The sequence below is a fragment of the Cryobacterium sp. PH31-AA6 genome, assembly GCF_030063195.1.
GTDB lineage: Bacteria > Actinomycetota > Actinomycetes > Actinomycetales > Microbacteriaceae > Cryobacterium.
Genome location: NZ_JASISS010000016.1, coordinates 1 through 57671, shown reverse-complemented (window position 1 = coordinate 57671; position 57671 = coordinate 1). Strand labels below are relative to the sequence as shown.

The window sequence follows — 57671 nt, the reverse complement described above, 5'->3', positions numbered from 1 at the left end:
GGCGTCGACGACTTTCCGCGGCAGCTCGTGGACCTGATCGGTTTCTTCCACGGCGGTCTGGCCGAGGACAACCCGCTGCGCGGGATCACCGCCTACCCCGGCCTCGGCGACGCCCCCGAAATGTGGCTGCTCGGCTCCAGCGGGTTCAGCGCCCAGGTTGCCGGCGTGCTCGGGCTGCCGTTCACCTTCGCGCACCACTTCGCCGGCGACGGCACCGAGGCCGCGCTCGCCGTGTACCGGGACCGGTTCGAGCCGAGCGCTTTCCTGGCCGAGCCGCACGCCATGATCGCGGTCGGCGTGATCAGCGACGATGACGCGGAGGTCGTCCGCCGCGAATCGCTGGCCGGCCTGATCACCTTCATCCGGATGCGCCAGGGCAAGAAGCCTGCACCCGTGTCGATGGAGGAGGCGCTCGCCTACCGGTTCTCGCCCTACGAGCAGGAGCTCGTGCAGACCCGCAACCGGAGGCAGGCGGTCGGCACTCCCGACCAGGTCGAGGCCGCGCTGACGAGTCTGCTGGGATCAACGGGTGCCGACGAGCTGATGGTGAGCCCTCAGGCATCCAGCCTGGCCGGACGCATCCGCACCCTCGAGATCGTGGCCGCCCTCCGCGCGCCCCGCCGCTGAGTTTCGGACAATGCACCTCCACGGGGCGTGCGAACGTGCGTTGTCCGCGACTCAGCGGGGTCAGTAGCGGGCGTCGACCCGTTTGGGCAGCACGAAGACGAGCAGCAGTGCGAGCACGCTGAACGCGGCGCTCACGCCCATAGCGGCGGTCGCGCTGGTGGTGAACGCCTCCGCGAGGGCTGCCGGGCCGGGGCCGGAGACGACGAGGGTGCCGAACAGCACGCTGCCGATCACGGCGATGCCGATCGCGCTGCCGACCCGCTGCATCACGCCGACGACGCCGCTGGCCGCGCCGGCTTCGGTGCGGTCCACGGTCGCCACGATGAACTGGGCGTTCGGCGCGATGAAGAATCCGCTGCCCAGCCCCGCGATCGCCAGTGGCGGCAGCAGCTCCCAGTTCGTGATCTCCGGGCCGATCAGGAGCAGGGCGAGCCAGATCCAGACGAGCCCGATCGTGACCGCCGCGACGCCGATGATGAGCACCGTGCGGCCGAGGCGCTGCGCCAGGCGGTTGCTCTGCGAGGCGCCGAGGATCGTGCCGAATGCGAACGGGATCGACACCAGCCCCGACTCGAGCGCGGTGTGGCCGAGGCCGGCCTGCCAGAGAATCGAGATGGTGAAGAAGATGCTGGTGAATGCCGCGAAGTAGACGAGAGCGAGCACAATGCCGCCGGTGAACGCCGGATGCCGGAACAACCGCGGCGGAACGAGCGGGCTCCTGCCCCACCGGGTGAACATGACCTCCCAGACTCCGAACGCGACGACGAGCAGCGCGCCGGATGCCAGGGTGAGGTAGGTCCAGAGCGGCCAGCCCTGATCCTGACCCTCGATCAGCGGCACGAGAAGCGCGACCAGCCCGGCGGAGATGAGCACCAGGCCGACCCAGTCGATGCCGGACCTGGCCTCGCCCGCCGGTCGTTCGGAGCCCGACGGCAGCAGCAGAGCCGCGGCGATCAACGCGGCGACGCCGATCGGGAGGTTGACCCAGAAGACCAGGCGCCAACCGTTTTCGTTGCCGAAGGCCTCGATGATCAGCCCGCCGAGGATGGGCCCGAGCGCGGTGGAGACGCCGATGACCGAGCCCATGATCGCGAAGGCCTTCCCGCGCGCCATCGGCGGGAACAGGAGCTGGATCACGGCGGTGACGGCCGGCACGAACATGCCGCCGGCGAGCCCCTGGACGACGCGGGCGATGATCAACTGGAGATCGTTCTGGGCGAGGCCACAGGCGAGGCTCGCGAGGGTGAAGAGCAGCAGGCCGGTGAAGAAGACCCACTTGTGGCCGATCCGGTCACCGAGGCGCCCGGCAGGGATGAGCGCGAGACCGAAGGCGAGGGCGTAGCCGGAGATGATCCAGGAGAGCGTCGCCTCGGAGGCATCCAGGCTCGTGCGGATCGTGGGCAGCGCCACGTTGACGATGGTCGTGTCGAGCAGGGCCATGAACATGCCGGCCAGCAACACGATGAGGGCCTGCCACGCGTGGCGCGGGATGACCACGGCGGCCCGCGCCGCCTGGGTGCTGTCTGACATGGTCAGTGGTCCTTTCGGCTTGTGCGCCCGCACAGATCGCGGGACGGAGGAAGTGGAGCACACTGCATGTGAATGCACAAAACCCCCACTCCGTAGAGTGGGGGTTTCATGTATTTGTCGGGGTAACAGGATTTGAACCTGCGACCTCGTCGTCCCGAACGACGCGCGCTACCAAGCTGCGCCATACCCCGATGGCCCGTAAGCCTTGTCAAGTATAACCCCACTCGGGAGGTTGGTCTCGACAGGCCCGACCGCCGGGGGTGCGGGGGTCTCGACGGGCTCGACCACCGGGGTGCGGGGGTGCGGGGGTCTCGACGGGCTCGACCACCGGGTGCCGGGGCGGGGCCGAGCGCGGGGCGGTGGTCGAGCTCGTCGAGACCTAGGCGGACGTGAGCGTGAGCAGGGTCGCCTCGGGCGGGCAGGCGAACCGCACCGGGGCGTAGATCGACGTTCCCAGGCCCGCCGACACGTTGAGGTAGGCCGTGTGCAGGCCGGAATCCCACAGGCTGAGTCCCTTGACCTGCTTGCGCGGGATGTCGCAATTGGTGACCAGGGCGCCGAACCTGGGCACGCAGACCTGACCGCCGTGGGTGTGCCCGGCGAGGATCAGCTGCGCTCCGTGGTTCACGAAGGAGTTCAGCACGCGCTGGTACGGTGCGTGCACGACACCGATGGTAAGCGTCGGCCGGGGCGCGGCGGCTTCTTCCGGGTCGGGCCAGGACTCGTCGGCGAGAGGATCGTTCGCGCGCAGGTCGTCCACGGCCCGGGTGATCAGGTCCAGCCGGTCGCGCTTGATATGCGGGTCGTCCACGCCGAACAGCTCAAGGTGGGTGCCGTTGATGTCCAGCGCCTCGGCCGTGTTGTTCAGGTCGGTCCAGCCGAGGTTCGCGAAGACGCGGTGCAGGCTGTCCGTGTCGAGCTTCTGGTGCATCGCGCCCCGAAGCTTCGAGGGCGCGGAGAAATAGCGGAACGGGTTCTTGAAAATCGGGCCGAAGAAATCGTTCGAGCCGTTGACGAAGATGCCCGGGATGCCCGTGAACGGCTCGAGCGCATACTCGATTCCGGAGATCCCATCTTCGTGACCGAGGTTGTCGCCGGTGTTGACGACGAGGTCGGGCCGGAGATCGGCGAGGCCGCGCACCCAGTCCTGCTTGTCGCGCTGCCACGGCGCCATGTGCAGGTCGGACAGATGCAGCACCTTGATCGGGTCCGAACCGGGAGCGAGCACCGGAACGGTGACCTCACGCAGCGTGAACAGGCGGCGTTCGACGAGGGAACCCCAGGCGAACGCGGCGAGCCCCGCCGCGGCGGCGGCCCCGAGGCTCACCGCAACGGCCTGGCCGGGGGCGCGCGTCATCCCTTGTCCTTCGGTACGGCACCGAGCTTGCCGACGACGATCGTCACCTCGCCGCCGGGCGCGGAGCCCGACCCGGCCGCGGGGGTCATTGACAGCACCGTTCCGACCTGTTTGGGATCGGTGACGTCCTGGTCGGTCTTCTTCACGGCGAAGCCCTTCAGTGCGGCTCGCGCCTCAGCCTCGGTTTTGCCGACGACATCGGGCACGATGACCTGGGAGCCGTTGCTGGAGAACACCGTGACGGTCGAACCTCGACCGGCGGTGGTCCCGCCGGCGGGGTCGGTCCTGGCGACGGTCCCGGCGGGCATCTCGGAGTCGGTGACGCCGCCGTCGGCGAAGCTGAAGCCGGCGGACTCGAGGGTGGACCGGGCATCCGCCATGGACTTGCCGCGCAGATCAGGGATCGGGATCTGCACTGCCTGGAGCACCTTCGTCGGGGGCTCAGCGAACGCGTCGCCACCGTATCTGGCGTTCGCGACGCTCATCACGGCCGGCCACATCCGGTGACGGGCGGTAGCGGCCGTTCCAGTGGGGAAGTCCACCTGGCGTTGGTTGATGTCTCCGGTGACGCTGACGACACCGACGACGGTGGCGACCTTGCTGCTCGCCCCGCTCATCCAGGTGTCCTTGTTGCCGTCGGTCGTACCGGTCTTACCGATCATCGGGACGCGCGGCGAGGTGCCGGCATTGGACGCGGTGGCCGTGCCCTCTGTCATCACACGCTGCATGGCATACGTCATGCCGGCATCGACGGCGGGGTCCACGGATTGCTTGCAATCAGACTTCGGCGCGGCGAGCTCTTTGCCGTCCGGTCCGGTGATTCTGTCGATCGCAACCGGGCTGCAGGTGATGCCGTTGTTGGCGATCCCCGCGAAGGCGACGGCCATGCTCAGGGGCGCGATCTCGTTTGTGCCCAGCACCGCCGATGCCCCCTGCTCCAGTGGGTCGCCGTCGGCCCGGTGCACGCCAAAGTTTTCGGCCGTCTTACGGATGCCGCACAGGTCGAGTTTCTTGGCCATCCCGATGAAGCCGGTGTTGATGGAGCCGATCGTGGATTCCAGCGCGCTGTAGTTCGTGCCGCTCTCGTTGGCGTCGTTCTTGGGGTTGTAGCCCGGGAACGACTGGGGGCCGAGGCAGCTGTCCTTGAACGTGCCCCAGTCCGACTTGCGTCGGGAGTCGACGCGCTCGTTCAGGGAATGTCCCTCCGTGAGCCACTCGCCGAGGGTGAAGACCTTGTACGTCGATCCGGGCTGGAAGCCGCGCGATCCGCCCTGGTTGATGTCGGTGTTGTAGTTGACCGCGGTGGCGCTGGGGTCGGTCCCGTCAACCTGGGTGTAGTTCTTGTTCTGGGTCATCGCCAGAACTCGCCCGGTGCCCACCTGCACGCTGGTGATGACGCTTCCGACATCCCAGCCGTCGTAGGTCTTGGGCACGTTCTCGTTCATCGTGGCGACGGCCGCGTTCTGCAGGTCGAGGTCGATGGTCGTGTAGACGTTGTAGCCGCCGCGACGGAAGTTCGCGAGGCGAGTCTCCTCATCCGGACCGAAGGTCACATCGGTCTGGAGGATCTTGGTGACGTAGTCGCAGAAATACGCGCTCGTGCCGGCCGTCGTGCATCCGGTGCTCGGTTCGGTGATGACGGGTTCGATCGGCGCGGCGACCGCAGCATCGTGATCGGCCTGGGTGATCTTCTTGTACCTGAGCATCTCGCCGAGGATGTAGTCGCGACGCTGTTTGTTCGCCGCGTATCCATTGGCCGCACCGTTGGTCTCGCTGTCGGGATAGTCCAACTGGAACTTGACCGGGTTGTTGACGATCGCGACGAGGCTGGCGGCCTGCGGCAGGGTGAGCGCGGCGGCGGTGGTGTTGTAGTAGTAGTTCGCGGCGGCCTCGATGCCGTAGACCGTGCCGCCGAAACCGGTGATGTTCAGGTACTGGCGGAGGATGTCGTCCTTCGCGTACTTCTTCTCCACACCGATCGCGAACCGCATCTCCTTGAGCTTGCGATCGGGGCTCGTCTCGGTGGCGGCGTCGTAACAGACCGTGCGCTTCTTCTCGTCGGTGAGCGCCTCGCACTTCTGCACCAGCACGTTCTTCACGTACTGCTGGGTGATCGACGAGCCGCCTCGAGCCGACCCGCTGGCAATGGTGGTGACCAGGCCGGTCACCGTACCTTGCAGGTCCACGCCGCCGTGCTCGTAAAAGCGGGGGTCCTCGCCGGCGATCGCGGCATCCTTCACGAACGGGCTGATCGAGTCCCAGGCGACCTCGACGCGGTTCTGGTCGTAGAACGAGGCGAGGAGACCGGTCGAGCCGTCGTCGCGGGTGGCGTAGATGTTGCTCTTCTGCGCCAGCTGGTCGATCGCCAGGTAGTCGGGAAGGTTCTCGAAGACGTTGATCGTATTCGTCGCGGCCATGCCGGACAGGGCCAGAGCGGGGGTGACCGCGACGGTGACGAGGACGCCGGCGATGGCGCTCATCCCGACGAAACCGATGAGCCCTCCGAGCGCTCCGCTAACGGTACGATTTTTGGCAGACATACACTTGAGGTTACGGGACAAAACCTGAAAAACCGCCTGAATCGGAGCCATATGCCTGCCTGGGAGTACCTTACGACGCCGTTGATGATCCACAACACGGCCGCAATTCTTAATAACTGGGGCTCTGAGGGCTGGGAGCTGGTGCAGGTCGTCCCCGGGCCGGAGGGTGGGCTCGTCGCCTATCTCAAGCGTCCGGTTGCCGCAACGGAAGGCGCATAGACATGTCGCAGATTGAAGCGCGCCTCGCCGAACTGGGGATCGACCTGCCCAGCGTGGTGCCACCCGTCGCGTCCTACGTGCCGGCCGTCGCGAACGGGTCGCTGGTCTTCACCTCCGGTCAGCTGCCGATGGTGTCCGGTGCCCTCCCGGCTACGGGCAAGGTCGGGGACGGCCACGGCCTCGTGCCCGCCGCCGACGCCAAGGAGTACGCCCGGCAGTGCGCCCTCAACGCTCTCGCCGCCATCAAGGCCGTGATCGGTTCCCTGGACCGGATCACGCAGGTGGTCAAGGTCACCGGTTTTGTGGCATCCGACCCGTCGTTCACCGGCCAGCCCGGTGTCGTCAACGGCGCCTCGCAGGTGCTCGGCGAGATCTTCGGCGACATCGGCGTGCACGCCCGGTCGGCCGTCGGGGTCTCGGTCCTGCCGCTCGATTCGCCCGTGGAGGTTGAGTTGATCGTCTCGTTCGCTTAGCCGTTCGAGGAATCACGGAAGGGTCGCCGCGGTGCTCGGGGCGGCCCTTCCGCGCGGGAGGGGTCGGTGGCCGCGGTGCCCAGGTGGAACGGTTGCGCGAACGCCCGTCCCGCGGCGGCGGCGAGCCTCTGCGAGGGGTGCTCGACCCATCGGGTCATCAGTTGGGCCAGCACGAGGCTGAGCGGCACGGAGATCAGGGCGCCCAGCCACCAGAAATCCGGCCCGAAGAGGTTGCCGAACGTGACCACGATCGGGAAGTGCACCAGGTAGAGGCTGAAGCTCACCGTGCCCAGCCAGACCAGTGGGCGGGCGGTCAGCGGGCGTTGCAGCGGCGGCCAGAGCGCCACCGCGGCGACGATGAGCACGGCGCCCGGCACGCGCAGGGCCAGGGTCAGCTCGCCCCACGGCCCGGTCAGGAGCGGCCGCGCGAGCCAGTGCGCGATCAGGAGGAGCGGGCCGAGTGCGCTGAGGCCGATCCAGGCGGCCGTGCCCCAGCGGCGCGCGGCCAGGCGGGCGGCGCCCGCGCGCAACGACTCGTGGTTTGCCGCGAGGAGGGCGCCGAGCGCGAACGCCGGGAGGTACATCAACGGTTCGATTCCCGTGACGTAGCCGGAGGCCGAGACGGCCAGGAGCAGGGCGACCCACAGCGTGCTCCAGCGGCGGCTGGCCGCGGCGAGGATCACGCCGATCGGCAGTAGCAGCGAGAACCACATCTCCCAGGCGAGCGACCAGAGCGGCGGGTTGATGTCGGGCCGGCTGGTTTCGGTGATGATGCTCGCCTCGCGCAGCAGGTTGCCGAGCCCCAGGTTGGGGTTGTCCTGCCGGGCCAGCCAGGCGCCGCCGTCGCTGCCCCCGGTGCGGGGAAAGACGTAGATCCACGCCGCGGCCAGTCCCACGGAGATCACCACGGGAACCGCGAGACGGATGATCCTTCGCGGATAGTAGGCCAGCCAGTCGTAGCCGGGCGCGGCGAGCGGAGATCGCACGAGCACGAATCCGCTGAGCACGAAGAACACCAGCACGAACTCGGGCCCGGCGAAGAGCAGCTTCAGCGGCGACAGCGTCGTCCACCAGCCGATCGACAGGAAGTCGACGCCGGCGCTGGACTCGTAGGCGGCGGAGACGGCCGGAATGGTCATCGACACGTGGTGCACGAGCACGATCAGGGCGGCAACGCCGCGCAGGGCATCGAGGGCGACCAGTCGGCCGGGCGAGGGGGATCGCGACATTGACCCCACGCTAGGGGTGCCCCTTGTGAATTGAGTGAATCCCTCCCCGCGCCCCCGCGCGTCATCCCCGCCGCGGCGCGCCATCCATCGCCGAACTGTGAGCAAGGCCCGCCTCTGGCGGCTCCGGGCGTACTTTTCTCACAGTTCGGCGTGAAGGTTTGGCGGGTGGTGGGCGGCGCGGCTACTTCAGGGTAGACATGATCGCCGTCATCACCGAGGTGTCGGCGAGGGTGGTCGTGTCGCCGATCGCGCGGCCCTCGGCCACATCCTGCAGCAGACGCCGGATGATCTTGCCCGACCGGGTCTTCGGCAGCTCGCTGACGATGAAGATCTGCCGCGGCCGCGCGATCGCACCGATCTGCTGGGACACGTGCGCCCGCAGCACCGCGGTGAGGTCGGCGTGCGAGGACTCCTCCAGGTGGCTGTACTTGATGATCACGAACGCGACCACGGCCTGACCGGTCGTGTCGTCGTGCGCGCCGACCACGGCCGCCTCGGCGGTCATCGGATGCGCCACCAGCGACGACTCGATCTCGGCCGTCGACAGGCGGTGCCCGGACACGTTCATCACATCGTCGACGCGGCCGAGCAGCCAGATGTCGCCGTCCCGGTCGAGCCGGGCGCCATCGCCGGCGAAGTAGCGCGGGTTCTCCAACCCGAACTTCTCCCAGTAGGTTTCGACGAACCGCTCCGGGTCACCCCAGATCCCGCGCAGCATCGAGGGCCACGGCTCGGTCACGACGAGCAGCCCGCCATTGTTCCTGCCGACGTGATTGCCGTCGTCATCGAGCACGTCGATCACGACGCCGGGGATGGGCACCTGGGCCGACCCCGGTTTGGTCGTCGTGACGCCGGGCAGGGCGGAGATCATGATGGCACCGGTCTCGGTCTGCCACCAGGTGTCGACGATCGGGGCCACGTTGCCGCCGATGACCTCGCGGTACCACATCCACGCTTCCGGGTTGATCGGCTCGCCCACCGACCCGAGCAGGCGCAGGCTGGTCAGATCGAAACCCTTCGGGATCTGCCGGCCCAGCTTCATGAACGTACGGATGGCGGTGGGCGCCGTGTAGAGGATGCTCACCTTGTACTTCTCAATGATTTCCCACCACCGGCCGGGGTGCGGGGTGTCGGGAGTGCCCTCGTAGAGCACCTGGGTGGCACCGTTGGCGAGAGGACCGTAGACGACGTAGCTGTGGCCGGTGACCCAGCCGACGTCGGCGGTGCACCAGAATACATCCGACTCGGGGTGCAGGTCGAACACGTTCTTGTGGGTGAAGGCCACCTGGGTGAGGTAGCCGCCGCTCGTGTGCAGGATGCCCTTGGGTTTGCCGGTCGTACCGGAGGTGTACAGGATGAACAGCGGGTTCTCGGCCGGGAAGCCCTGGGCCTCATGCTCGGCGTCCGCGCCGGCGAGTTCCTCGTGCCACCACAGGTCCCGGTCGGTCCAGGTCACGTCGCCGCCGGTGCGCTTGACCACGAGAACGTTCCGCACCGTCGTGTCGTTGCCGGCGAGAGCCTCATCGACGGCCGGCTTGAGCGCGGAGGCCTTGCCCTTGCGGTAGCCGCCGTCGGCGGTGATCACGAGCACGGCATCCGCGTCGTCGATGCGGGAGCGGAGGCTCTCCGCGCTGAAGCCGCCGAAAATGACCGAGTGTACGGCGCCGATGCGGGCAACGGCCAGCATCGCGATGACGGCCTCGGGGATCATCGGCAGGTAGATCGCCACCCGATCCCCGGCGTGCACGCCGAGTTTCACGAGCACGTTCGCGGCGCGTTTCACCTCAGCGGTCAGTTCGGCGTAGGTGATGTCGCGGGCGTCGCCGGGTTCACCCTCGAAGTGCAGGGCGACCCGGTCGCCGTGTCCGGCCAGGACATGCCGGTCGAGGCAGTTCCAGGCGACGTTCAATTCGCCGTCTTCGAACCACTTCGCGAAAGGCGGGTTGGTCCAGTCCAGGGTCTTCGTGAACGGCTTGCTCCAGTCCAACAGGCCCCTGGCCTGATCGGCCCAGAACGCCAGTCGGTCCGCGGCGGCGTCTTCGTAGAGCTTCGGGGTCGCGATTGCCTGCGCGGCGAACTCGGGCGTGGGCGGGAACCTGCGTGATTCATGGAGAAGGTTGTCGATTTTGACGCTCATACGAATGTCGCTCCTTTGCGATGCGGGACTGGTGCAACCGGCGCTACGGGCGCCACGGGCGGGCCGGTCTGGATCGTGAGAACTGTTTCGCTGCTCGTCATTGACCCCCTCAGCGGTATCCCCCGGCTCCAACACCGGAGCCAATTTCACGCTACACCACCGGGCTGTCGCGGGGCCTAAGCGGCCTGGGCGCCGCAACGTTGCAGTAAATTGCGGCCGGCGCGCACCCCCCAGAAGGGGCCCGATTGGGCGGCGGTGAACCGTGTCCTCATTTATGGGGACAAAAAGGACTTGCACATCTTCGTTTTCCTTATACACTGGGAGACGTCCGAACGAAAGTTTTGACCTGCGGTGCGTTTGGTTCCCCCCAATCGACGCACTGCCGAGGCGGCACCTGTTCCCCCCAATAGGTGCCGCCCCCCTTTTTTAACGCTCTGTTTTGACGCACGCCCGTCCCTGACCGGCTGCCCTCCTCCACAGGTGCGGTGCTCTCCGGATGTCCCCGGACGGCGCCGAGACCCGCGCTCGTCCTGCGGGCCCGCCTAGGGTCGGGGCATGTTGGAGCCCTTCGTCGCCGTTCCGTCGTATGCCGCACCCGGCCGGGCGGATCACGTGACCGACCAGGCGAACGCCCCGACGACCCGGCCGGTGGAGCCGTCGGTGGAGCCGTCGGTGGCGCCGTCGGTGGCCCGGTCGGACGAGCGGCCTGCCGACCGGGCGCCGGCCAAGCACGCTGTGTCGGGACGGCCCGTTCTGCCCGTCATAACCTCGTTCCCGGCCCGGGAGGGGCTGTCCGGGCTCGGCCCGCTCGCCGGTTTCGCCGCCGGTGACCGCGTCACGGACCTGTTCGTCAATGGCGAGAGCGGGCTCTGGGTCGACGCCGGCGCCGGCGCGGTGCGGGAGCCGGGCTGGGTGTGCGGCGAGGCCGCCGTGCGCGAACTGGCCGTGCGCCTGATCGCCCTCGGTGGGCGGCACATCGACGAGGCCAGCCCGTGCGTGGACGTGCGGCTGGCGGACGGCATCCGCGTGCACGCCGTGCTGCCGCCGGCCTCGAGCACGGGCACGCTGCTGTCCATCCGGTTGCCGCGAGCCGATCGACCGACCCTGGCCGCCCTCGCCGCGGCCGGGTTGTTCGGCTCGGGGGAGCCGGCCCGGCTGCTCGTGGACCGGCTCCGCTCCGCAGTGCTCGACCGGGAGAACCTGCTCATCACGGGCGCCGCCGGCAGTGGCAAGACCACCCTGCTCGCCGCCCTGCTCGGCGAGGCTGCGGCGACCGAGCGAATCGTGGCGATCGAAGACGTCGCGGAACTCCGGGTCGACCACCCGCACTTCGTCGCCCTGGAGTCGCGGCAGCCCAACCTGGAGGGTGCCGGCCGGATCGGCCTGGACAGTCTGCTCCGCGAGGCGTTGCGGATGCGGCCCGACCGGCTCGTGCTCGGCGAATGCCGCGGGGCGGAGATCCGCGAGCTGCTTGCGGCCCTGAACACCGGTCACGACGGGGGAGCCGGCACCCTGCACGCGAATTCCCTCGAGGATGTGCCGACCCGCCTCGAGGCCCTCGGCGCCGTGGCCGGGATGACAGTGGAGGCCGTGGCCCGGCAGGCGGTCAGTGCGATCGGCCTCATCCTCCACCTCGAACGTCTGCACGGCCCGCGCCGACTGGCCCAGGTCGGCCGGTTCGCCCTCGACGCCGACGGGCGGCTCCGCACGGTTCCGGCGGGCGCACGCGCTACCGGGGACGACGTGGCCGGTGATCACGGCGGCCCGAGCCGGCCCGCGACGCTCGTGGGATGACGCGCCGAACGGGCGGGGCGTCTCCCGCCATCGACGAGGTCGCGCGGGTCACCCAGCGCCTCGCGGTGCTGCTCTCGGCGGGAGTCTCCCCGGCGTCCGCCTGGGAAAACCTGGTCGAGGTCGAGGTCGAGGTCGAACCGATCGGGTCGTTGCCGGAGGAATCGCCGACGGCCCGGATCGTGCGGGCGGCCGTGAACGCCGGAACGACGGGAGGGAACATCGCGGATGCGGTGGCCGCCGAGGCGGGCGCGGCGGGCGGTCAGGTCGGCGAGGCCTGGCTCGGCCTCGCCGCGGCGTGGCGGGTGGCCAGCCAGGCCGGGGCGCCCCTGGCGTCCTGTCTGAGAGAGTCGGCGGCGTCCTTGCGTGAACTGGGCCGTCTGCACGCCGACCTCGAGGTTGCGCTCGCCGGGCCGAAAGCGACCGCCCGCATGGTCATGTTCCTGCCCGTGATCGGTCTGCTCTTCGGCAGCCTGATGGGTTTCAACACCCTGCGGATGCTGTTCCTCACCCTTCCGGGCTGGATCTGCCTGGTCGCCGGGGCCGGGCTGATGCTCGTCGCCGAGTTCTGGAACCGACGCCTGGTTCGCGCGGCGAGGGCACGGGACCCGACCCCGGGCCTCGAGTTGGATCTCACGGCGATTGCGATGGCCGGTGGCTGCTCCATCGACCGAGCGCGGGCCCTGGTCGACGACACGGTCGAGAGGTTCGCCCTGCACCGCGCCGGATCGGCGGATGCCGTCGGCCGGGTGCTCGCGATGTCGGCGCGTGCGGGGGTGCCGGCCGCTGAGCTATTGCACGCCGAGGCGGAGCAGGTGCGGCGGGATGCCCGCGCGGAGGGTCAACGCCGAGCGGCCACGCTCGGGGTGACCCTGATGATCCCGCTCGGGGTCTGCGTGCTTCCGGCCTTCATGCTCGTCGGCGTCGTGCCCCTGCTGATGACGGTGCTGGCCTCGACCCTGCCGCAGTTCTAGGTGTACCCGGGGCAGCCAGAGACGGGGTGACGCTCGCCGGCTGACGAACGGGGTAACGCTCGCCGGTTAACGAAAAGAGCCGGGCCTGAGGCCCGGCTCCCGAAGTCACGATAACTTCCGTCCAACTGCTCTAGTCGTTCCGTGCCGTTCTCAAATTAAGGGCGGCGCGCTGTACCTTCAGAGACTCCGTTGCGACGGTCTTACCTGTGCTCTTCTTCGGTGATTGGTCTGCCATCAGCGCCCCGATTCTCCGAGCTCATTGGCTCCGGTGGACAAAGACTACGCCTCGTGGAGCCTCGGCGGTAGAGCTGTGCACAAATCATTCACCAAACCCGAAAAATGGCAAGACCCTTGACCATCCGGGGGCGATGCCGCCGCCTCGTGCTGTTCTCCACAGCACCGAACGGGCGGTTTTGCGTACCGGTCGAGTCCCGTGGCACACCGGGTTGCCGGGGCAGGCGAGTCTGGTGTCCTTCGTGAGGCCACAACCGCGTCGAAGGACGCGAGAGGAGACGACCAGATGTCCGGAATTGCCCAGCCTGCATCGACCAGGCACACCGAAAACGCCGACCTGCCCCGCCGCGGGGAGGGAAGGCTGCGTCGCCTGCGCAACGAGACGGGTGCGGCCACGGCGGAGTACGTGATCGCGACCATGGCGGCGGTCGGCTTCGCGGGCCTGCTCATCGTGATCCTGCGCGGGGACGAGGTGCGCGGCATCCTGACCGACCTGGTGCGCAATGCCCTCACCGTGGGGTGACCGGGGCAGCGTCACGGCCGAGTTCGCCACGGTGGTTCCCGCCGTGCTGCTGGTGCTGGCGCTGTGTTTGGGCGCGGTGCAGATCTCCGGCCAACAGGTGCGCCTGACGGGCGCCGCGGCCGCCGCCGCCCGGTCGCTGGCCCGAGGCGACGGCGAGGACAGGGTGGCCGGGCTCGTGGCAGGCCTGGTCGGCCCTGCCGCGATCAGCACCCAACGGCAGGGAGACTTCGTCTGCGTTCGCCTGAGCGCTCCGAGCGCATTCGGCGCGTTCGCCGCATTCGGTGTCACCGTCTCGGCCGGGTCGTGCGCCCTCGGCAGTGGCGGATGAGGCGGTGGCGGACGCGGCGGTGGCGGGTGAGGCGGTGCCGGGTGAGGCGGTGCCGGGTGAGGCGGTGCCGGGTGAGGCGGTGGCTGATGAGGGCTCCGGCGGGTTCGCCGCCTGACCGGCAGTGCCGGCCCGGTTCGGTGTCCGTCCGGGAGCGCGGGTCGGGTTCGGTGCTCGCGGTCGGGATCCTCGGTGCCGTGCTGGTCGCGACCGCCCTGGTGCTGCCGCTGATGGCCGTGCTGGCGGCCGGTCAGGCGGTGCGCGGGGCCGCCGATGCGGCCGCGCTCGCCGCGGCCGACACGGCGTCCGGTCTCGTGGCCGGGGTTCCGTGCGGGTCCGCGGCCACGGCGGCGACACTCAACGGGGCCGAGTTGACCGAGTGCACGGTGCACGGCCTGATCGCATCCGTGGCCGTCGCACGCACCGTGCTCGGCTTCGAGCTCGGCGCGCGGGCCACGGCCGGGCCGCCGCCCCCGTGATGCGCGGCGACGGGGCTTCAGGCGAAGACGGCCTCGAGGTAGCGGTAGTCCACGGCCGTCGGCCGGTCCGGGAACTCGGATGAGTCGAACTCCAGGCCGGTGCCGCGTGCATAGACGTACCGTTTGGCGCCCGCGTCCGCGGGGATCTCCAGCCGCGGCCGAGGGTCACCCGACTCCAGGAAATCCGTGGTGATGGTCTTGCCTTCGAGGGGGCCGTCCGTGAGCTTCGCGGTGTACGTGCCCGTTGTTGGTGTACCCATGTCTCCATTCTGCTCGCCTCCGCATAACTGGCAACCCCCAATGGCCGTCGCGGCACGGTCGATTAGGCAGGCACCCGATTGCTGTGTGTATGGTGTGCCTTGGCCTCTCATTGGGCCGTTACCTATAAAGAGGAGTCTGGTGCCAGGCACTAAGAAGCTGGTCATTGTCGAATCGCCGACCAAGATGAAGTCCATTGCGGCTTATCTGGGCGACGGCTACGAGGTGTTGTCCTCGGTCGGCCACATCCGCGACCTGATCGAGCCCAAAAACCTGCCGCCCGAGCTGAAAAAGGGTCCCCTGGGCAAGTTCTCCGTCGATGTCGACAACGGCTTCGAGCCGTACTACGTGGTCTCGGATGCCAAGAAGAAGACCGTCGCCGAGCTCAAACGGGCGATGAAGAACGCCGACGAACTCCTGCTCGCAACTGATGAGGACCGCGAAGGCGAGGCCATCGCCTGGCACCTCCTGCAGGTGCTGCAGCCGAAGGTTCCCGTGAAGCGGATGGTGTTCCACGAGATCACCAAGGAGGCCATCCTCCAGGCCAAGGACAACACCCGCGACCTCGACACCGCACTCGTCGACGCGCAGGAGACCCGGCGCATCCTCGACCGCATCTACGGTTACGAGATTTCCCCCGTGCTCTGGCGCAAGGTCGGTCCGGGCCTCTCGGCCGGCCGGGTCCAGTCCGCCGCGACCCGTCTCGTCGTCGAACGTGAACGCGAGCGCCTCGCGTTCGTTTCCGCCGGCTACTGGGACCTCATCGCCCAGTTGGCGCCCGGCGCCGAGGCGACGGATGCCGCCTTCCAGGCCAAGCTCGTGCGCCTCGGCGGTGAACGCATCGCGACCGGCGGTGACTTCGACGACCTGGGTCGTCTCAAGCCGAAGGTGGCGGCCGCGACCCTCGACGAGGCATCCGCCCTCGCCCTCGCCGAGGCGCTGAAGTCGCCCGACGTCCCCGTGACCGTGACGAAGGTGGCCTCCAAGCCCTACCGCCGCAGCCCGGCCGCGCCGTTCACCACCTCGACCCTGCAGCAGGAAGCGGCCCGCAAGCTCCGCTTCACGGCCAGGCAGACCATGAGCGTGGCCCAGTCGCTGTACGAAAACGGCTACATCACCTACATGCGTACCGACTCCCCGTCGCTGTCCCAGCAGGCGATCACGGCCGCGCGCACCCAGGCGTCCGCGCTCTACGGTCCCGAAACGGTGCCCGCCCAGCCTCGCCTGTACAAGGGCAAGAGCAAGAACGCGCAGGAGGCGCACGAGGCGATCCGCCCGTCGGGCGACACGTTCCGCACGCCGGCCTCGCTCTCGGGTTCGCTCCGCGGCAACGACTTCAAGCTCTACGACCTGATCTGGAAGCGCACCGTCGCGTCGCAGATGGCCGACGCCACCGGTTCGACCGCGTCGGTCACCATCTCGGCCGGCCCCACCGGCCCGGCCGAGCACCCCGCGGCATCCGGCGCGATCGCCGAATTCGCGGCCAGCGGCACCGTGATCACCTTCCGCGGCTTCATGCTCGCCTATGAGGAGTCCCGCGACGAGGAGCGCAACGCGCCGACCGATCCCACCGAGTCGAAGCTGCCGCCGCTCACCGAGGGCCAGGCGCTGACCCTGCTCGAGATGGAAGCCAAGGGCCACGAAACCACCCCGGCTGCTCGGTACACCGAGGCGAGCCTGGTCAAGAAGCTCGAAGAGCTCGGCATCGGCCGCCCGTCCACCTACGCGTCGATCATTTCCACGATCACCGAGCGCGGTTACGTCACGCCCCGCGGCCAGTCCCTCGTGCCCAACTGGATCGCGTTCTCCGTCGTGCGCCTGCTCGAGGAGTACTTCTCCGACCTGGTCGAATACGACTTCACCGCCGAGATGGAAGACGACCTGGACCGCATCGCCGACGGCAAGGCCGACCGGGTGGACTGGCTGACCAGCTTCTACTTCGGGTCGGACAAGCACCGCGGCCTGCGCCAGGTCATCGACAACCTCGGTGAAATCGACGCGCGATCGATCAACTCGATGCCGATCGACGACGAGATCACCCTGCGGATCGGCAAGTACGGGCCCTACCTCGAGGTCGCCGACCCCGACGCCGGCCCGGATGCCCCGCCGCGCCGGGTGAACATCCCGCCGAACCTCGCACCCGACGAGCTGACGCCCGCGAAGGCGCGCGAACTCATCGACGCCCCGGTCATCACCGACCGGGTGATCGGCCTCAACCCTGACAACGGCAAGTCCATCGTGGCCAAGGACGGCCGGTTCGGGCCGTACGTGACCGAGCTGGAGCCGGAACCCGAGACGATCGAGCCCGGCGAGACCGTCGACCCGGTCACCGGCGAGGTGACGTTGCTCGCCGACTCGGCCGCCCCGGCCGCGACGGCCGCCGCGACCAAGCCCAAGCGCAAGCCGGCGGCGAAGAAGGCCACCGCGATCAAGCCGCGCACGGCGTCGCTGTTCAAGTCGATGGACCTGGCCACGATCGACCTGGACACCGCCCTGCACCTGTTGGCGCTGCCGCGCGTCGTCGGCGCTGACCCGGAGACGGGCACCCCGATCACCGCCCAGAACGGAAAATTCGGCCCGTACCTCAAGAAGGGCGTCGACACCCGGTCGCTGACCACGGAGGACCAGATCTTCGAGATCGACCTCCCCGGCGCGGTCGAGCTCTACGCCCAGCCCAAATACGGTGCCAAGCGGGCCTCGAGCGCCCTCAAGGAATTCGAAACCCCTGACCCGGACAGCGGCAAGGCGATCAAGATCAAGGACGGCCGATTCGGCGCCTACGTCACCGACGGGGTCACCAACGCGACCATTCCGAAGGCCGAGAGCGTTGAGGAGGTCGACTTCGACCGCGCCGTCCAGCTGCTCGCCGACAAGCGCGCGAAGGGTCCGGTGGTGAAGAAGACCGCGGCCAAGAAGGCACCCGCCAAGAAGGCCGCGGCGAAGAAGGCACCCGCCAAGAAGGCCGCGGCGAAGAAGGCTCCCGCGAAGAAGGCTCCGGCGAAGAAGGCATCCGGGGCGACGGCGACCGTGCGCACCCCGGCGCAGAAGGCCGCCACCGCTGCGAAGGCCGCGGCCACCCGTGCGTCGAACGCGGCCGTCAAGGCCGCCGCGGCGAAGGCATCCGCGCAGTCGTGACCGGCCTCTTCATCACGCTGGAGGGCGGCGACGGCTCCGGCAAGTCCACTCAGTCCCGGCTGCTCTCCGACTGGCTTGCCGGCCAGGGGCGCACGGTGCTGGGCACCCGCGAGCCCGGCGGTACCCCGGTCGGTGTTCTCATTCGCGACATCGTGCTCCACCATCGCGGCGAGGTCGCACCCCGCGCCGAGGCGCTGCTCTATGCGGCCGACCGCGCGCAGCACATCAACACCACGGTGCGGCCGGCCCTGGCCCGCGGAGAGGTCGTGATCCAGGATCGCTACCTCGACTCGTCCGTCGCCTACCAGGGTGCCGGCCGGGTGCTCGGCGGCACGGAGATCCGTGACCTGTCCTTGTGGGCGGCAGAGGGTCTGCTGCCCGACCTGACGATCCTGCTCGACCTCGACGAGACCACCGCCCGGGGGCGCCTCGACGACGCCAACAAGCGGTTCGATCGTCTCGAGGCGGAGAAGGCGGACTTCCACCGTCGGGTGCGCGCCGCGTTCCTCGACCTCGCCGCCGCCGAACCCGACCGCTTCCTCGTCGTGGATGCCGCCGCACCGATCGACGTGATCGCCGCCGCCATCCAGGCCAGGGTCACCACCCTCCTCCGCTAGTCCCTGCCGAGTCGGCCCCATGCCGGGTTGACGCGGACCTCAGGAGAGTGTCACCGACGAAAGGTACGCTGGTCCGATGAACGTGTGGGATGACCTGACCGGTCAGGCAGACGCCATCGCCATCTTCCGTGCGGCGGCGGAACGACCGACCGTGAGCGCGGCCGGAACGGTGGGTTCCGGGACGGCACCGGGCGAGACCGCGGCATCCGCGCCCGGATCGTCGATGACCCACGCCTGGCTGATTACCGGGCCGCCCGGGTCCGGCCGGTCCAACCTCGCCTTCGCCTTCGCGACGGCGCTGCTCAGCCCCGGCACGCCGGAGGGTGACGAGAGCGCCAGGCGCCTCGTCGACGCGCGCACCCACCCGGACCTGATCGTGTTGTCGACCGAGGGCGTCATCATCAAGATGGATTCGGTCAAGGAAGCCGTCAAACGCTCCCAGTACTCGCCGTCGGTGGGTCGCTACCGGGTGATCGTCGTCGAAGACGCCGACCGGATGGTGGAGCGCACCTCGAACGTGCTGCTCAAGGCCCTCGAGGAGCCGCCGGAACGCACGGTGTGGATCCTCTGCGCGCCGAGCGAGGCCGACCTGCTGCCGACCATCCGTTCCCGGGTGCGCTCGGTTCGGCTCCGCGTGCCGAGCATCGACGACGTCGCCGCGCTGCTCGTCGCCCGTGACGGCGTCGACCTGGCCACCGCGGAACGGGCGGCCAGGGAGGCGCAGAGCCACATCGGGATGGCCCGCCGCCTTGCCACCAACCCTGAGGCACGCGCCAGACGCGAGGAGACCCTGCGGGCGGCTCTCGGCATTCGCGGGGTGTCCGCCGCCGTCAACGCCGCGGCGCGGCTGCTCGCCATCGCCGGCGACGACGCCAAGGCGATCACTCTGGAACGCGACGCCACCGAGCGCGAGGGCGTGCTGCGCTCCCTCGGCGTCGAGCCGGGCCAGTCCGTGCCGCCCGGGCTGCGGGGCCAGATCAAGGCCCTCGAAGACGACCAGAAACGACGCGCCACCCGCAGCCTCCGTGACGGCATCGACCGCATCCTGGTCGACCTCACCTCGCTCTACCGCGACGTCATCATGGTGCAACTGGGTCGGGAGCAGAGTGTGATCAACCGCGAACTCCTCAGCGAGGTGCGCGGCGCGGGCACCGTGTGCCAGCCGACGGCGACGCTCGCCACCCTCGACGCGATCGCCCTTGCCCGTCAGAGAATCGAATCGAACGTGGCGCCGGCCCTTGCCCTCGAGGCAATGCTGGTGTCGGCGATCCGCCGGTAGCCCGGTGCATCGGACTTCAAGGAAGAGGAACCCGTTGACCAGACGAAACCGCGCCCGCACCGTCACGGTTCTGGCGACCACGGCGGGCGCGCTCGCGCTCACCCTGGTGCTCAGCGCATGCGTGCCCTTGTTTCTCCCGAAGGAGGCACGATCGACGTCGTCACCGACCGACGAGAAGGTCAGCGCAGACCTCCAGCCCTTCTACGGCCAGGTGCTCAGCTGGAAAGACTGCGGCTCCGGCCTGCAGTGCACCACGGCATCCGCGCCACTGGACTGGACCGATCCCGCCCAGGACTCCATCGACCTGGCCCTGGTTCGACATCCCGCCTCCGGCAATCGGGTCGGGTCGTTGCTGGTCAACCCGGGTGGCCCCGGCGGGTCGGGCTATGACTTCGTGAAGAATTCCCTGGACTATGCCACCGATGCGAAGCTGCAGGCCGGCTTCGACATCGTCGGCTTCGACCCGCGCGGGGTGGGCCGGTCCTCCGCGGTGACGTGCTACCCGCCCGCTCAGATGGACGAATACCTCTACGGGCTCACCACGGCCGAGCGCGGAACGGATGCCTGGATCCAGGAACTCGAGACCGCATCCACCGACTTCGGCGCGGCCTGCGCCACGAACACGGGGGCGCTGCTCGGGCAGGTCGACTCCGAGAGTGCCGCCCGCGACCTGGATCTGCTGCGCGCCATCCTCGGCGACAAGAAACTCAACTACCTCGGCTATTCCTACGGCACCTTCCTCGGCGCCACCTACGCCGAGCTGTACCCCGGCAAGGTCGGCCGGCTCGCCCTCGATGGTGCGCTCGACCCGTCGACCAGCAACGCCGACGTGACCCGGGTGCAGGCCACGGGCTTCGAGAACGCGTTGCGCGCCTACCTGGCCGACTGCCTGACCGGCGAACAGTGCCCCTTCAACGGCACCGTCGACGAGGCCATGACCACGATCGGTGCTCTGCTCGCGTCGGTGGATGCGAGCCCGATCACCGCCACCGACGGTCGGAAACTCGGCGCCAACACGCTGCTCACCGCGATCATCTACCCGCTCTACCAGGCCACGGCCTGGCCCAACCTGAGCGAGATGTTCACCACCGTGCTGCGCGGCGACGCAGATGCGGCCTTCCAATTCGCGGACGGCTACAACGGCCGCAACAGCGACGGCAGCTACAGCGACAACTCGACCGAGGCGTTCATGGCGATCAACTGTGTCGACTACAGCTACAACGACGATCCGGCCGCGATGCGCGCCCAGGCGGCCACGCTCGAGGCGGCGGCGCCCGTCATCGGCAAGTACATGTCATACGGGGACATCGGCTGCGCCAACTGGCCGTACACCTTCACCGGTGAGCGCCGGCAGATCCAGGCCCAGGGCGCCGCGCCGATCCTCGTCATCGGCACCACGAACGACCCCGCCACCCCCTACGTCTGGGCGAAGAGCCTCGCCGACCAACTGGACAGCGGTCACCTCGTCACCTACTCGGGCGAGGGCCACACCGCGTACAACAAGTCCAATGCCTGCGTGAACAACGCGGTCGACGACTACCTCCTGAAGGGAACGGTGCCCGCGACCGACCCGAAGTGCTGACTCTCGTGAATTGACCCGCTGGCACGCTCGATCCCGGCTGCAGAATTGCGCACTGTGTAAGAATTGAAGGCATGTCGGCGGAACACGAAGAACCGGGCCTGCGCGAGCGAAAGCGACTGGCGACCAGGCGGGCCATCCAGCGAGCGGTACTCACCCTCTCCTGTGACCGCGGGATCGACAAGGTGACCGTAGAGGACATCAGCCGGGTCGCCGATGTGTCCCCGCGCACCTTCTTCAACTATTTCTCGTCCAAGGACGCGGCCATGGTCGGCGATGAATTCGACTTGGTCTCCGAGGAGGACATCGACGCGTTCGTGAACGGCGGGCCGTCGGGGGACATTCTCGCGCAGATCGCTCAGCTGTTGGCCGCCAGCCTGAAAAACACCGAGGGTGACCGGGAAATTCACCAGCTGCGTCGCGAGGTGATGAAGGAGAATCCCTACCTCTTCGGGCTGCGGATGGCGACCTTGCGAGACTTCGAGGGCCGGCTGCAGGAGATCATCAGCCAGCGTCTGGCTCTCGACAAGCCCGATCTCGTCGCCGACCCGGTGCGGCTGCACCAGCAGGCGCTCCTCCTCACCCTCGTTGCGGTCGCGGCCGTGCGCCACGCCTGGCGCTGCTGGGCCGAGGGCGACTCGACCCGGCCCCTCGCCGACCAGGTCTCGGAGTCATTCTCGGAACTGTACGAGATGACCCTCCGGACCAGCTAAGCTTTGTTGCTGTGTCACCGAGCCGTTCCGTAAGGAAGGAATCGCGCGTCACGCCGCCTTAGCTCAGTCGGTAGAGCGTCTCACTCGTAATGAGAAGGTCATCAGTTCGATTCTGATAGGCGGCTCCAGATAAATCCTCGGTCTGAGACCGTTTCGGAAATGGTGACGAGCCACCGGCGGAAACCTCGCCGTGGTTCGGGACCGTTGTGCAGACCAATGCGGTGAGGCAGACTCGTCTCGGGCAGGGGATACGATGACGACTAGTTCTGCGACACGGGCCACGTCCCGATTCACCACGCTCTGGGGCGGGGGGCTGGTCGCCGTGTCCGGACTGTTCCTGGTCCTGCTGGGATTCCTGTGGGGCCCATTCGACGCCGTGCTGGTCACCCTGCGTTCGTGGGTGACTGTCGTGGCGCCGATCCTTTTCGTCGGGTCCCTGCTGATACTCGCATTCGGGGTGCGCGGCGAAGCCGGCATCATGCGTCGCTCCCGTGCCGGGAGGGGCGCCGCCGTTGCATTCGCAACGGTGACGTTCGGCAGCTGGTTGTTCAGCCTGGTCGGCTCGAACAATCCCCCGGCCCTGCCCGGGCTGCCACAAGTAACGCTCCCGATCCTGACGAACCTCGTCTTGATGGTGATTTCCTTCGGGTCCCTGCTCATCATCGCGGTGGTGGTCGTCAGGGCCGGAGTCGTGCACCGCGTCACTGGTTGGGGTCTCCTGGTGGTGGTGGTGTTGACGGAGGGTCCCAGCCTGCTCGCTTTCCTGCCCTGGCCGGGCCTCGACCAGGCAGGACTGACCGTGGGGTTCGAGATCGCCAGGTGGATCTATCTCGCGGGCCTCCTGCTGCAGATCGTCGTCGGAATTGGCATTGCCGTGACGGGGCAAGCGACCAGGCTGCGTGACGCGGCCAAGGACTTCAACCACCGCTGGTGAACATCGGCTTCGGGTCCTGGCCGGTCCGGCAACGAGCGATCGGTTCGGTTCGCACTCGGTCGGTAGGCTGGAGCGCATGACCGACGCAATTCGCTGGGGAATCCTGGCCACGGGTGGCATCGCCCACGCATTCACGAACGACCTCGTTCTCGGCGGATTCCAGGTGCAGGCGGTGGCATCCCGCAGGCAGGCCTCCGCCGAGGCCTTCGCGGCCGAGTTCGGCATCCCCACCGCCCACGGAAGTTACGAGGCCCTGGCCGCGGATCCCGAGGTCGATATCGTCTACATCTCGACGCCGCATCCGTTCCACGCCGAAAACGCCCGACTCATGCTGAACGCGGGCAAGCACGTGCTGATCGAGAAGCCGGTCACCTTGAACGGCCGTGAGGCGCGCGAGATCGTCGACCTGGCAGCGGGAAAGGGGCTGCTGGTGCTCGAGGCCATGTGGACCAGGTTCCTGCCGCACATGGTGCGGATCCGGGAGATCCTGGCCGCGGGCACGATCGGGGACGTGCACACGCTCATCGCCGACCACACCCAGCTGCTGCCCGATGACCCGGAGCACCGCCTCAATTCGATGGCGCTCGGCGGCGGCGCACTGCTCGACCTCGGCATCTACCCGCTGACCTTCGCCTCGGAGCTGTTCGGGCGTCCGGAGACCATCCTGGCGGCCGCGACGTTCAAGTCGACCGGCGCCGACGCCCAGATCGCGACGACATTCCGCTACGCGGGGGGCCAGATCGCACAGACCCTGTCCGCGAGCGACACGGCCGGCCGGAACGAGGCGACCATCCTCGGCACCATTGGTCGGATCGAGATCGACCGGACCTGGTACGCGCCGACGACCATCCGGGTGCTGAACAGCGCGCACGAGGTCACCGAGACCTTCAGCGCCCCCGTCACCGGCCGAGGGATGCACTTCCAGGCCATCGAGGCCGAGAAGCTCATCCGGGCGGGCAAGATTTCGAGCGACATCCTTCCCGTCGAAGAGATGGTCGCGATCATGGAGACCCTCGACGCCGTGCGCGAGCAGATCGGCTTGCGCTACCCAGGCGAGTAAGCCGCTCTGCCGCCGGGACTGGCGGTTGTTCGACCCATTCTGGGGGTGCGCCGAGATGGAGCAAACCTGCTGACCTCGTGGGCATCGCCGATATCCTAAACCCAGAGCACAAGGACGGACGGCGGGTGGAAGGGCCTGGCGGCCCACCCTCCCGCTCCGGCTGCGAAGTCGCCAACCCGATTCGGCGACAGGGAAAGAACGAATGGGGGACGGATGCCTGACCAGCGCACGGGCCGGCGGATGGAGCCCACGGGCACGGCCAGGCGTGGCGACTGGCTGATCTGGACGATGGCGTTGCTGCTCGTCGTCTACCTCGCCGGACTGGTGCTTCCCGCGGCCGGTCTGCGCTCCCTGGTTGACGGCTGGCTGGGCCCGGCCACTCAGTGGATACCGGCAGTGCTGTGCTGGCGGGCCGTCTATCGCACCAGGTTCCGTCGGATGCTGGTGCTCCTGGCCGCCGGAGCGGTCACCGTGTTCGCGTCCGCCAACACCTACTACATTCTGCAGGTCGGCGACGGGACGGCCCTGAGCTTCCCCTCGCCGGCCGAATTCGGCTACCTGACGTTCTACCCGCTCATGCTGGGATCGCTCGCCATCCTGGTCTATCGCCAGCTCCGGGCCCTGCCCCCGGCGGTGTCGCTGGACAGCGCGGTCGGTGCGCTCGGGACAGGGGCGCTGCTCGCCGCGGTGCTCAGCCCGCTCCTGCTCACCGCCCAGGCCGGCGAGCCCACCCTCGCCAGCGTCGTCGCGACCGCGTTCCCCCTCTTCGACCTCGTGCTCGTCGCCGCCGTTGTGGGGGTGGCCTCGGCTCGCGGACTGGACGTCGGCGCACGCTGGGGCTTCCTCGTCGGCGGCCTGCTGGTCTTCGCCGCCACCGACCTCGTCTACGCGGAGCAGGTCGCCGTTGACAGCTATGCGGTCGGCACGGTGCTGGACGGCGGCTGGGCCGTCGGGCTCGCCCTCGTGGCTGTCTGGGTTGACGGCCTCACCCGGCCGCTTCATGCGGGCGGGCGCCGACGGACCGGCGCCTGGACCCTGATCGTTCCGATGGTGTCCACGGCGTCCGGGGTGCTCGTGCTCGTGCTCGGCACCCAGGTCAAACTCTCCGCCCTCGCCGTCGGGCTGGCGACCCTCACCCTCGCCGGGGCGAGCCTGCGCACGGCCGTCGCCTTCCGCGACCTCGGCCGGATGGCCGACCTCCGCCGGCAGACGCGCACCGACGACCTCACCGGGCTGCCCAACCGGCGCGCGCTGTACCTCGACGTGCCACTCCGGCTCAGCGCCGCCGGGGGTCCGAGGAGCGCATTGATGCTGTTGGACCTGGACCGGTTCAAAGAGGTCAACGACAGCCTCGGTCACGATGTCGGCGACGAGTTGCTCGTGCAGGTCGGACGACGCCTGGCCGCCCAGCTCCGCCCGAGGGATCTGCTGGCGCGCCTCGGCGGAGACGAGTTCGCGATCCTTCTCGATGGGGCAGGTCCGGTTGAGGCGGAGGCCGTCGCGGCGACGGTGCAGACTGCCATCGCCGAACCCTTCACACTCGCCGGGATCTCGCTGCAGACGAGCGTTTCGGTGGGGATCGCGCTGTATCCCGAACAGAGCGACAACCTGACCGGACTGCTGCGAAAAGCAGACATGGCCATGTACAAAGCGAAGTCCGGAGGCACCGGCCACCACGTCTACCGCAGCACCGACGACAGCCACGGCGACTCCAGGCTGCGCACGGTGCAGGAACTTCGATCGGCATTGCGCGAGGATCAGCTGGTGCTGCACTACCAGCCCAAGATCGACCTGGCCACCGGGGAGGCGAACTGCGTGGAGGCGCTCGTACGCTGGCAGCACCCCGCCCGCGGACTGCTGCAGCCCGGGCAGTTCCTCGACCTGGTGGAGGAATCCGGGTTGATGCACGCCATGACCCATGCGGTGCTCAACAAGGCCCTGGACCAGGCAATGCGCTGGCAGAGCCAGGGACAGCCGCTCGCGGTCGCCGTGAACCTCTCGGCTCGCTCGCTGCTCGACACCGAGCTGCCCGGCCGGGTCCGGGCCATGCTCTCGTCACGGGCTCTGCCCGCCTCCTCGCTGACCCTGGAGATCACCGAGGAATTCCTGATGAGCGATCGGGAGCGCGCGCGGGACATTCTCACCCAGCTGAGGGACACGGGAATCCGAATCGCCGTTGACGACTTCGGAACCGGCTACAGCTCACTGGCCTACCTGCGCGACCTGCCCATCGATGAACTCAAACTCGACCGTTCCTTCATCTTCCCGATGGCCGACGACGCGCGGGCGGCGGCGCTCGTCTCCTCCATCGTCGACCTCGCCCACAGCCTGGGCATGACCGCCGTCGCCGAAGGGGTGGAGGATTCCATCGCCTACGACGAGCTCGTCCGGTACGGTTGCGACCAGGCGCAGGGATACCACATGTCCCGCCCCCTTCCCGTTGCCGAACTCGACGCCTGGCTCGTCCGACGTCGCGCCGCGGTGCCCACGGCGTAGCCGGGGCCGGATTCCCCGCTCGGGCCGGTCAGTGTCCCCAGTTCTGGGTGGGACGTTCACCCGTTCGGCCACGGAAACGTTGCTGCGCGCCGATAGCGTGGACAGGTAAGGGAGTCTGATGAGGCGATTCGAACGTGCGAACGGCCACGCGGGGTTGCCGCCTGCGTCGACGCGCGCCGACGGCTGGCTCATCGCCGCGATACTCCTCGTCCTTGCGGTCTACATCGCGATTCTCGCGTCGCACGGAGCCGAGGGCGTTGACGCCCTGACCGACGAGGGGATCGGGCTCCTCGCTAACACGATTCCGGTTGTGGTCTGCTGGATCGCCACCGTCAAGGCTCGGCGGATGCGTGGGCAGCTCATCCTGACCGCCCTGGCCGTCACCTCCTCCGCTGTCGGCGGGATCAGCTACGTCATCGGCGATTTTGCCGAGGCAGGCTCTGCCTTCGTCTGGCTCGCCGGCGCCTCTCAACTGTTGTTCTACCCGCTGATCCTGGCCGCGCTCGCTCTGCTCATCTACCGGCAGCTGAGGGGGCTGTCGCTGGCGGTCGCGCTTGACGGCGTCGTCGGAGGTCTCGGCGCGGCATCGATGCTGGCGGTGGTGATGGCCCCGGCACTGGACGCCGCAGCGACCGGCCCGCTGACGCTGTCGTCCCTGACCATGGTGGCAATGCCCTGGCTTGACCTGCTGGTGGTCGCCGTCGTCGGAGGAATCGCGGCCTCACGAACCCTCACCGCCGGCCGGTATTGGGCGGTGCTGGTCTCGGGGCTCCTCCTGTTCGCCGCCGCCGACGTGGCCTTCGCGGGGCAGATTCTCGACGGGGGTTATCGGGTCGGGACCCTGCTGGACGCCGGCTGGGCCGTCGGGCTCAGCCTGGTCGCAATCTGGGCGCTCACGTCGCGCTGGCCTGCGGCACGCGCCCGAGCGACCGGGCTGTGGCCGCTTGCGCTTCCCGCGCTCTCCTCCGCGGCCGGGCTGGGTGTGCTCGTGCTGGCCAGCCAGGTCGCCGTATCCGACCTGGCCATCAACCTGGCCACCAGCACGATGTTGCTGGCCTCGCTGCGTACCGTGCTCGCATTCCGCGATGTCGGGCGGATGGCCGACCTGCGCCGGCTGGCGCGCACCGACGACCTGACCGGCCTCCCCAACCGCCGAGCCCTGTACACGGATGTCCGGCTGAGCCTCGCGCTCGGAGCCGACGGGCGACGCGCGCTGCTGCTGCTCGACCTCGACCGGTTCAAGGAGGTCAACGACAGCCTCGGCCACGACGTCGGCGACGAATTGCTGGTGCTGATCGGACACCGCCTGTCGGGGCGGCTCGGGTCGAAGGACCTCCTGGCCAGGCTGGGCGGCGACGAGTTCGCCATCCTGCTCGACAATGCCGGCCGCCAGGAGGCGGAGGTGATGGCGGGGGCAATCCGGGACGCACTGGCCGTGCCGTTCACCCTGGCGGGCATCGCCCTGCAGACCAGCGTGAGCATCGGGATCGCCCTCTTTCCGGAGCAGGGCGCCGACCTGACCAGCCTGCTGCGTAAGGCAGACATGGCCATGTATAAGGCCAAGGCCACGCGAACCGGGCACCGGGTGTATCGCAGCGCAGACGACAGTCATGGTGAGGCCCGACTCCGCACCCTGCAGGAACTGCGCGTGGCGTTGCACGAGGACCAGCTCGTGGTGCACTACCAGCCCAAGGTGCAGCTGACGACGGGCGAGGTGCACGGCGTGGAGGCACTGGTGCGGTGGGAACACCCGAGCCGCGGCACGCTGGCACCGGCCCAGTTCCTCGACCTGGTTGAGGAGTCGGGCCTGATGCATGCACTGACCCAGATCGTGCTCGCGAAGGCACTGGACCAGGCGGCCAGGTGGGTGCTGCAGGGCCGGCCGCTCACCGTGGCGGTGAACCTCTCCGCGAGCGCGCTGATCGATGTCGAGCTGCCCCAACGGATCGGCGCGATGCTCCGGGCCCGCGGTCTGCCTGCCAGCACGCTGCTCCTCGAGATCACCGAGGAATTCCTGATGAGCGACCGGGACCGGGCGAATGACATCCTGAGCCGGCTGAGGGAGACGGGGATCCGGATTGCCGTCGACGACTTCGGAACCGGCTACAGCTCACTGGCCTACCTGCGGGACCTCCCGATCGACGAACTCAAGCTCGACCGTTCCTTCGTGCAGCACATGGCCGACGACGCCAGGGCCGCAGCCCTGGTCTCCTCGGCCGTCTCTCTGGCACACAGCCTGGGCCTGATCATGGTCGCGGAGGGAGTCGAAGACGGCGTCGCCTATGACGAGCTGATCCGGTACGGCTGCGACCAGGCCCAGGGTTACCACCTCTGCCGACCGGTGCCCTCGGGCGAGCTTGAGCGCTGGCTCGTGCGGCACCGCGAGGGAAGCGTGGTCGTGCGGTCCTGACCCACGGTGGGTCCGGCACGCCCGATCCCGACTCACCCGAGCCCGACTCACCCCGGGTGGCAGGTAAAATACACGGGTGGAAGAACAGGACTCACCGCGGCCTGGCATCGCCGGCTTTTTCGCCCGCCACCGCCTGGTGGCGCTGATCGCCGCCGGCACGGGGTTGTTCGGCCTGCTGGGCACCGGGGCGGTCGTTGCGGGAGCGTCCACCAGCCCGCCCCAGGCTCCCGCCGCGCTGCGGGTTCAGACCACTCCGAGCCAAACCCCGCTGCCACCGACGTCCCGGCCGGCGCCGGCGGCCGCCAGCACTGCCAGCCGCCTCCGTACCTGTTCGGTGGCCGGTCTGGCCGCGGACCCCCGGCTCGCGAACTTCCAGGCCCAGGTGCGCAACGCCACCACCGGTGAGATTCTCTTCGACCGCGGCGGCGACACGGCCTCCCGCACGGCGAGCGTGCTCAAGGTCCTGACGTCCGCCGCCGCGCTGAGCGTTCTCGGCCCCGACTACCGGGCCACGACGACCGTGGTCGCGGGCAGCGAGCCGGGAACCGTGGTGCTGGTCGGCGGGGGAGACCTGACCCTGTCCCGCACCCCCTCCGGCGCCGAATCGGTCTACACCGGTGCGGCCCACCTCGACGACCTCGCCGCGAAGACCATCGCCGCCTGGCAGGCCGATCCGGCCCGACCGCCGATCACCCGTCTCGTGCTCGACTCCTCCTACTTCGGTGATCCCGGCTGGGAACCGAGCTGGAACCGGAAGGAACTCGTCGACGGGTACATGCCGGAGATTACCGCCCTTGAGGTCGACGGCGACCGGGACAACCCCGCCCGGAACACCTCGGCCCGGAGCGACGACCCGATCGGCCGGACCGGGCAGGCATTCGCCGACGCTCTCGGCGGCTCCGTCGAGATCAGCCGGGGCACGGCCCCGGACGGCGCCGCGGAACTCGCCTCCGTGCAATCCGAACCGGTGTCCACCCTGATCAAGCAGGCGCTGATCGTGTCGGACAACGCGCTCGCCGAGATGCTCGCCCGGTTGGTCGCGGTCGAATCCGGAGCGGGAAACACGTTCGGGGCGCTGCAGAAATCCACCGTCGGCGGGCTCGCCTCCTACGGCATCGACACCACCGGCATCCTCATCGCCGACGGGTCCGGCCTGAGCGACAACAACGCGGTCCCGCCGTCCTACCTGACGCAACTGTTCGTCAAAATCAACGCCGGGGAAGGCAATCTCGGGGTGATCTTCGATGGGCTGCCGGTCGCCGGCGGTGACAGCGGGTCGCTGTCCTACAGCGACCGGTTCACCGGCGACAACGCCGTCGCGGACGGTTCCGTGTTTGCCAAAACCGGCTGGATCGACACCGGCTACACCCTGGCCGGCGTGATCCACGCCGCCGACGGCACACCGCTGACCTTCGCCGTATACGCGCTGGGGGATGTGGGCGATAATGCGAAGCAGGCGATCGACACCATCACCGCGGGCTTCTATCGCTGCGGGGACAACCTGTCGAATACCTGATCCCATCCGGCGAGCGAAGGAGCCACCCGTGACACGGGCACTGTTCATCATCGACATCCAGAACGATTTCACCGAGGGCGGCGCGCTCGCCGTGGCGGGCGGCGACGCCGTCGCGGCGGGCGTGACCGCGCTCCTGGAACGACTTCCGGACGCGTACGACGCCATCTTCGCCTCCCGGGACTGGCACGACCCCGACAGCGACAACGGTGGGCACTTCGCCCTGTCCGGCGAACCCGACTACACGCAGAACTGGCCGGTGCACTGCGTCGCGGGCACCCCGGGCGCCGACTATCACCCGGCGCTCAGACTCCCGGAGCACGTCATCAACATTCGCAAGGGCCAGGGCGAGGCCGGCTACTCCATCTTCGACGGCGTCTCGGAGGGCGGCGAGAAGACCGGCGAACTGCTCATCACGAACGGCGTGACCGATGTCGACATCGTCGGCCTCGCCACCGACCACTGCGTGCGGGCGAGCGGCCTCCATGCCCTCGAACACGGCCAGCACGTGCGCGTGCTCACCGACCTGATCGCCGGGGTCAGCCAGGAGAGCAGTGACGCGGCGCTGGCCGAACTGGCCCATGCGGGGGCCACCCTGGCGACATCCGACGCGGTCGCCTAGGTGGAGGCTGCACCCGCACCCGTGCTGGACGCCTTCGCGCGGCGCCTCGACGGCGTGCGGATCGCCTACGACTGGGTACCGGGGGACCGCCCGATCCTGCTGGTGCACGGATTCGCGTCAACCGCGCGGGTCAGCTGGACCGGCACCGGCTGGGTGCGCTTTCTCGAGCAGGCCGGACGCGGTGTTCTCCTGCCCGACCTCCGCGGCCACGGCCGGAGCGACAAACCCCACCGGGCCGCCGACTACGCACCCCGGCAGCTGGCCGCCGACCTCGTGGTCGTGCTCGACACGCTCGGCCTGGACCAGGTCGACGTGGTGGCCTATTCGATGGGTTCCCGAGTCGCGGCGGCGCTGGCCGTGCTGGCGCCGGACCGGGTGGGACGGCTGGTGCTCGGGGGCGCCGGACCGGTCGAACTGTTCGAGTCCTGGGACCGGGAGACCATGACCCGGTTACTGGGCGGCGAGAGCCCGCCGGATCCGATGATCGCGGCCGTCATCGCCGCGGCGGTCGGCGGCGGCGGCGACCGGGCCGCCCTGCTGGCCTGCGTGGAGGGATTTTCCGGGGCGGCGCTTGACGTGCCGGCCGGCATCCCCGTGCTCTACGTGGCCGGCGGCGCCGACCCGATCCCGGCCGGGGTGGCGGAGCTGGCCCGCGCCAGGGGCTCGGCCTACCGAGAGCTGCCCGGCCGCGACCATCTGAACGCTCTCGCCTCCCGCGAGTTCATGCAGGCCGCGCTCGAGTTCCTGGCCTGAGGTCGGACGCGGCGACCCCGTCGGTGCGGCCGCCGGAGACGCCTCCCACGATCCGATCGAATTTTTTTCTCAACTTTTTCTATGCACGTGCATCCGTTTGGGGGTCGGTGAGGGAAGTGATGGTAGGAGAGGGAGATTCCCTCACCGGTGTCACCCACTCGCAGAACCCCAAGCAGGAGGAAACGATGCACAAGTCACTCAAGTTCGGCATGACGGCCGGAGCCCTCGGCGCCCTCGTCGCACTCGGCGGTATCGCCCCGGCCCAGGCGGCCAGCGACGTTGCCATGCTGTCCGTGCTGCACGGCGTTCCCGGACTCACCGTGGACGTCTACGTCAACGACAAGCTCACCCTCGACGACTTCAAGCCCGGCGACCTCGCCGGCCCGCTTGAGCTCGCCCCCGGCACCTACAAGGTCGCGATCACCGCGTCCGACGCGGTGGATGCCAGCGCTCCCGCGATCGGGCCGGTGGACCTTCCCCTCGAGGCCGGCAAGAACTACACCGCCGCGGCTCACCTCACGGCGGACGGCAAGCCCACCGCGACGCTGTTCACCAACGACATCTCGCAGCTCGCCGCCGGTGAAGGTCGCCTGACCGTCCGCCACGTGGCAGCCGCGCCGGCGGTCGACGTTCTGGCCAACGGTGCTGCGGCGATCACCAACCTGGTGAACCCGGCGGAATCCGTCCTCACGCTCCCGGCCGGCACCATCTCGGCCGCCGTCGCCGCAACCGGAACGACCGACCCGGTGATCGGCCCGGCAGACGTCAACGTCGCCGAGGGCACGAACACCATCGTCTACGCGTGGGGCAGCCTGGCCGACAAGAACCTCGCGCTGGCCGTGCAGACGATCGACGGACTCCACTCCGACCCGGGCAGCATCAACGCCGGTGAAGCGGGCCTCGTCGCCACGAACCAGCCGTTCGAATCGACCGGGCTCTGGATCGGTGGTTTCGCCGCCCTGTTGATGGGACTCGTCGCGGCTACCGTCCTCGGACTGCGCCGCGCCGGCGCTCGCCGCTGATCGGGTCTGGAATCATGAGAGCCACAGTGGGCGCCTTCGCAGCGGTCGCTGTGGCTCTCGGCCTGCTCGCCGGGTGCACCGCGACGCCGGCCGCACCCTCGGTCGCCCCCGTTCCGGAGGCAACCCCGAGTGCCGCGCCGGCACCGCTCCCCACCGCCGAGGTCGAGGTTCCGCGGGTGAAATCCGCACTGGACCTCAACCAGGTTGCGCCCTCGGTTGCCCCGCAGCGCATCCGGGTGGAGTCGCTCGGCATCGACATGTCGATCGATCCGGTCGGACTGGCCGAGGACGGCTCGATGGCGCTGCCCAGCAACCCGGCCGTGGCCGCCTGGTACCGCTTCGGCCCCGGGCCGACCAGCCCGTCCGGCGCGACCATCGTCGCCGCCCACGTCGACTCGCTCGTCTATGACATCGGGCCGTTCGCCAGGCTCGCCACCGCCCCGGCGGGCACGGAGATCACGGTGACCACGGAGGGCGGCGGGGAGAGCCGGTACGCCGTCGACTCGATTCAGACGGTGCCGAAGGCGGCTGTCCCCTGGGCCGAGGTCTTCGACCGCGCCGGTCCCGCCCGGCTCACCCTCGTCACCTGCGGGGGCGAATTCGACTACGACGCCCGACGGTATTTGTCCAATGTGATCGTCTCGGCAACGCCGATCCCGTGATTGAGATCTCCTGATGCCCAAGCGTGGTTATGCTGTGCCTGACGGTGGTCGAGGCACGCTCTCCCGAGGGGCCTGAAATGTACGACCTCCAGAGGCGCTCACCAACCGGAGGACACCGAAGCGACGTGACGGCACTCACCGAGGAAGACGACCACGGGCGACTGGTCACGGCCTTCCTGGCCGGGGACGAGCAGGCGCTTGCCGAGGCTTACGCGCGTTGGTCGTCCCTCGTCTACACGATTGCCGTGCGTTCGCTCGGCGATCCGGGCGAGGCCGAGGACGTGACGCAAAAGGTTTTCATCGCCGCGTGGCGTGGGCGGGCAACATTCCAGTCTTCGCGGTCGCGACTGCCGGCGTGGCTCGTGGGGATCACCCGGCACACCGTGGCGGACACCCACGAGGCCCGGTCTCGGCGCCGCCGGGTCGAGGAGGCCGTCACCTTCGAGCACGAGCTCAGCCAGGCCGACGACTCAGTCGACATCGCCGACCGGGTGATGATGACCGACGAACTACAGCGACTCGGGCCGGTGCCGCAGCGGGTGATGCAACTCGCGTTCTACGACGACCTCACCCACACCCAGATCGCCGATAGCCTCGGAATGCCGCTTGGCACCGTGAAAAGTCATATCCGTCGAAGTCTGAACAGATTGCGCATGAGATTGGAGGCGAATGATGACGCACATTGACGGCGACGACCTCGCCCTGATCGCCATGGGCGAGCTCGACCGCACCGAAGCCGAGGGCCGACACCTGGCCGAATGCCCCGAGTGTGCCCTGGAACTCATCTCGTTGCGGCACACGGTCGCCGTCGGCCGGTCCGCCCGCACCGTCGAACTCGCGGAGCCGGGCGCGCAAGTCTGGGAGCGGATCCACTCCGAGCTGGGCCTGACCGACGCTGTCGCCGCGCTGCCACGCGCCGCCGACTATGCCATCGGCGCCGGGCCCGCCCTCGCTGCCGACCCGGCCGCCGCCGAGCCCGCCAGTGCCGAGCCCGCTACCGGACCCGCTACCGCTACCGGACCCGCTATCGCTACCGCGCCTGCTACCGCTACCGGACCCGCCACCGCTACCGGACCCGCCACCGCTACCGGACCCGCCACCGCTATCGGACCCGCCACCGCTACCGGACCGGCGGCCGCCAACCACCACGCCGGTTATCGGCGGACGCGTCGCGCTCGCCGGGTCTGGCTCCCCGTGACGGTTGCCGCGGGCGTCGCCGGCCTCGTCGCCGGCCTTTTCGGCGGACTCGGCGGCGGCATCTGGTGGGAGTCGCTGCAGCAGCAGCAAGTGGCCGCCCCCGTCATCGCCGAGGCCCGGCTGGACCCCTTCCCCGGTTGGAACGCCACCGGCATCGCCACGGTCGAGAAGGCCGCAGACGGCCACCGGGAAGTGGTGGTCGACCTCACCGGGCTGACGTCCACCGCCGGGCTCCGCGAGGTCTGGCTGATCAAGGCGGACGCATCCGGACTGATCAGTATCGGCCTGCTCGACGGCGACACCGGACACTTCTCCATCCCGGACGGCGTGGACCTGGCCCAGTTCCCCCTGGTCGACGTGTCCGTCGAACCCGACGACGGCAACCCGGCCCACTCCGGCGACTCGATCGTACGCGGCGAACTGCACACCACCTGACCGGACCCCCCCCCCGTTCCTCTAGCAGCACCCCGCCCATGTCGCGAGAGTGCACAATTGGCCCCTTCACCGAAGCTGAAGGGGCCAATTGTGCACTTTCGCGGCTGGGCAGGGCCCGAACGGTGGGGCGGTTAGAGCTGGTGGCCGAGTTTGTACTCCGGCAGGTCCTCGCCCTTCCGGGTGTACGAGAAGCCGTCGGCGCCGACCGTCACGGCCATCTCGCTCGACTCGACACGTTCGATCACGGGCTGCGGGTTGCCGTCGAGGTCGAGCACGAGGGAAGCGTCCGTGTACCAGCTGGGCACGACGGGGTTGCCCCACCAGTCACGGCGTTGGTTGTCGTGCACGTCCCAGGTGACGACGGGGTTGTCCGGATCGCCGGTGTAGTAGTCCTGGGTGTAGATCTCGACCCGGTGGCCGTCGGGGTCGCGCAGGTAGAGGTAGAACGCGTTTGACACGCCGTGCCGGCCCGGGCCGCGCTCGATCAGGTCGGACTTGCGCAGCGCGCCGAGCTTGTCGCAGATGTAGATGATGTTGTGCTTCTCGTGCGTGGAGAAGGCGATGTGGTGCATCCTCGGCCCGTCGCCGCCGGTGAGGGCGGTGTCGTGCACGGTGTCCTTCCGGCGCAGCCAGGCCGCGTAGGTGACGCCGTCCTCATCCTGGATGTCCTCCGTCACCCGGAAGCCGAGGTCCTCGAGGTAACCGCGGCCGAGACCGACGTCGGGGGTGACCTGGTTGAAGTGGTCCAGGCGCACGAGCGCGCCGGGGCCCTGCAGATCGTAGCGCCAGGCGAGGCGTTCCACGTGTTCGGTGTCGAAGAAGAACTCGTACGGGAAGCCGAGCGGGTCTTCGACGCGCACGGAGTCGCCGATCCCCTTGACGAAGCCGTTTGCGCGGCGTTCGGTGCGGCAGCCCAGTTCGCGGTAGTACGCCTCGGCCAGGTCGACGTCGAGGGGAGAGCGCACCCGGAAGCCGAAGGCGGCCGTCGCGGCCACCGGGCCCGTGCGCAGCACGAGGTTGTGGTGGATGAACTCCTCGAAACTGCGCAGGTAGATCTCGGTGTCGGTCTCTTCGGTGACGACGAGGCCGAGAATGTCGACGTAGAACTCGCGCGACGCGGCCAGGTCGGTGACGACGAGGTCCATATAGGCGCAGCGCAGGATGTCGGGCGGGGTGGCCGCAGGGGTGGGGATGGGGGTCGTGGTCATGGGGTTCCTCCTCGTTGAGTGTGCGTCGTTGTGGCCGAAGGCCAGGTCAGTTCGCGCCGAAGCGGGCCGTGTGCACGGCGCCGAGCGTGATGTGCACGGCCTGCTGGTCGGTGTAGAAATCGATCGAGCGGTAGCCGCCCTCGTGGCCGAGGCCGGAGGCCTTGACCCCGCCGAACGGGGTGCGCAGGTCGCGCACGTTGTGCGAGTTCAGCCAGACCATGCCGGCCTCGATCGCCTGGGCGAAGGTGTGCGCCCGGGTGAGGTTGCCGGTCCAGAGGTACGCGGCGAGGCCGTACTTCACCCCGTTGGCGAGGGTGAGGGCCTCCTCGTCGGTGTCGAAGGGGGTGATCGACACGACCGGGCCGAAAATCTCCTCCTGGAAGATCCGGGCGGTGGGCGGGACATCCGCGAACACGGTCGGGGACACGTAGTTGCCCTCCGGCAGATTCGCCGGACGCCCTCCGCCGGCGAGCAGGCGGCCCTCGGTCTTGCCGATCTCCACGTAGCTCATCACCTTGGCGTAGTGCTCAGGGTGCACGAGCGCGCCGACCTCGGTCTTCGGGTCGTGCGGGTCGCCGACCACGATGTTCGCCGCGCGGGCGGCGTACCGGGTGCAGAACTCCTCGTAGACCGAGCGTTCGACCAGGATCCGACTGCCGGCGGTGCAGCGCTCGCCGTTGAGCGAGAACACACCGAACAGGGTCGAGTCGATGGCGGCGTCGAGGTCGGCGTCGGCGAAGACGATGGCTGGGGATTTGCCGCCGAGCTCCATCGACATGCCCTTGAGGTTGGCGGCGCAGTTGCGATAGATGGTCTGGCCGGTCGTCGTCTCGCCGGTGAAGGAGATCAGGGGCACGCCCGGATGCTTGACCAGCGCGTCGCCGGCCTCCTCGCCGATGCCGTTGACCAGGTTGAACACCCCGTCGGGCAGCCCGGCGGCGGCGAAGATCTCCGCCCAGAGGCTGGCCGAGAGCGGGGTGAACTCGGCCGGTTTGAGCACGACGGTGCAGCCGGAGGCCAGTGCGGGGGCGAGCTTCCAGCTCTCCAGCATGAACGGCGTGTTCCACGGCGTGATCAGCCCGGCGACACCGACCGGCTTGCGGTTGACGTAGTTGATCTGACTGCCCGGCACCTTGTAGGTGTCGTCGGCTTGGGCGACGATCAGGTCCGCGAAGAAGCGGAAGTTCTCGGCGGCGCGGTTGGCCTGGCCGAGGGCCTGGGTGATCGGCAGGCCGGTGTCGAAGGTTTCGAGTTCGGCGAGGCGGGCATCCTGGGCCTCGATCGCGTCGGCGATCCGGTTCAGGATGCGGGACCGTTCCCGCGGCTTCATTCCGGGCCAGGGACCGTTCTCGAACGCCTCGGTCGCGGCGGTGACGGCCAGGTCGATGTCTTCCTGCTGGCCGGCGGCGGCGGTGGCGTAGGTCTGGTTGGAGACCGGGTCAAGCACGTCGAAGGTCTTGCCGGAGACGCTGTCGACGAAGCGTCCGCCGATGAAGTGCTGGATGCGGGTCGGCAGGTTCTCCGGGATGAAGTGCACGGCCGGGGTGGTGTCGGTGGCGGGCATGGTCAGGCTCCTGTCGGGGTGAAGCCGTCGACCGTGAAACCGTCGACGGGGGAGAGATACGCTTCGCCGGCGGCCAGGAACTGCTTCATCTTCACCAGGCCGGCATCGGTGGGGGTGATCAGCGGGGGGCGGACGAAACCGGAGGCGATCAGGCCGCGTTGCTCGAGTACCCATTTGCCGGGTGCCGGGTTGGTTTCGACGAAGAGCAGGTCGACGAGGGGGTGCAGCCCGTAGTGGATCTCGCGTGCTCGGTCGAGGTCGCCGGCGACCCAGGCGTTGTACAGCTCGACGTGGGCGACGGGCGCGATGTTCGAGGTGGCGCTGATCAGGCCGACGCCGCCGAGGGCGAGCAGCGGCAGGCAGAGCAGTTCGATGCCGCTCCAGACCAGCAGCTCCTTTCCGCAGAGATGCAGCACCCGGGAGAAGTGTTCGAAGTCCTTGGTGGTCTCCTTGACCCCGACGAAGTTGTCGAAATCGCGGTAGAGCCGGGCGATGGTCTCGGGGGCGATGTCCACGGCGGTGCGACTGGGCACGTTGTAGGCCACGATCGGCAGGTCGGGGAACTCCTCCGCCACGGTCTTGTACCAGACGTAGAGGGCCTCCTGAGTGGGCCTGGCGTAGTACGGGGTGATGATCAGCGCGGCGTCGACGCCGGCGTCCTGCGCGGCGGCGGTCAGCTCGAGGGTCTCGTCGAGCTTGGCCGAGCCGGTGCCCGGCATGAACGGCACCCGGTCGCCGATGGTCTCGGCCACGGTGCGGATCGCGGCCGCGCGCTCGGTGATGGTCTGCGAGCTCGGCTCACCGGTCGACCCTCCGAGCGAGATGCCGTGGGTGCCGGAGGCCAGCTGCCAGTTGACGAGGTTGGCGAGGCCGGCGTGGTCGACGGCGCCGTCGGCCGAAAACGGCGTCATGAGGGGTGCGATGGAACCCTTGATCTGGCTGGGGTCACTGCGGAACTTCATTGTTTTTCCCTTTCGGAGCAGGAGAGGCGGAAGCAGGAGAGGTGACGGGGGCCACGATCTTCTGGCGGGCGAGGAACGCCTCGAGGGTGCCGAGGCGGTGGTTGCGGGCGGCGAGTTCGACCTGGATGGGGTCCGCGCCGTTCTCGATCAGGTCGAGCAGGGCCGCGTGTTCGGCGACGGACTCGTGGGCACGGCCCGGCACGAAGCTGAAGATGGAGTCGCGCAGGGCGCTGAGCCGGCTCCAGCCGCGGTGGACCAGGTCGAGCAGGTGCGGGTTCGGGCAGCCCTCGAACAGAACGGAGTGGAATTCGAGGTTCAACCGGGTGAAACTGACGGGGTCGAAGTGGTCGAGGCAGTCGGCCATCTCCGCGTTGATCCGTCTGGCGCGATCGAGGGTGTCCGCGTTGAGAGCCGGAGCGGAGAGGGCGGTGGCGTAGCCCTCGACGAGGCTGAGCGTCTGCATGGTGTGCACGTACTCGGTCGCATCCAGCATGGCGACCTGGGCGCCGATGTTCCGTTCGAACGTGACCAGGCCTTCGGCCTCGAGCAGGCGGATGGCCTCCCGCACGGGGACCGCGCTGACGTCGAGTTCCCGGGCGATCTGCCCGAGCACCAGCCGGTAGCCGGGGCTGAACGTGCCGTCGCTGATGCGCGACCTGATCCACTGGTGGGCCAGCTGGGCCTTGCTCAGCGACGCACCGTCCTGGTCATTCGCGGGGGTTGCGCCCTTCGCGGGGATTCCGCTCAGCGCGCTCACGTCGTCTCCTGCCACTTACGGTAGCGGGCCTTCCAGTCCGCGTTCATCGGGTACAGGCCGTCGACGCCGTGCCCGGCCGCGACCATCTCGGCGATGAAGCCTTCCTCGCGCTCCTGCTCGATGGCGGAGGCGACGACCTCCTCGACCAGGTGCGGCGGGATCACGAGCAGGCCGTCGGCGTCACCGACGATGACGTCGCCGGGTCGCACGGCGGCGCCGCCGCAGGCGATGGCCAGGTCGGTGTCCCAGGGAACGTGGCGCCGGCCGAGCACGGCCGGGTGGCCGCCGGCGTGATAGGTGGGGATGTCGAGGGCCGCGACCGCCGCGAGGTCGCGCACCCCGCCATCCGTCACGATCCCGGCCGCGCCGCGCACCTGGGCGCGCAGGGCGAGGATGTCGCCGACCGTGCCGGTGCCGCGCTCGCCGCGGGCCTCCATCACGATCACATCGTCCGGCCCGAGGGAGTCGAAGGCGCGTTTCTGGGCGTTGTAGCCGCCGCCGTGGGACTCGAACAGGTCTTCCCGGTTCGGCAGGTAGCGCAGGGTGCGCGCCCGGCCGACGAGCCGGGCCTCCGGCCTGGTCGAGCCGAGGCCGTCGATCGACACGTTGTTGAAGCCGCGTTTGCGCAGCTGCGCGCTCAGGGTGGCCGTGCCGACGCTGTTGATGCGGTCCTTGAGCGCGGGGGTGAGCACGAACGTGGGAGCCGCCGGGGTGAGTCCGGCGGCCTCGGGCGAGCCCCAGGCCTCGGTGCGCTGCAGGTCGTCGACCCGCGGCTCGGCGCCGAAGGACCCGAGCGGAACGATGCCCTCGATGACGACCGTGCCGAGTCGGCCGGTGGTCATCGGCCGGAGGGCGGTCGGGGCGTCGACCTCGACCTCCACCTTGTCGCCCGGACGCACGACCGAGGCGCCGGCCGGGGTTCCGGTCAGGATGATGTCGCCCGGTTCGAGCGTGATCAACTGGGAGAGGTCGGCGACCAGCCGGCCGAACGGGAAGAACAGCGTGGCGGTCGTGTCGTCCTGGGCGAGTACCCCGTTCACCCAGGTGCGGATGCGCAGCGCCGCCGGATCGATCTCGCGGGCGTCGAGCACGACCGGCCCGATCGGGGTGAAGCCGTCACCGCCCTTGGAGCGGAGATTGGAGCCCTTGTCGGCGTAGCGCAGGTCGTAGACGCCGAAGTCGTTGCTCGCGGTGACGCCGGAAACCGCGTTCCAGCCATCAGCCGGGCTCACCCTGCGGGTCCGGGTGCCGATGATCAGGGCGATCTCGCCCTCGAAGGCGAGCAGCTCGGTGCCGGCCGGGCGTTCGATTTCGCCGGAGAGGGCGAGGGAGCTGGCCGGTTTCAGAAAATAGGACGGCTGGGCCGGAACTCGCCCGCGCTGGGCCGCGCGGCTCGGATAGTTGACGTGCACGGCGATGACCTTGCCCGGCCGGGTACCGACGAGCGCCGCGACGGCGGATTCGATGGTGTCGCTCATCCCACACTCCTCTGTGTTGACCTGCCTGTTTGATGCCTGTTTGATGCCTGTTCGATGCCTGTGCTGATCTGCCGCCCGATCCCATCGAGCGGTATGTATCAAATCATATACGATTTAGAAGGAAAGGCAATCGAACCTTGCCGGAATTTCTTCCGACGCCGCGGAAGAACGAGTCTCAGCGCATCCCGGCCGAGATTGCGGCGGCGGCCAGGCCGAGCCGGGCGCCGAGGTCGGCCGGCAGGCGCGCACCGGCCAGGTAGACCACGGCGACGGCGGCGGGAGGCTCGCCGGGCACGGACAGCGGCACGGCCACGGAAGCCAGCCCGGGGATGACCTCGTCGTGGCTGGTCGCGAAGCCCAGGCCGCCGACGGCCGCCGCCTCGGTGCGCCGCTCGGCGTCCGCGCCGAGTTCGGCCCACTGGGCGGGCGAGAGCAGGGACTGGATGGCTATGCCGGGTGCGCCGATTGTGAGCGGATGCCTGGTGCCCGGCCGCTGCGCGACCGTCGCGTGCGCCTGCCGGGGCTCCACGCTGACCAGGGTGACGACCTCGGACCGGTCGAGCACGGCAACGAACGCCGTCATCCCGAGCTCGTTGGCGACACTCGTCAGCTCCGGCAGCGCCGCGGCCTGCAGGTCGCGGGAGACCCCCCGGGCGAGCGCCGCCATCCGGGGGCCCAGGCGCACGGCCCCCGCGGCATCCCGTACGACGACGCCGTGGTCTTCCAGGGTGCGGAGGATTCGGTAGGCGATCGATCGGTGCACGCCGAGCGCCGAGGCGACCTCGGCGATGGTCAGCGGGGAGTCGGCCTCGGCGAGGATCTCGAGCACGCGAATGCCGCGGGAAAGGGTCTGCGAGTGCGGCGGGGCGCTCGCGCCGGCCTGGCTGGTTTGCATCGACACGCTGCCATTCTTGCATCCGCTGCCCGAACGCCCCGGGCTTGAGGCAGCCGTGCGCCGTCCGACCGCAGCCGTGCGCCGAGAGTCAACACGGCGGGAGGAGATCGGCCTAGCTTGGTGCTCAATGAGCGCGATCTGGGTTTCCGTCTGGCTGGCCGCCGCCGCGGTGGCGGCCGGCCTCGCCGCCGTCTGTGCGCTCGCGGCGCTGCGGATGCCCGGGCGTGCCGCCGCGGCCGCGCCATCGATGGTGGTGATGGCGGCGTCCACGCTCGACATGGCCCTGCCGAACGCGCACCTGCTCAGCCCCCTGGCCTGGGCGGCACTCCTGGTCGGCGCGACCCTGCTGGCGCTCCTCGACCGGGGCAAGCGGGTTGCCGCCGCGCACCATGCGGCGGCGTTGCTGCTGATGGCGGTGATGTGGTGCGCGATGCTGCCTGGCCTGCCCGGCGTGAACCCGGCCATCCCCGCGAGCGTCACGACCGGCGTCACCGCCACGGCGCATTCGGGGCACGGCCAGGCGTGGACCGGCTACGGGGCGCTGCTCGGCTGGTTGGTGCTCGCGGCATCCGTCGCCCTGGCGGCCAGCGCCGTGCGCACCGCCAGACGCCGCACCGGCTGGCAGGGCACGAGCGTTGCCGAGAGGCTGGAGGCGGCCCAGCACGTGGGCATGGCGCTGGCGATGGCCGCGATGACCGCCGGCATGTTCCTGCCGTTGTCCTGGCCGTGAGGGAACCGGCCCCGCGCGTCCCGGTTCCCTCACGCTGCCGAGGATAGAATTCGACCGTCACTCGACGGGCACAGACAAGTATGGGAGACCCTATGACGTATGTCACCGAAGCAGAACTGCTCCACAACGTTCCGAACGAGCTGTACATCAACGGCAAATGGGTTCCGGCCGCCGACGGCGCCACCCTGACGGTGCGCGACCCGGCGACCGGCAAGGTCATCAAGACGATCGCCGACGCGGGCGTCGCGGATGGCGCGGGCGCCCTCGACGCTGCCGTCGCGGCGCAGGCCGGCTGGGCGGCAACCCCGCCCCGGGTGCGCGGCGAGATCCTGCGGCGCGCCTTCGACCTGCTCCAGGAACGCAAGCAGGAGTTCGCGCTGCTGATGACGATCGAGATGGGCAAGCCCCTCGCCGAGGCCTACGGCGAGGTGGCCTACGGCGGGGAGTTCCTGCGCTGGTTCAGCGAGGAGGCCGTGCGCGTCACGGGCCGGTACGGCACCAACCCCGAGGGCACCGGGCGGATCATCGTCTCCCAGCACCCGGTCGGGCCCTGCTTCCTGATCACCCCGTGGAACTTCCCCCTCGCGATGGCGACCCGCAAGATCGCCCCCGCGCTCGCCGCGGGCTGTACGGTCGTGATCAAACCCGCCGAGCTGACCCCCCTGACCACCCTGCTCTTCGTGCGACTGCTCGAAGAGGTCGGGCTGCCCGCCGGCGTCGTCAACGTGATCACGACCTCGACCTCGGGCGCCGTGTCCGGACCGATCATCGCCGACCCGCGCCTGCGCAAGCTCAGCTTCACCGGGTCGACGCCGGTCGGGCAGAAGCTCATCCAGCAGTCCGCCCAGGGCATCCTGCGCACCTCGATGGAACTCGGCGGCAACGCCCCGTTCGTCGTCTTCGAGGACGCCGACCTGGACAAGGCCGTGGCCGGTGCGATCGCCGCGAAGTTCCGCAACGTCGGCCAGGCCTGCACCGCGGCGAACCGGTTCATCGTGCACCGCTCCCTGGCCGATGAGTTCGCTCGCCGGGTCACCGAGACGGTCACCGGTTTCACGATCGGCCGGGGCACCGAGGAGGGCGTCACGGTCGGCCCGCTGATCAACCAGGCCGCCATCGACAAGGCTGACACGCTCGTGCAGGACGCGCTCGGCCGGGGAGCGACACTGCTCACCGGCGGGTCGGCCATCGCCGGGGACGGAACGTTCTACCAGCCCACGGTGATCTCGGGCGTCGCGCCGGGCAGCGACATCCTGCGCGAGGAGATCTTCGGCCCGGTGCTGGCGATCTCCACCTTCGACGACGAGGACGAGGCCGTGCGCCTCGCCAATGACACCGAGTACGGGCTGATCAGCTACGTCTTCACCCAGGACCTCGCCCGTGGGCACCGGATGATCGAACGCCTGCAGACGGGCATGATGGGCCTGAACGTCGGCGTGATCTCCAACGCGGCGGCGCCGTTCGGCGGGGTGAAGCAGTCCGGCCTGGGCCGCGAGGGTGGGCTCGAGGGCATCCACGAGTACCTCTCCACCAAGTACACCCTGGTCCCGGACCCCTTCCTCGACTGAGCCCGCCCCTCCCGTTCCCGCCCACACCCCGCCCACTCCCCGTCCCATCCCGCACTCACGTGCATAACTCCTGCTATTTGTGCGGACTCTGGCCGCGAGCCCCGGAATCCCGCGGCGGCCGAGCCGGCTGCTTAGAATTTGCAGGAGTTATGCACGGTGCGGGAACGAAACCTCGGCGCGAACCTCCGCGGGGGGCGTGGCGGGGGCGCGGCTAGACTTTGCGGATGCCCGTCATCGAGATCAGCGACCTCACCGATCCGAGGCTGGTCGACTACGCCCACCTGACCGATGTCGCCCTGAAGAAGGCGCGCGGCACCGAACACGGGCTATATATAGCCGAATCGGCATTGGTTCTGGAGCGGGCGTTGCGGGCCGGGCACAGGCCGCGGTCCGTGCTGGCGCTGGGCAATACGGTCGCCGAGGCGCGGGAGCTCGTCGGCGACGACGTGCCGGTGTTCGTCGGACCGGGGGAACTGCTCGCGGAGCTGACCGGGTACATCCTGCACCGCGGGGTGATCGCGGCGATGCACCGCCCCGAGCTGCCCGATCCCGACGCCCTGCTCGCCGGCGCCCGCCGGATCGTCATCCTCGAAAACGTGTCCGACCCCACCAACGTGGGCGCCATCTTCCGCTCCGCCGGCGCGATCGGCGCGGACGCGATCCTGGTCACGCCGCGCTGCTCCGACCCGTTCTACCGCCGGGCCATCCGGGTCTCGATGGGCACCGTGCTGCAGGTGCCGTGGACCCGCGTCGGCGACTGGCCGAGCACCCGCGCCCTGCTGGACCGGCACGGATTCCACGTGGCCGCCCTCGCCCTGTCCGAGGATGCCGTGAGCCTGCGCGATTTCCGCGGCGCCGACCACGATCGGCTGGCCCTGCTGCTCGGCGCCGAGGGCGAGGGCCTCACCGAGGCCGCGCTCGCGGCATCCGACAGCGTCGTGCAGATCCCGATGAAGCACGGCATCGACTCGCTCAACGTGGCCGCGGCCAGCGCCGTCGCGATGTGGGCGCTCTCGGGCTGAATCGCGGGCGGACCCGCCGCGTCGCCGCGGAAGCCTAGGCTGAGGGCATGAGCAATGATGCTGTCATCGTCGATGTCGTGCGTACCGCGTCTGGCCGCGGCAAGCCCGGGGGTGCCCTCTCGGGCGTGCATCCGGCCGATCTGCTGGCCGGCGTGCTGCGCGAACTGGTCAGCCGCAACGACCTCGACCCCGCACTCGTCGAGGACGTGATCGGCGGGTGCGTCAGCCAGGTCGGCGAGCAGAGCTACAACATCGTGCGCACGGCACTGCTGAGCGCCGGCTTCCCCGAATCCGTGCCCGGCACCACCATCGACCGGCAATGCGGCTCCAGCCAACAGGCGGCGACGTTCGCCGCTCAGGCGGTCATGTCGGGCAGCTGCGACGTGGTCATCGCCTGCGGCGTCGAATCGATGAGCCGGGTACCGCTGGGTTCGTCGCTCGGCGGAGCACCGGGATCGGGCCCCGGCCAGGACCCGCACGGCAGCCTGATGCACGCCCGCTACCCGCAGGGGCTGGTGAACCAGGGCGTCTCCGCCGAATTGATCAACCAGCACTGGCGGCTCGGCCGCGGCGAGCTGGATACCTTCGCCGCCCGCTCGCACCGTCTCGCCGCGGCCGCGGCCGGACGTGGCGACTTCGACGGCGAGCTCCGGCCGACGACCCTGGCCGACGGCCGGACGGTCACCGACGACGAGACCATCCGCCCCGGAACCACCCACGATTCCCTGGCCGCGCTGCCGCCGGCGTTCCGCACCGACGCGCTGGCCGCCCGGTTCCCGAAACTCGACTGGCACATCACCGCCGGCAACTCCTCCCCGCTCACCGACGGGGCCTCCGCCGCGCTGATCATGAGCGCGAAGCGGGCCGCCCAGCTCGGCCTCAACCCGCGCGCCCGGTTCCACAGCTTCGCCGTCACCGGAAGCGACCCGCACCTGATGTTGACCGGGGTGATCCCGGCGACCCGGCGCATCCTCGAACGCTCCGGCCTGGGCATCGACGACCTCGACGCCTACGAGGTCAACGAGGCCTTCGCCAGCGTGCCGCTCGTCTGGCTGCGCGAAATGCACGCCGACCCGGCCCTGCTCAACCCGCGCGGCGGCGCCATCGCGCTCGGCCACGCGCTCGGCTCGTCCGGCACCCGGCTGCTGGGAACCCTGCTCAACCACCTCGAACTCTCCGGCGGGCGGTGGGGCCTGCAGACCATGTGCGAGGGCGGCGGCATGGCCAACGCCACCATCATCGAGAGGCTCTGATGCGCATCGACGGATGCTCCGCGCTCGTCACCGGTGCGGCATCCGGCCTCGGCCTGGCCACCGCCACCGCTCTCGCCGCGGCCGGCGCGGCCGTCGTGCTGCTCGACCTGCCGGGTTCCCCCGGCGACGAGGCCGCCGCGCTGCTCGGCGGTCGGGCCCGGTTCCTGCCGGGGGATGTGACCCGGGCCGAGGACGTGCAGGCCGCCGTCGACGCCGCGACCGCGCTCGGGCCGCTGCGGATCGTGGTCAACTGCGCCGGCATCGCCCCCGGGCAACGCACGGTCGGCCGGGACGGTCCGCTGCCGCTGGACGACTTCGACCGGGTGATCCGGATCAACCTCGTCGGCACCTTCAACGTGATCCGACTGGCCGCGGCGGCGATGCAGGCGACCGACCCGGTCGGCGGCGCGGGCGGCAACCCGACCGGCATCCCGCCCGGCACCCCGACCGGCACCCCGCCCGGCAGCCCGGCCGGCATCCCGGAGCGTGGCGTGATCATCAACACGGCCTCCGTCGCCGCCTTCGACGGGCAGATCGGCCAGGCCGCCTACGCCGCCTCCAAGGGCGGGGTCGCCGCGATGACGCTTCCCCTCGCCCGGGAGTTCGCCCGCACCCTGATCCGCGTGGTCGCCATCGCCCCCGGCATCTTCGACACCCCGCTGCTGCGCGGGCTGCCCGAGACCGTGCGTGAGTCGCTCGCGGCATCCGTGCCGCACCCGGCCCGGCTGGGCGACCCGGCCGACTTCGCCGCTCTCGTGCGGCACATCGTCGAGAACCCGATGCTCAACGGCGACACGATCCGGCTCGACGGCGCCATCCGGATGCCCCCGCGCTGACCGTCGCGCCTGCGGTCACGGCCAGGCGCCCCGGCGTCAGACCGTCGCGGTCGGCTGCTGCTGGGTGATGCAGTGGACGCCGCCGCCGCGCGCGAACAGTGGCCTCGCCTCGACCGCGACGACGCTCCGACCGGGGTAGGCGGCAGCGAGGATCTCCCGTGCGGCCTCGTCGGCGCGATCCTCGCCGAAGCTGCAGGCGATCACCCCGCCGTTGACCACGAGGTGATTGACGTAGCTGTAGTCCACGAATCCCTCCGCATCGGCGAGCACGGTCGGGGCCGGCAGGTCGATGATCGTCCAGGGGGTGCCCGCCGCATCCGTCGACGCTGCCAGCACCCGGCGCAGCTCCCGGGTGATGAGGTAGTCGGGATGCTCCGGGTCGTCCTGGGAATGCACGAGCAGCGTGCCGGGGGAGGGGATCGCGGCCACGATGTCCACGTGGCCCCGGGTGCCGTAGCGCTCCTGGTCGCGGGTGAGGCCGCGCGGCAGCCAGACCACGTGGCCGGCTCCGATCGTGCGGGCCAGCTCGGCCTCGACCGTGGCGCGGTCGGCGTGCGGGTTGCGCCCCGGATCCAGCTGCACGCTGAGGGTGGCCAGCACCGTGCCCAGGCCGTCGACCTGGATGCCGCCGCCCTCATTCACCAGCGATGAGGGGATGCTCGTGGCCCCCGACGCCCCCGTGACCCGGCGGCCGATCTCGGCATCCTTGCCCCAGCGCGCCCAGTCCTGGCCGCCCCAGCCGTTGAAGGTCCAGTCGACGGCACCGAGTTTGCCGTCGTCGGCCAGCACGAAGCTCGGGCCGATGTCGCGCATCCACGCATCGTCGAGCGGTGCCTCGATCAGCTCGACCGCCGCCGACAGGTAGCGGCGGGCCACGGCGGCCTCGGCCGGGTCGACGACCATGCTGACCGGCTCGAACTCGAGCACGGCGTGCGCCACGTCGGCCCAGGTCTGGCGGGCCTCCGCGGCCGAGGTCGCGTCGTCACCGAGGGTGTAACCCGACGCCGGGAACGCCATCCAGACCCGGTCCTGCGGTGCGGTCTCGGCCGGCATCCGCCAGGTCACGCCCGCGCTCCGCTCGGCACGGCGGAACCGGCCGCGCCGAACGGGCGCTCCGGGTCGACCGGTGCGGTCAGCCCGGCATAGCTGTCGGGCCGGCGGGTGCCGAGGAACGGGAAGAGCGCGAGCCATTCCTCCCGCTGGGACAGGTCGAGGTCGGCCACCAGCACGACCGACTCGTCCCGCGGCGCCTGCACGAGCACGCGACCGTAGGGGTCGGAGATGAACGACGAGCCGTAGAAGGTGAGGTCGCCCTCGTCGCCGTGCCGGTTCGGCACGACCATGAACAGCCCGCTGGTGATGCCGTTGGCCACGATCACGTGCTGCCAGATCGGCTGGGTGTCGAAGGCGGGGAAGCCGGGTTCGGAGCCGATCGCCGTCGGGTAGACGAGCAATTGCGCGCCGGCCAGGCCGTAGAGCCGGGACACCTCGGGGAACCACTCGTCCCAGCACGTGGGCAGGCCCAGGCGCGCTCCGCCGAGTTCCTCCGGCGCGTAGACGGGGTAGGCGTCCTCTGCCGGGCCCGGCCGAAACCAGGTGTCCTCGTAGTAGCCCTCGGTGACCGGGATGTGCAGCTTGCGGGTGCGGCCGAGCAGCGTGCCGGTCGGCGAGACGAGGATCGCCGTGTTGTAGCCGCGCGGGTCGGCCGGGGCATCGTCGTCGGCCGGGCGCTCGTAGAGCGAGGCGTGCACGACCACGCCCTGCTCGCGCGCCTGCGCGGCCGCGAAGGCGAACGTCGGGCCGGTCAGCAGATCCTCGGCGCCGAGCTTGGGCACGCCCGTGGCGCGCTCGTTGCCCGGGTACCGGGAGAGGGTCAGCTCGGGCAGGAACACCACCTTCGCCCCCTCCGCGGCGGCCAGACGGATGCCCTCGGCCAGCTCCGCCACGAGCGTCGCCCGGTCGTCGTGCCACCGGTGCTGCACGAGCGCGACCCGAAGCGGGGCGGCGGCAACGGGGTTGACCCGGGTGAGCGGAATGGCGGTGCCGGCGGCAATGATCAGGCGCATGGGATCTCCGGTGGGACTACGGCGGTAATTGATCATATGATCAACAAGGTTAGAGTAAAGCTATATACACTGAGGTGCCATGTCAACCGTCCAGCACGAACCCCGGCCAGGCGCCCGCCGCAAGTCACCGGCCGCCCGCGCGGCCGAGATCGCGGTTGCCGCCCGGGAGATCGCCCTGGCCGACGGGCTGCCCGGCATCACCCTGCGCGGCGTCGCGGCCCGGATCGGGGTGACCCCCGCCCTGGTCAGCCACTATCAGCCGAGCATGGAGGTGCTGGTCGCCGACACCTTCAGTGCCATCGTCGCGGCCGAAATCGGCGAGGTGGCCGAGGAGCTCGCGCCGTGCATCGGGCCGGTCGCCGCGCTCGCCGCCCTGATCGACTCCCTCCTGGGGCCGGAGCGCAGCAGCGTCACCGCCGTCTGGCTCGACGCGTGGAGCCTCGGTCGGCGCAACCCGGCCCTGGCCGTTGAAGTTGGGGTGCAAATGGATGCCTGGCAGGCCTTCGTCGCCGACCTCCTGCGCCGGGGGGTCGGCACCGGCGAGTTCACCGCCGACGACACCGAGGCGGTGGCCTGGCTGCTGCTCGGCATCATCGACGGGCTGAACGCCCACGGCATCGTGCGGTACGGACACGCCGGGTCGCTGCGCGGGCTCGTGCGCACCGTGGCCGAGCACGAGCTCGGCCTGGCCGCCGGGGTGCTGTCGCACCGTGACCCTGGTTAATTAGGGTAGGCTTACCTTATTCTCGCGGGCGCTGCCCGCCCGACAGATGGGGTACGCAACACGATGAACTTGACACGCAAATGGGCCATGATCGTCGGCATCGCCGGGGTGACCCTGTTGGGCGCGACAGCCTGCAGCGCGAACGGCGCGACATCCGGTTCGACGGCTCCGTCCGACGGTAGCCCGTCCGGGTCCATCACGGTGTACAACGCCCAGCACGAGGAACTCACCCAGGCCTGGGCCGACGAGTTCACCAAGGAAACCGGGGTTGAGGTCACCCTGCGTAACGGCGAAGACCCCGAACTCGGCAACCAGCTCGTGCAGGAGGGAACGGCCTCGAAGGCAGATGTCTTCCTCACCGAGAACTCGCCGGCGATGAGCCTCGTCGATAACGCCGGGCTGTTCGCCCCGGTCGACAAGGCCACCCTCGCCCAGGTCCCTGACCGGTTCCAGCCGAGCTCCGGCAATTGGACCGGCATCGCGGCCCGCTCGACCGTGTTCGCGTACAACCCGGCGCTCCTCTCCGAGGACCAGCTGCCGTCGTCGCTGCTCGACCTCGCCGACCCGAGCTGGAAGGGCCGGTGGGCGGCCTCACCGTCCGGCGCCGACTTCCAGGCCATCGTCAGCGCCATGCTCGAGCTCAAGGGCGAGTCGGCGACGACCGCCTGGCTCAAGGCGATGAAGACGAACACCGTGGCCTACAAGGGCAACAGCACGGTGATGAAGGCCATCAACGCCGGGGAGATCCCCGGCGGCGTCATCTACCACTACTACTGGTACGCCGACCAGGCCGGCACCGGCGAGAACAGTGCGAACACCCGGATGCACTACTTCAAGAACCAGGACCCGGGCGCCTTCCTCAGCCTCTCCGGCGGCGGCGTGCTCGCCTCCAGTCCCAATCCGGTCGCGGCCCAGGCGTTCCTCGCCTTCATCACCGGCAAGGCAGGCCAGACCATCCTGCAGACCGGCACCTCGTTCGAGTACCCCATCGTCGACGGAGTCAGCGCGAACCCCGCTCTCCTGCCGCTCGGCGACCTCGACGCACCGAAGATCGACCCGTCCCAGCTCAACGGCACCCTGGTCACCGATCTGATGACCCAGGCCGGGCTTCTGTAAACTCGATAGTGATGTCCGCCACCCTGCCACCCGTGAGCCCGGCGCCCGAACGCCGGGATTCGCCGTCGGTTCCGCCGGCGAGCCCGCCGCCCTCCGCCGGTTCGGCGCGCGCGGATGCCGTCGGCGGGGTGCGCAGGCGGCCGTCGCCGTTCATCGTCGCGGTGGCGTTCACGGTCTCGCTGCTCGGGCTGCTCCCGCTCGGCTACGTCATCGTCACCGGTATCCTCACCGGTTGGACCGAACTCTCGGCGCTCGTGTTCCGGCCCAGGGTGGGCGAGCTGCTGGCCAACACGGTCGGACTGGTCGTGGTCACGGTTCCGCTCTGCGCGGCCATCGGCGTCGGCGCGGCCTGGCTGGTCGGCCGCACCAGGCTGCCGGGCGCCCCGGTGTTCGCGGTGCTGCTCGCGGCGCCGCTCGCGGTTCCGGCCTTCGTGAACAGCTACGGCTGGGTGAGCGCCATCCCGTCGCTGAACGGGCTCTGGTCCGGCGTTCTGATCGCCACCCTGTCCTATTTTCCCCTGGTCTACCTGCCGTGCGCGGCGGCGCTCCGACGGTTGGATCCCACCGTGGAGGAGGCGGCCGGCTCGCTCGGCAGCGGCGCCTGGGGAGTCTTCTTCCGCGTGATCCTGCCCCAGCTGCGACTGCCGATCCTTGGCGGATCCCTGCTGGTCGGCCTGCATCTGCTCTCCGAGTACGGCGCGTTCGCCATGGTGCGCTTCGACACCTTCACCACCGCGATCGTCGAACAGTACCGGTCCACCTTCAACGGCCCGGCGGCGAACGCCCTCGCCGGGGTGCTCGTGCTCCTGTGCCTCTTCCTGCTCGTCGGAGAATCCGGCGCCAGGGGGCGCTCCCGCTACGCCCGGATCGGCTCCGGAGTGGCCCGCACCCCGACGCGCCGGTCCCTCGGTCGGCTCCTGCCGCTCGGCTACCTTTTCCTCGGCGGACTATTCGTGCTCTCGATCGGTGTGCCGTTCACGAGCGTGGTCCGCTGGCTCGTGCAGGGCGGGGCATCCGTCTGGGCCGACGGCGTGGTGGGCGAGGCGTTCCTGCAGACCGTCGGCTACGGCCTCATCGGCGCCGTCGTCACCTGCCTGCTGGCGTTCCCGATCGCGTTCCTTGCCGTGCGCTACCCCAGCCGCCTGGCCCGCGGCCTCGAATCGGTCAACTACCTCACCAGCTCGCTGCCCGGCATCGTGACCGCGCTGGCCCTGGTGACGGTGAGCATCCGTTTCGTGCAGCCGCTCTACCAGACCATGGTGCTGGTGATCGCGACGTATGTGCTGATGTTCCTGCCGCGGGCGCTGGTGAACCTGAGGGCCGGGCTTGCGCAGGTGCCGGTGGGTCTGGAGGAGGCCGCTCGCTCGCTCGGCCGGCACCCGCTCGGCGCGTTCCTCGGCGTGACCGCGCGCTTCTTCGCGCCGTCCGCGCTCGCCGCCGGCGCGCTCGTGTTTCTCGGGATCGTCACCGAGCTGACCGCGACCCTGCTGCTCGCCCCGAGCGGCACGCGCACCCTGGCGATCCAATTCTGGTCAAAGGTGAATGAGATCAATTACGTCGGTGCCGCCCCGTACGCCCTGCTGATGATCGTGCTCAGCCTCCCCGTCACCTACCTCCTGTTCGCCCGCTCCCGACTGACGAGCGTCTCGTGACCGACGAATCCGTGCCCGGCGCAGCCGGGGGTGCTGCCTCCGGCGCGGCCGAGGGGGTCGAGCGGATGCCGGCCGGCCGGGCCGCGATCGAGCTCGCCGGGGTCAGCAAGAGCTTCGGCGGCACGACCATCCTCGACCGGGTCTCGCTCGCGGTGCCGGAGGGCAGCCGCACCGTCATCGTCGGCTCGTCCGGCTCCGGCAAGACCACGCTCCTGCGCCTGATCAGCGGTTTCGAACTTCCGGATGCCGGAACGGTCACCGTCAATGGCCGCCTCGTCGCCGGGCCGGGCGTCTCGGTGGCCGCGCACCGGCGCGAGATCGGCTACGTCGCCCAGGACGGCGCCCTGTTCCCGCACCTCACGGTCGGGCAGAACATCGCCTTCGGACTCGGCCCTGCCCTCCGCGGCGGCACCAAACGGGAACGACGCAAGGCCGTCGCCGGACTCCTCGACATGGTCTCGCTCGACCCGGCCTTCGCCGACCGGCGTCCCGACGAGCTCTCCGGCGGCCAGCAGCAGCGCGTCGCCCTGGCCCGCGCGCTCGCCCGGCGCCCGAGGGTGATGCTGCTCGATGAGCCGTTCTCCTCCCTCGACGCCGGGCTTCGCTCCGCGACCCGCGACATCGTCGCGGCCACCCTCGAGCGCGCCGGGATCACCACGGTGCTCGTCACGCACGACCAGGCCGAGGCGATGAGCTTCGCCCACCAGCTCGCGGTGCTCCGCGACGGCCACCTCGGCCAGGTCGGATCGCCGCGGGAACTCTACTGGCGGCCGGTGGACCTGTTCACCGCGCGGTTCCTCGGCGATGCCGTCGTGCTCCCCGCCACCATCGGCGACGGGGTGGCCTTTTCCGCCCTCGGCGACGTGCCCATCATGCCCACCGATCTGCGCGGGCCCGGCTGCATCATGCTGCGCCCGGAGCAGATCGTGGTCGAGCCGTGTGATCTCGGCACCGGAGCGGAGGCCTGCACCGGCCAGGTCGAGGCCATCGACTTCCTCGGCGCCGAGGTGCAGCTTGCGGTGCGACTGCACGTGGCCGGCAGCCCGGGCGACGTGCTCGTGCACGTCAGGCAGCACGGCACCACCGGCACGGTCGTCGGCAGCGGGGTCAGCCTCCGGGCACGCGGCACGGCCACGGCATTCGCGGTCGCCGCGGCGGCGCACCGGCATCCGTCGCTCCCTGCGGTCTGACCGCCCCCACCCTGGCCCGCCAGACGTTTCACCGGCCGCCCTGTGCGTAACTCCTGCAATGTGTGGCGAGCCGACGGCCCAGCCGCGGAATCCTGCGGATCTGCCGGCCGGGCCGACCAAATTGCAGGAGTTATGCACGTGGATGCCCGGGGTCACCCCCGCAGCGGCGGCTACTCGGCGGCGTGCGCCTCGAGGAACTCGTACACCTCGGTGTCGTCCACGCCGGGGAACGTGCCGCTGGGCAATGGGGAGAGTACATGCGCGTGCAGCCGGGCGCTCGGCCAGGCCTTCCCTGCCCAGCGGGAGGAGACCTCCGACGCCGGGCGGCGGCAGCAGGACTCGTCCGGGCAGGTGGACACAGCCCGCTGCGTGGTCTCCCGACCGCGGAACCACTTCGCCTGCGCGAACGGCACCCCGACGCTGATCGAGAACTCGACGGCATCCGTCGCCCCGGTCTGGGTCGCCGACCAGAACGTGCCGGCGGGGGTATCGGTGTACTGGTAGAACTCGGTCGTGCGGTTGGTGTGGGTGAATGCGCTCCGGGCGCTCCACTGCTTGCAGACGTACTGGCCCTCGATCGACCCCGTCACGTCCACCGGCAGGGGAAGTCCGTCGTTCTCGTAGCCCTTCTGCAGCGCCCCGTCGCCGGTGACCCGCAGGAAGTGCAGCGGCATCTCCAGATGGGAGGTGGCCAGGTTGGTCAGGCGCAGCGCGGCGGCCTCGTGGGTCACCCCGAACGCGTCGCGGAAGTCCTCGACCGAGAGCTCACGCTCGCGTTTGGCGCCACTGAGGAACGCGACCGAGGCGTTCCGGGGCATCAGGCAGGCGGCCGCGAAGTAGTTGATCTGCAGTCTCTGCCAGAGGAACTCGGCGTAGCTGTCCGGCCGTTCGTGCCCGAGGAGCCGGTGGCCCATCGCCTGCAGCGCCATCGAGCGCAGCCCGTGACCGCCGGGGATCGACGCCGGTGGCAGGTAGATGCGGTGGTTGACCAGGTCGGTCACCGACCGGGTCGAATTGGGCAGGTCGTTCACGTAGATGAGGTTGAAGCCGAGTTGCTCGGCCATCACGCTCACCTCGCGGTGGGTCAGCGCCCCCGACACGTGACCGGATGCCCGCACCTGGTCCTCGGCGAGCTGCTCGATCTCGGGCATGTAGTTGTCCTGGTCGCGCATGCGTTCCCGCAGCTCGGTGTTCGCCCGCCGCGCCTCCTCCGGTGTCGCGATGGCCTCGCTGGCCCGGCGCGCGAGTTCCCGGTGCAGGCCGAGCAGGGACTCGAGCGCGGTGACCGGCATCCCCTTGGTCACCTTCACCGTCGGCAGGCCGAGGGCGCCGTAGAGCGGGTTCTTCTGCGCCCGGGCCAACTCGATCTCGAGGGCGGCCCGGGTGTTCGGCGCCTCCCCGCTGAGCAACTCGGTCACGGGGACGGCCAGGGCGGTGGCGACATCCTGCAGCGTCGAGAGTTTCGGCTCGCGTCGGCCGTTCTCGATCAGGGAGAGCTGACTGCCCGCCAGGCCGACCTGATCGCCGAGCTGATCGAGGGTGAGCCCGCGTTCGCTGCGGAAATGACGGATGCGCAGGCCGAGGGTGACGAGGTCGGAGGCACGTGTGGGCATTCCTTAACATTACCGAAAGAATCGTGATTCTTAACGGAAAGATTTCCCACGGAACGGCGGAAATAGGCGCATTCTTGATTTACCGGGCAAACTTACCCATCTGTCGCACCGGATCGACCACGAAAGGCCAGGAGATGACCATCGCGAATGTCTCAGTTCAGACCGGCGGGGGCGAGAACCGCAAAGCCGCGGGAACCACCGACCCCAATCTCCAGGCCTGGGTGGACGAAATTGCCCGGCTGACCCAGCCCGACGCGATCGTCTGGTGCGACGGGTCCCACCGCGAGGCCGATGCCCTCGCCAAGCAGCTCGTCACCGAGGGCAAGCTCATCCGGTTGAACCCGGAGTGGCGCCCCAACAGCTACCTCGCCCGCACCAGCCCGTCCGATGTCGCCCGGGTCGAGGACCGTACCTTCATCTGCTCGACCGATCCAGAGGATGCCGGCCCCACCAACAACTGGGCCGACCCCGCGTCGATGCGCGCCGAGCTGACCGAGGTCTTCGCCGGCAGCATGCGCGGTCGCACCATGTACATCGTGCCGTTCTCGATGGGCCCGCTCGGCGGCCCCATCTCGCAGCTCGGCGTCGAGATCACCGACTCGCCCTACGTCGTGCTCAACATGGGCATCATGACCCGGATGGGCGCCGAGGTGCTGCGCCTGATCGAGGCGGGAGCGAGCTGGGTGCACACCCTGCACAGCGTCGGCTACCCCCTCGTCGATGCCGGCGGACACCACCGTGCCGACGTCGAATGGCCGTGCAACGACAACAAGTACATCGTGCAGTTCCCGGAGACCCGCGAGGTGTGGTCCTTCGGCTCCGGCTACGGCGGCAACGCGCTGCTCTCCAAGAAGTCCTTCGCGCTGCGGATCGCCTCGGTGATGGCCCGCGACGAGGGCTGGCTCGCCGAGCACATGCTCCTGATCAAGGTCACCTCGCCGGAGGGCGGCGTCTCCCACCTGGCCGCCGCGTTCCCGTCCGCCTGTGGCAAGACGAACCTGTCGATGCTGCGCCCGACCATCCCCGGCTGGAAGGTCGAGACCATCGGCGACGACATCGCCTGGCTGCGCCCCGGCACCGATGGACGCCTGTGGGCGATCAACCCGGAGGCCGGCTTCTTCGGCGTCGCCCCCGGAACCGGCGAGGTCACCAACCCGACCGCCGTCGCCACCGTCTGGGGCAACACGATCTTCACGAACGTGGCGCTGCGCGACGACGGAGACGTCTGGTGGGAAGGCCTCACCGAGACGCCGCCGAAGCACCTGATCGACTGGCAGGGCAACGACTGGACGCCCGCCTCAAGCACCCCGGCCGCGCACCCCAACTCCCGGTTCACCGTCGCCGCGGCCCAGTGCCCGTCGATCTCCGACGACTGGGAGGCGTTTGGCGGTGTGCCGATCGACGCCATCCTGTTCGGTGGCCGCCGCGCCACCAACGTGCCGCTCGTCGCCCAGGCCCGCAGCTGGAAGCACGGCGTGTTCATGGGCGCCACCATTGCCTCGGAGAAGACGGCAGCCGCGGAAGGCATCGTCGGCGAGTTGCGTCGTGACCCGTTCGCGATGCTCCCGTTCTGTGGCTACAACATGGCCGACTACTGGGCGCACTGGCTCTCGGTCGGCAAGGGACTCGGCACCAAGGCCCCCGCGGTCTTCCAGGTGAACTGGTTCCGCAAGGGGCACGACGGCAGCTTCCTGTGGCCCGGTTTCGGCGAGAACTCGCGCGTGATCGAGTGGATCGTGCGCCGGGTCGAAGGCAAGGCGCAGGCCGTGGACACCCCGATCGGGCGTCTCCCCGTCGAGGGCGGCCTCGACCTCGACGGGCTCGACCTGTCGACGGATGCGGTGGAGCAGCTCTTCCACATCGACCACGCGTCGTGGCGGGCCGAGTGCGACCTCACCGAGGAGTACTTCGGCC

Annotated in this window: 49 protein-coding genes and 2 tRNA genes (1 of these 51 running past the window's edge); 35 read left to right on the top strand and 16 right to left on the bottom strand. The window is 69.6% G+C overall.

Annotated features, from left to right (window positions below):
• Positions 1 to 627, top strand: partial view of an LLM class flavin-dependent oxidoreductase gene (locus QMG61_RS11770; protein WP_283494516.1) — the 3' portion only. The gene continues 387 nt to the left of window position 1, outside the view; 627 of the gene's 1014 nt are visible here — the last part of the coding sequence; its start codon lies beyond the left edge, outside the window; it ends in the stop codon at positions 625 to 627.
• A gap of 60 nt (positions 628 to 687) precedes the next feature.
• Here the strand turns inward: QMG61_RS11770 and QMG61_RS11765 are convergent, their stop codons facing one another.
• The 4 genes from QMG61_RS11765 to QMG61_RS11750 all read right to left on the bottom strand — a co-directional run bounded on the left by QMG61_RS11765 (position 688) and on the right by QMG61_RS11750 (position 6054).
• Complete coding sequence (locus QMG61_RS11765) at positions 688 to 2157, bottom strand: DHA2 family efflux MFS transporter permease subunit (RefSeq protein ID WP_283494515.1); 1470 nt, start codon at positions 2155 to 2157, stop codon at positions 688 to 690.
• 117 nt (positions 2158 to 2274) lie between these two features.
• Positions 2275 to 2348: transfer RNA gene (locus QMG61_RS11760), tRNA-Pro, on the bottom strand.
• A 188-nt stretch (positions 2349 to 2536) separates the two neighbouring features.
• Positions 2537 to 3514 carry a metallophosphoesterase gene (locus QMG61_RS11755; RefSeq protein WP_283494514.1) on the bottom strand — a complete coding sequence of 326 codons (978 nt, stop codon included), beginning with the start codon at positions 3512 to 3514 and terminating at the stop codon, positions 2537 to 2539.
• Entirely contained in the window at positions 3511 to 6054 is a 2544-nt protein-coding gene (locus QMG61_RS11750) for a transglycosylase domain-containing protein (RefSeq protein WP_283494513.1), read from the bottom strand. The genes QMG61_RS11755 and QMG61_RS11750 overlap by 4 nt, the downstream gene beginning before the upstream one ends.
• A 51-nt stretch (positions 6055 to 6105) precedes the next feature.
• Here QMG61_RS11750 and sp36 point away from each other — a divergent pair, with 51 nt between their 5' ends.
• A complete protein-coding gene (gene sp36 / locus QMG61_RS11745) occupies positions 6106 to 6273 on the top strand; it encodes a Sp36 family protein (RefSeq protein ID WP_283494512.1) in 168 nt (55 codons plus the stop codon).
• A 2-nt stretch (positions 6274 to 6275) separates the two neighbouring features.
• A complete protein-coding gene (locus tag QMG61_RS11740) occupies positions 6276 to 6746 on the top strand; it encodes a RidA family protein (RefSeq protein WP_283494511.1) in 471 nt (156 codons plus the stop codon).
• Here the strand turns inward: QMG61_RS11740 and QMG61_RS11735 are convergent.
• On the bottom strand, positions 6743 to 7975 hold the full coding sequence (locus QMG61_RS11735) for an acyltransferase family protein (RefSeq protein ID WP_283494510.1): 1233 nt from the start codon (positions 7973 to 7975) through the stop codon (positions 6743 to 6745). The genes QMG61_RS11740 and QMG61_RS11735 overlap by 4 nt on opposite strands.
• Before the next feature lie 181 nt (positions 7976 to 8156).
• The gene (gene acs / locus QMG61_RS11730; RefSeq protein ID WP_283494509.1) at positions 8157 to 10112 is read right to left on the bottom strand and encodes an acetate--CoA ligase; all 1956 of its coding nucleotides are present in this window, start codon (positions 10110 to 10112) and stop codon (positions 8157 to 8159) included.
• A 555-nt stretch (positions 10113 to 10667) separates the two neighbouring features.
• Here acs and QMG61_RS11725 point away from each other — a divergent pair.
• From QMG61_RS11725 to QMG61_RS11705, 5 genes are all read left to right on the top strand, one after another.
• A complete protein-coding gene (locus QMG61_RS11725; RefSeq protein ID WP_283494508.1) occupies positions 10668 to 11906 on the top strand; it encodes a TadA family conjugal transfer-associated ATPase in 1239 nt (412 codons plus the stop codon).
• Positions 11903 to 12877 carry a type II secretion system F family protein gene (locus QMG61_RS11720; protein ID WP_283494507.1) on the top strand — a complete coding sequence of 325 codons (975 nt, stop codon included), beginning with the start codon at positions 11903 to 11905 and terminating at the stop codon, positions 12875 to 12877. The genes QMG61_RS11725 and QMG61_RS11720 overlap by 4 nt, the downstream gene beginning before the upstream one ends.
• A 520-nt stretch (positions 12878 to 13397) precedes the next feature.
• The gene (locus QMG61_RS11715) at positions 13398 to 13634 is read left to right on the top strand and encodes a DUF4244 domain-containing protein (RefSeq protein ID WP_349358374.1); all 237 of its coding nucleotides are present in this window, start codon (positions 13398 to 13400) and stop codon (positions 13632 to 13634) included.
• On the top strand, positions 13615 to 13962 hold the full coding sequence (locus tag QMG61_RS11710; protein WP_283494506.1) for a TadE family type IV pilus minor pilin: 348 nt from the start codon (positions 13615 to 13617) through the stop codon (positions 13960 to 13962). Before QMG61_RS11715 ends, QMG61_RS11710 begins: the two co-directional genes overlap by 20 nt.
• Positions 13963 to 14048: 86 nt before the next feature.
• Positions 14049 to 14438: an Rv3654c family TadE-like protein gene (locus QMG61_RS11705; RefSeq protein ID WP_283494505.1), complete on the top strand. Its 390-nt coding sequence runs from the start codon at positions 14049 to 14051 to the stop codon at positions 14436 to 14438.
• Positions 14439 to 14455: 17 nt separating this feature from the next.
• Here QMG61_RS11705 and QMG61_RS11700 read toward each other — a convergent pair whose 3' ends face one another.
• Entirely contained in the window at positions 14456 to 14698 is a 243-nt protein-coding gene (locus tag QMG61_RS11700; RefSeq protein WP_283494504.1) for a hypothetical protein, read from the bottom strand.
• Positions 14699 to 14837: 139 nt separating this feature from the next.
• Here QMG61_RS11700 and topA point away from each other — a divergent pair, with 139 nt between their 5' ends.
• From topA to QMG61_RS11615, 17 genes are all read left to right on the top strand, one after another.
• Complete coding sequence (topA, locus tag QMG61_RS11695) at positions 14838 to 17831, top strand: type I DNA topoisomerase (protein WP_283494503.1); 2994 nt, start codon at positions 14838 to 14840, stop codon at positions 17829 to 17831.
• Positions 17828 to 18448: a dTMP kinase gene (gene tmk / locus QMG61_RS11690; protein ID WP_283494502.1), complete on the top strand. Its 621-nt coding sequence runs from the start codon at positions 17828 to 17830 to the stop codon at positions 18446 to 18448. The genes topA and tmk overlap by 4 nt, the downstream gene beginning before the upstream one ends.
• 76 nt (positions 18449 to 18524) lie before the next feature.
• Entirely contained in the window at positions 18525 to 19727 is a 1203-nt protein-coding gene (locus tag QMG61_RS11685; RefSeq protein ID WP_283494501.1) for a DNA polymerase III subunit delta', read from the top strand.
• 34 nt (positions 19728 to 19761) lie between these two features.
• Entirely contained in the window at positions 19762 to 21309 is a 1548-nt protein-coding gene (locus tag QMG61_RS11680; protein ID WP_283494500.1) for an alpha/beta hydrolase, read from the top strand.
• A gap of 71 nt (positions 21310 to 21380) precedes the next feature.
• Positions 21381 to 22019, top strand: coding sequence for a TetR/AcrR family transcriptional regulator (locus QMG61_RS11675; RefSeq protein WP_283494499.1), 639 nt, complete (start codon positions 21381 to 21383; stop codon positions 22017 to 22019).
• Between the two features lie 52 nt (positions 22020 to 22071).
• Positions 22072 to 22147, top strand: a tRNA-Thr gene (locus QMG61_RS11670).
• A 125-nt stretch (positions 22148 to 22272) separates the two neighbouring features.
• A complete protein-coding gene (locus QMG61_RS11665) occupies positions 22273 to 22953 on the top strand; it encodes a hypothetical protein (protein ID WP_283494498.1) in 681 nt (226 codons plus the stop codon).
• Positions 22954 to 23029: 76 nt separating this feature from the next.
• Positions 23030 to 24013 carry a Gfo/Idh/MocA family protein gene (locus tag QMG61_RS11660; RefSeq protein WP_283494497.1) on the top strand — a complete coding sequence of 328 codons (984 nt, stop codon included), beginning with the start codon at positions 23030 to 23032 and terminating at the stop codon, positions 24011 to 24013.
• A 213-nt stretch (positions 24014 to 24226) separates the two neighbouring features.
• Positions 24227 to 26509, top strand: a complete 2283-nt coding sequence (locus QMG61_RS11655; protein WP_283494496.1) for a putative bifunctional diguanylate cyclase/phosphodiesterase — start codon at positions 24227 to 24229, stop codon at positions 26507 to 26509.
• A 118-nt stretch (positions 26510 to 26627) separates the two neighbouring features.
• Positions 26628 to 28919 carry a putative bifunctional diguanylate cyclase/phosphodiesterase gene (locus QMG61_RS11650; RefSeq protein WP_283494495.1) on the top strand — a complete coding sequence of 764 codons (2292 nt, stop codon included), beginning with the start codon at positions 26628 to 26630 and terminating at the stop codon, positions 28917 to 28919.
• Between the two features lie 76 nt (positions 28920 to 28995).
• The gene (locus QMG61_RS11645; protein ID WP_283494494.1) at positions 28996 to 30435 is read left to right on the top strand and encodes a D-alanyl-D-alanine carboxypeptidase/D-alanyl-D-alanine-endopeptidase; all 1440 of its coding nucleotides are present in this window, start codon (positions 28996 to 28998) and stop codon (positions 30433 to 30435) included.
• 28 nt (positions 30436 to 30463) lie between these two features.
• Entirely contained in the window at positions 30464 to 31054 is a 591-nt protein-coding gene (locus QMG61_RS11640; protein WP_283494493.1) for an isochorismatase family protein, read from the top strand.
• Positions 31055 to 31807 carry an alpha/beta fold hydrolase gene (locus QMG61_RS11635; protein WP_283494492.1) on the top strand — a complete coding sequence of 251 codons (753 nt, stop codon included), beginning with the start codon at positions 31055 to 31057 and terminating at the stop codon, positions 31805 to 31807.
• A 185-nt stretch (positions 31808 to 31992) separates the two neighbouring features.
• Positions 31993 to 32829: a DUF4397 domain-containing protein gene (locus QMG61_RS11630; RefSeq protein ID WP_283494491.1), complete on the top strand. Its 837-nt coding sequence runs from the start codon at positions 31993 to 31995 to the stop codon at positions 32827 to 32829.
• A gap of 14 nt (positions 32830 to 32843) precedes the next feature.
• Positions 32844 to 33491, top strand: coding sequence for a class F sortase (locus tag QMG61_RS11625; protein ID WP_283494490.1), 648 nt, complete (start codon positions 32844 to 32846; stop codon positions 33489 to 33491).
• 125 nt (positions 33492 to 33616) lie between these two features.
• Positions 33617 to 34177: an RNA polymerase sigma factor gene (locus tag QMG61_RS11620; protein WP_283494489.1), complete on the top strand. Its 561-nt coding sequence runs from the start codon at positions 33617 to 33619 to the stop codon at positions 34175 to 34177.
• Positions 34164 to 35123: an anti-sigma factor gene (locus QMG61_RS11615; RefSeq protein ID WP_283494488.1), complete on the top strand. Its 960-nt coding sequence runs from the start codon at positions 34164 to 34166 to the stop codon at positions 35121 to 35123. Before QMG61_RS11620 ends, QMG61_RS11615 begins: the two co-directional genes overlap by 14 nt.
• 131 nt (positions 35124 to 35254) lie before the next feature.
• Here QMG61_RS11615 and hpaD read toward each other — a convergent pair whose 3' ends face one another.
• The 6 genes from hpaD to QMG61_RS11585 form a co-directional block, all read right to left on the bottom strand.
• Entirely contained in the window at positions 35255 to 36331 is a 1077-nt protein-coding gene (hpaD, locus tag QMG61_RS11610; RefSeq protein ID WP_283494487.1) for a 3,4-dihydroxyphenylacetate 2,3-dioxygenase, read from the bottom strand.
• 46 nt (positions 36332 to 36377) lie between these two features.
• Positions 36378 to 37895 carry a 5-carboxymethyl-2-hydroxymuconate semialdehyde dehydrogenase gene (hpaE, locus tag QMG61_RS11605; protein WP_283494486.1) on the bottom strand — a complete coding sequence of 506 codons (1518 nt, stop codon included), beginning with the start codon at positions 37893 to 37895 and terminating at the stop codon, positions 36378 to 36380.
• 2 nt (positions 37896 to 37897) lie between these two features.
• Entirely contained in the window at positions 37898 to 38857 is a 960-nt protein-coding gene (gene dapA / locus QMG61_RS11600; protein ID WP_283494485.1) for a 4-hydroxy-tetrahydrodipicolinate synthase, read from the bottom strand.
• Positions 38841 to 39605, bottom strand: coding sequence for a GntR family transcriptional regulator (locus QMG61_RS11595; protein WP_283494536.1), 765 nt, complete (start codon positions 39603 to 39605; stop codon positions 38841 to 38843). The genes dapA and QMG61_RS11595 overlap by 17 nt, the downstream gene beginning before the upstream one ends.
• A 5-nt stretch (positions 39606 to 39610) precedes the next feature.
• The gene (locus QMG61_RS11590) at positions 39611 to 41092 is read right to left on the bottom strand and encodes a fumarylacetoacetate hydrolase family protein (RefSeq protein ID WP_283494484.1); all 1482 of its coding nucleotides are present in this window, start codon (positions 41090 to 41092) and stop codon (positions 39611 to 39613) included.
• Positions 41093 to 41267: 175 nt separating this feature from the next.
• Complete coding sequence (locus QMG61_RS11585; protein WP_283494535.1) at positions 41268 to 41987, bottom strand: IclR family transcriptional regulator; 720 nt, start codon at positions 41985 to 41987, stop codon at positions 41268 to 41270.
• 127 nt (positions 41988 to 42114) lie between these two features.
• Between QMG61_RS11585 and QMG61_RS11580 the strand changes: the two genes are divergently transcribed.
• The 5 genes from QMG61_RS11580 (at position 42115) to QMG61_RS11560 (ending at position 47396) form a co-directional block, all read left to right on the top strand.
• A complete protein-coding gene (locus tag QMG61_RS11580; RefSeq protein WP_283494483.1) occupies positions 42115 to 42717 on the top strand; it encodes a hypothetical protein in 603 nt (200 codons plus the stop codon).
• Positions 42718 to 42809: 92 nt separating this feature from the next.
• On the top strand, positions 42810 to 44285 hold the full coding sequence (locus QMG61_RS11575) for an NAD-dependent succinate-semialdehyde dehydrogenase (protein WP_283494482.1): 1476 nt from the start codon (positions 42810 to 42812) through the stop codon (positions 44283 to 44285).
• A gap of 224 nt (positions 44286 to 44509) precedes the next feature.
• Positions 44510 to 45307: a TrmH family RNA methyltransferase gene (locus QMG61_RS11570; protein ID WP_283494481.1), complete on the top strand. Its 798-nt coding sequence runs from the start codon at positions 44510 to 44512 to the stop codon at positions 45305 to 45307.
• Between the two features lie 47 nt (positions 45308 to 45354).
• Entirely contained in the window at positions 45355 to 46560 is a 1206-nt protein-coding gene (locus tag QMG61_RS11565) for a thiolase family protein (RefSeq protein ID WP_283494480.1), read from the top strand.
• Positions 46560 to 47396, top strand: coding sequence for an SDR family NAD(P)-dependent oxidoreductase (locus QMG61_RS11560; protein WP_283494479.1), 837 nt, complete (start codon positions 46560 to 46562; stop codon positions 47394 to 47396). Before QMG61_RS11565 ends, QMG61_RS11560 begins: the two co-directional genes overlap by 1 nt.
• 36 nt (positions 47397 to 47432) lie before the next feature.
• On the opposite strand, the gene QMG61_RS11555 is transcribed toward QMG61_RS11560, so the two are convergent.
• Entirely contained in the window at positions 47433 to 48449 is a 1017-nt protein-coding gene (locus tag QMG61_RS11555) for an agmatine deiminase family protein (RefSeq protein WP_502847035.1), read from the bottom strand.
• A gap of 8 nt (positions 48450 to 48457) precedes the next feature.
• Positions 48458 to 49462, bottom strand: a complete 1005-nt coding sequence (locus QMG61_RS11550; RefSeq protein WP_283494477.1) for a nitrilase-related carbon-nitrogen hydrolase — start codon at positions 49460 to 49462, stop codon at positions 48458 to 48460.
• 79 nt (positions 49463 to 49541) lie between these two features.
• Between QMG61_RS11550 and QMG61_RS11545 the strand changes: the two genes are divergently transcribed.
• The 4 genes from QMG61_RS11545 to QMG61_RS11530 all read left to right on the top strand — a co-directional run bounded on the left by QMG61_RS11545 (position 49542) and on the right by QMG61_RS11530 (position 54144).
• Positions 49542 to 50186, top strand: a complete 645-nt coding sequence (locus tag QMG61_RS11545; RefSeq protein ID WP_283494476.1) for a TetR/AcrR family transcriptional regulator — start codon at positions 49542 to 49544, stop codon at positions 50184 to 50186.
• Between the two features lie 63 nt (positions 50187 to 50249).
• The gene (locus QMG61_RS11540; protein WP_283494475.1) at positions 50250 to 51302 is read left to right on the top strand and encodes an iron ABC transporter substrate-binding protein; all 1053 of its coding nucleotides are present in this window, start codon (positions 50250 to 50252) and stop codon (positions 51300 to 51302) included.
• A gap of 11 nt (positions 51303 to 51313) precedes the next feature.
• Positions 51314 to 52954 (top strand): ABC transporter permease, encoded by a 1641-nt coding sequence (locus QMG61_RS11535; RefSeq protein WP_283494474.1) that lies wholly within the window; start codon positions 51314 to 51316, stop codon positions 52952 to 52954.
• Positions 52951 to 54144 (top strand): ABC transporter ATP-binding protein, encoded by a 1194-nt coding sequence (locus QMG61_RS11530; RefSeq protein WP_283494473.1) that lies wholly within the window; start codon positions 52951 to 52953, stop codon positions 54142 to 54144. The genes QMG61_RS11535 and QMG61_RS11530 overlap by 4 nt, the downstream gene beginning before the upstream one ends.
• 170 nt (positions 54145 to 54314) lie before the next feature.
• On the opposite strand, the gene QMG61_RS11525 is transcribed toward QMG61_RS11530, so the two are convergent.
• The gene (locus QMG61_RS11525; RefSeq protein WP_283494472.1) at positions 54315 to 55757 is read right to left on the bottom strand and encodes a helix-turn-helix domain-containing protein; all 1443 of its coding nucleotides are present in this window, start codon (positions 55755 to 55757) and stop codon (positions 54315 to 54317) included.
• Between the two features lie 134 nt (positions 55758 to 55891).
• Here QMG61_RS11525 and QMG61_RS11520 point away from each other — a divergent pair.
• On the top strand, positions 55892 to 57671 hold a 1780-nt coding region (locus QMG61_RS11520), incomplete at its 3' end, for a phosphoenolpyruvate carboxykinase (GTP) (RefSeq protein ID WP_283494471.1).

Excerpts from the sequence above, each read along its gene's own strand:
- QMG61_RS11765 (WP_283494515.1), bottom strand. The coding sequence starts at position 2,157 with ATGTCAGACAGCACCCAGGCGGCGCGGGCCGCCGTGGTCATCCCGCGC.
- QMG61_RS11755 (WP_283494514.1), bottom strand. The coding sequence starts at position 3,514 with ATGACGCGCGCCCCCGGCCAGGCCGTTGCGGTGAGCCTCGGGGCCGCC.
- QMG61_RS11750 (WP_283494513.1), bottom strand. The coding sequence starts at position 6,054 with ATGTCTGCCAAAAATCGTACCGTTAGCGGAGCGCTCGGAGGGCTCATC.
- sp36 (WP_283494512.1), top strand. The coding sequence starts at position 6,106 with ATGCCTGCCTGGGAGTACCTTACGACGCCGTTGATGATCCACAACACG.
- QMG61_RS11740 (WP_283494511.1), top strand. The coding sequence starts at position 6,276 with ATGTCGCAGATTGAAGCGCGCCTCGCCGAACTGGGGATCGACCTGCCC.
- QMG61_RS11735 (WP_283494510.1), bottom strand. The coding sequence starts at position 7,975 with ATGTCGCGATCCCCCTCGCCCGGCCGACTGGTCGCCCTCGATGCCCTG.
- acs (WP_283494509.1), bottom strand. The coding sequence starts at position 10,112 with ATGAGCGTCAAAATCGACAACCTTCTCCATGAATCACGCAGGTTCCCG.
- QMG61_RS11725 (WP_283494508.1), top strand. The coding sequence starts at position 10,668 with ATGTTGGAGCCCTTCGTCGCCGTTCCGTCGTATGCCGCACCCGGCCGG.
- QMG61_RS11720 (WP_283494507.1), top strand. The coding sequence starts at position 11,903 with ATGACGCGCCGAACGGGCGGGGCGTCTCCCGCCATCGACGAGGTCGCG.
- QMG61_RS11715 (WP_349358374.1), top strand. The coding sequence starts at position 13,398 with ATGTCCGGAATTGCCCAGCCTGCATCGACCAGGCACACCGAAAACGCC.
- QMG61_RS11710 (WP_283494506.1), top strand. The coding sequence starts at position 13,615 with ATGCCCTCACCGTGGGGTGACCGGGGCAGCGTCACGGCCGAGTTCGCC.
- QMG61_RS11705 (WP_283494505.1), top strand. The coding sequence starts at position 14,049 with ATGAGGGCTCCGGCGGGTTCGCCGCCTGACCGGCAGTGCCGGCCCGGT.
- QMG61_RS11700 (WP_283494504.1), bottom strand. The coding sequence starts at position 14,698 with ATGGGTACACCAACAACGGGCACGTACACCGCGAAGCTCACGGACGGC.
- QMG61_RS11685 (WP_283494501.1), top strand. The coding sequence starts at position 18,525 with ATGAACGTGTGGGATGACCTGACCGGTCAGGCAGACGCCATCGCCATC.
- QMG61_RS11675 (WP_283494499.1), top strand. The coding sequence starts at position 21,381 with ATGTCGGCGGAACACGAAGAACCGGGCCTGCGCGAGCGAAAGCGACTG.
- QMG61_RS11665 (WP_283494498.1), top strand. The coding sequence starts at position 22,273 with ATGACGACTAGTTCTGCGACACGGGCCACGTCCCGATTCACCACGCTC.
- QMG61_RS11660 (WP_283494497.1), top strand. The coding sequence starts at position 23,030 with ATGACCGACGCAATTCGCTGGGGAATCCTGGCCACGGGTGGCATCGCC.
- QMG61_RS11655 (WP_283494496.1), top strand. The coding sequence starts at position 24,227 with ATGCCTGACCAGCGCACGGGCCGGCGGATGGAGCCCACGGGCACGGCC.
- QMG61_RS11650 (WP_283494495.1), top strand. The coding sequence starts at position 26,628 with ATGAGGCGATTCGAACGTGCGAACGGCCACGCGGGGTTGCCGCCTGCG.
- QMG61_RS11630 (WP_283494491.1), top strand. The coding sequence starts at position 31,993 with ATGCACAAGTCACTCAAGTTCGGCATGACGGCCGGAGCCCTCGGCGCC.
- QMG61_RS11625 (WP_283494490.1), top strand. The coding sequence starts at position 32,844 with ATGAGAGCCACAGTGGGCGCCTTCGCAGCGGTCGCTGTGGCTCTCGGC.
- QMG61_RS11615 (WP_283494488.1), top strand. The coding sequence starts at position 34,164 with ATGACGCACATTGACGGCGACGACCTCGCCCTGATCGCCATGGGCGAG.
- hpaD (WP_283494487.1), bottom strand. The coding sequence starts at position 36,331 with ATGACCACGACCCCCATCCCCACCCCTGCGGCCACCCCGCCCGACATC.
- hpaE (WP_283494486.1), bottom strand. The coding sequence starts at position 37,895 with ATGCCCGCCACCGACACCACCCCGGCCGTGCACTTCATCCCGGAGAAC.
- dapA (WP_283494485.1), bottom strand. The coding sequence starts at position 38,857 with ATGAAGTTCCGCAGTGACCCCAGCCAGATCAAGGGTTCCATCGCACCC.
- QMG61_RS11590 (WP_283494484.1), bottom strand. The coding sequence starts at position 41,092 with ATGAGCGACACCATCGAATCCGCCGTCGCGGCGCTCGTCGGTACCCGG.
- QMG61_RS11585 (WP_283494535.1), bottom strand. The coding sequence starts at position 41,987 with ATGCAAACCAGCCAGGCCGGCGCGAGCGCCCCGCCGCACTCGCAGACC.
- QMG61_RS11580 (WP_283494483.1), top strand. The coding sequence starts at position 42,115 with ATGAGCGCGATCTGGGTTTCCGTCTGGCTGGCCGCCGCCGCGGTGGCG.
- QMG61_RS11575 (WP_283494482.1), top strand. The coding sequence starts at position 42,810 with ATGACGTATGTCACCGAAGCAGAACTGCTCCACAACGTTCCGAACGAG.
- QMG61_RS11570 (WP_283494481.1), top strand. The coding sequence starts at position 44,510 with ATGCCCGTCATCGAGATCAGCGACCTCACCGATCCGAGGCTGGTCGAC.
- QMG61_RS11565 (WP_283494480.1), top strand. The coding sequence starts at position 45,355 with ATGAGCAATGATGCTGTCATCGTCGATGTCGTGCGTACCGCGTCTGGC.
- QMG61_RS11560 (WP_283494479.1), top strand. The coding sequence starts at position 46,560 with ATGCGCATCGACGGATGCTCCGCGCTCGTCACCGGTGCGGCATCCGGC.
- QMG61_RS11555 (WP_502847035.1), bottom strand. The coding sequence starts at position 48,449 with ATGCCGGCCGAGACCGCACCGCAGGACCGGGTCTGGATGGCGTTCCCG.
- QMG61_RS11550 (WP_283494477.1), bottom strand. The coding sequence starts at position 49,462 with ATGCGCCTGATCATTGCCGCCGGCACCGCCATTCCGCTCACCCGGGTC.
- QMG61_RS11545 (WP_283494476.1), top strand. The coding sequence starts at position 49,542 with ATGTCAACCGTCCAGCACGAACCCCGGCCAGGCGCCCGCCGCAAGTCA.
- QMG61_RS11540 (WP_283494475.1), top strand. The coding sequence starts at position 50,250 with ATGAACTTGACACGCAAATGGGCCATGATCGTCGGCATCGCCGGGGTG.
- QMG61_RS11535 (WP_283494474.1), top strand. The coding sequence starts at position 51,314 with ATGTCCGCCACCCTGCCACCCGTGAGCCCGGCGCCCGAACGCCGGGAT.
- QMG61_RS11525 (WP_283494472.1), bottom strand. The coding sequence starts at position 55,757 with ATGCCCACACGTGCCTCCGACCTCGTCACCCTCGGCCTGCGCATCCGT.